At 35.1% G+C, this 44932-nt stretch carries 31 protein-coding genes, 2 other RNA genes and 2 riboswitches; of the genes, 6 read left to right on the top strand and 27 right to left on the bottom strand.

Features of this window, described 5'->3' with window-relative positions:
* Positions 1 to 160: 160 nt before the first annotated feature.
* Complete coding sequence (locus AC3WTI_RS09995; protein WP_087958176.1) at positions 161 to 721, top strand: cysteine hydrolase family protein; 561 nt, start codon at positions 161 to 163, stop codon at positions 719 to 721.
* Between the two features lie 34 nt (positions 722 to 755).
* On the opposite strand, the gene AC3WTI_RS10000 is transcribed toward AC3WTI_RS09995, so the two are convergent.
* A complete protein-coding gene (locus AC3WTI_RS10000; RefSeq protein ID WP_097840413.1) occupies positions 756 to 1616 on the bottom strand; it encodes a GNAT family N-acetyltransferase in 861 nt (286 codons plus the stop codon).
* 122 nt (positions 1617 to 1738) lie between these two features.
* Between AC3WTI_RS10000 and AC3WTI_RS10005 the strand changes: the two genes are divergently transcribed.
* Positions 1739 to 16771: a DUF7507 domain-containing protein gene (locus AC3WTI_RS10005; RefSeq protein ID WP_492304361.1), complete on the top strand. Its 15033-nt coding sequence runs from the start codon at positions 1739 to 1741 to the stop codon at positions 16769 to 16771.
* A 111-nt stretch (positions 16772 to 16882) separates the two neighbouring features.
* Here the strand turns inward: AC3WTI_RS10005 and AC3WTI_RS10010 are convergent, their stop codons facing one another.
* From AC3WTI_RS10010 to AC3WTI_RS10080, 15 genes are all read right to left on the bottom strand, one after another.
* Positions 16883 to 18430, bottom strand: coding sequence for a glycoside hydrolase family protein (locus AC3WTI_RS10010; RefSeq protein WP_141478108.1), 1548 nt, complete (start codon positions 18428 to 18430; stop codon positions 16883 to 16885).
* A 92-nt stretch (positions 18431 to 18522) separates the two neighbouring features.
* Positions 18523 to 19575 carry a glycosyltransferase family 4 protein gene (locus AC3WTI_RS10015; protein ID WP_087958172.1) on the bottom strand — a complete coding sequence of 351 codons (1053 nt, stop codon included), beginning with the start codon at positions 19573 to 19575 and terminating at the stop codon, positions 18523 to 18525.
* The gene (locus AC3WTI_RS10020) at positions 19572 to 20372 is read right to left on the bottom strand and encodes a glycosyltransferase family 2 protein (protein ID WP_097840411.1); all 801 of its coding nucleotides are present in this window, start codon (positions 20370 to 20372) and stop codon (positions 19572 to 19574) included. The genes AC3WTI_RS10015 and AC3WTI_RS10020 overlap by 4 nt, the downstream gene beginning before the upstream one ends.
* Positions 20347 to 21561 carry an O-antigen ligase family protein gene (locus AC3WTI_RS10025; RefSeq protein ID WP_097840410.1) on the bottom strand — a complete coding sequence of 405 codons (1215 nt, stop codon included), beginning with the start codon at positions 21559 to 21561 and terminating at the stop codon, positions 20347 to 20349. Before AC3WTI_RS10025 ends, AC3WTI_RS10020 begins: the two co-directional genes overlap by 26 nt.
* A 3-nt stretch (positions 21562 to 21564) precedes the next feature.
* Positions 21565 to 23001, bottom strand: coding sequence for an oligosaccharide flippase family protein (locus tag AC3WTI_RS10030; protein ID WP_142305785.1), 1437 nt, complete (start codon positions 22999 to 23001; stop codon positions 21565 to 21567).
* A gap of 37 nt (positions 23002 to 23038) precedes the next feature.
* A complete protein-coding gene (locus AC3WTI_RS10035) occupies positions 23039 to 23677 on the bottom strand; it encodes a sugar transferase (protein WP_097840408.1) in 639 nt (212 codons plus the stop codon).
* An 18-nt stretch (positions 23678 to 23695) separates the two neighbouring features.
* A complete protein-coding gene (locus AC3WTI_RS10040; protein WP_141478104.1) occupies positions 23696 to 24316 on the bottom strand; it encodes a CpsD/CapB family tyrosine-protein kinase in 621 nt (206 codons plus the stop codon).
* Complete coding sequence (locus tag AC3WTI_RS10045) at positions 24303 to 25046, bottom strand: YveK family protein (protein ID WP_097840406.1); 744 nt, start codon at positions 25044 to 25046, stop codon at positions 24303 to 24305. Before AC3WTI_RS10045 ends, AC3WTI_RS10040 begins: the two co-directional genes overlap by 14 nt.
* Entirely contained in the window at positions 25047 to 26240 is a 1194-nt protein-coding gene (locus tag AC3WTI_RS10050) for an acyltransferase family protein (protein ID WP_097840405.1), read from the bottom strand. It lies immediately after the preceding gene.
* A 329-nt stretch (positions 26241 to 26569) separates the two neighbouring features.
* The gene (locus AC3WTI_RS10055) at positions 26570 to 26710 is read right to left on the bottom strand and encodes an FbpB family small basic protein (protein WP_048527108.1); all 141 of its coding nucleotides are present in this window, start codon (positions 26708 to 26710) and stop codon (positions 26570 to 26572) included.
* A 358-nt stretch (positions 26711 to 27068) separates the two neighbouring features.
* Positions 27069 to 27935: a 5'-3' exonuclease gene (locus AC3WTI_RS10060; RefSeq protein ID WP_097840404.1), complete on the bottom strand. Its 867-nt coding sequence runs from the start codon at positions 27933 to 27935 to the stop codon at positions 27069 to 27071.
* A 130-nt stretch (positions 27936 to 28065) separates the two neighbouring features.
* Entirely contained in the window at positions 28066 to 28791 is a 726-nt protein-coding gene (locus AC3WTI_RS10065; protein WP_087958164.1) for a P-type ATPase actuator domain-containing protein, read from the bottom strand.
* A gap of 343 nt (positions 28792 to 29134) precedes the next feature.
* Positions 29135 to 29300: riboswitch (M-box (ykoK) riboswitch) on the bottom strand.
* A 125-nt stretch (positions 29301 to 29425) separates the two neighbouring features.
* Positions 29426 to 29812 carry a DUF350 domain-containing protein gene (locus AC3WTI_RS10070; RefSeq protein ID WP_000606860.1) on the bottom strand — a complete coding sequence of 129 codons (387 nt, stop codon included), beginning with the start codon at positions 29810 to 29812 and terminating at the stop codon, positions 29426 to 29428.
* On the bottom strand, positions 29809 to 31044 hold the full coding sequence (locus AC3WTI_RS10075; RefSeq protein ID WP_097840403.1) for a glutathionylspermidine synthase family protein: 1236 nt from the start codon (positions 31042 to 31044) through the stop codon (positions 29809 to 29811). The genes AC3WTI_RS10070 and AC3WTI_RS10075 overlap by 4 nt, the downstream gene beginning before the upstream one ends.
* 3 nt (positions 31045 to 31047) lie before the next feature.
* Positions 31048 to 31359, bottom strand: a complete 312-nt coding sequence (locus AC3WTI_RS10080; protein WP_048527104.1) for a hypothetical protein — start codon at positions 31357 to 31359, stop codon at positions 31048 to 31050.
* Positions 31360 to 31442: 83 nt separating this feature from the next.
* Between AC3WTI_RS10080 and AC3WTI_RS10085 the strand changes: the two genes are divergently transcribed.
* Complete coding sequence (locus AC3WTI_RS10085) at positions 31443 to 31892, top strand: hypothetical protein (RefSeq protein WP_001235514.1); 450 nt, start codon at positions 31443 to 31445, stop codon at positions 31890 to 31892.
* 121 nt (positions 31893 to 32013) lie between these two features.
* On the opposite strand, the gene ssrS (AC3WTI_RS10090) is transcribed toward AC3WTI_RS10085, so the two are convergent.
* The 5 genes from ssrS (AC3WTI_RS10090) to AC3WTI_RS10110 form a co-directional block, all read right to left on the bottom strand.
* Positions 32014 to 32197, bottom strand: a non-coding RNA gene (ssrS, locus tag AC3WTI_RS10090) — 6S RNA.
* Positions 32198 to 32218: 21 nt separating this feature from the next.
* Positions 32219 to 32401: non-coding RNA, 6S RNA (gene ssrS / locus AC3WTI_RS10095), on the bottom strand.
* A 116-nt stretch (positions 32402 to 32517) separates the two neighbouring features.
* Positions 32518 to 33351: a sulfurtransferase gene (locus tag AC3WTI_RS10100; protein WP_087958163.1), complete on the bottom strand. Its 834-nt coding sequence runs from the start codon at positions 33349 to 33351 to the stop codon at positions 32518 to 32520.
* Positions 33352 to 33353: 2 nt separating this feature from the next.
* Positions 33354 to 33626 carry a YpbS family protein gene (locus AC3WTI_RS10105; protein WP_000451816.1) on the bottom strand — a complete coding sequence of 91 codons (273 nt, stop codon included), beginning with the start codon at positions 33624 to 33626 and terminating at the stop codon, positions 33354 to 33356.
* Between the two features lie 21 nt (positions 33627 to 33647).
* Positions 33648 to 34115, bottom strand: coding sequence for a GNAT family N-acetyltransferase (locus AC3WTI_RS10110; RefSeq protein WP_087958162.1), 468 nt, complete (start codon positions 34113 to 34115; stop codon positions 33648 to 33650).
* A gap of 72 nt (positions 34116 to 34187) precedes the next feature.
* On the opposite strand from AC3WTI_RS10110, the gene AC3WTI_RS10115 reads away from it, so the two are divergent.
* A complete protein-coding gene (locus AC3WTI_RS10115) occupies positions 34188 to 34442 on the top strand; it encodes a DUF3931 domain-containing protein (protein ID WP_000369740.1) in 255 nt (84 codons plus the stop codon).
* Positions 34443 to 34445: 3 nt separating this feature from the next.
* Here the strand turns inward: AC3WTI_RS10115 and AC3WTI_RS10120 are convergent, their stop codons facing one another.
* Entirely contained in the window at positions 34446 to 38105 is a 3660-nt protein-coding gene (locus AC3WTI_RS10120) for a dynamin family protein (RefSeq protein WP_097840402.1), read from the bottom strand.
* Between the two features lie 195 nt (positions 38106 to 38300).
* Positions 38301 to 38456, bottom strand: a complete 156-nt coding sequence (locus AC3WTI_RS10125) for a hypothetical protein (protein WP_164970708.1) — start codon at positions 38454 to 38456, stop codon at positions 38301 to 38303.
* Between the two features lie 199 nt (positions 38457 to 38655).
* On the opposite strand from AC3WTI_RS10125, the gene AC3WTI_RS10130 reads away from it, so the two are divergent.
* A complete protein-coding gene (locus tag AC3WTI_RS10130) occupies positions 38656 to 39819 on the top strand; it encodes a DUF418 domain-containing protein (RefSeq protein ID WP_097840401.1) in 1164 nt (387 codons plus the stop codon).
* Between the two features lie 19 nt (positions 39820 to 39838).
* Here AC3WTI_RS10130 and pbuX read toward each other — a convergent pair whose 3' ends face one another.
* The 3 genes from pbuX to AC3WTI_RS10145 form a co-directional block, all read right to left on the bottom strand.
* Positions 39839 to 41161 carry a xanthine permease PbuX gene (gene pbuX / locus AC3WTI_RS10135; protein ID WP_087958159.1) on the bottom strand — a complete coding sequence of 441 codons (1323 nt, stop codon included), beginning with the start codon at positions 41159 to 41161 and terminating at the stop codon, positions 39839 to 39841.
* A gap of 3 nt (positions 41162 to 41164) precedes the next feature.
* The gene (locus AC3WTI_RS10140) at positions 41165 to 41758 is read right to left on the bottom strand and encodes a xanthine phosphoribosyltransferase (RefSeq protein ID WP_087958158.1); all 594 of its coding nucleotides are present in this window, start codon (positions 41756 to 41758) and stop codon (positions 41165 to 41167) included.
* Positions 41759 to 41864: 106 nt separating this feature from the next.
* Positions 41865 to 41966, bottom strand: a riboswitch (purine riboswitch).
* 105 nt (positions 41967 to 42071) lie between these two features.
* A complete protein-coding gene (locus AC3WTI_RS10145; protein ID WP_087958157.1) occupies positions 42072 to 42830 on the bottom strand; it encodes a type I methionyl aminopeptidase in 759 nt (252 codons plus the stop codon).
* Positions 42831 to 43371: 541 nt separating this feature from the next.
* Here AC3WTI_RS10145 and mphL point away from each other — a divergent pair.
* Positions 43372 to 44271, top strand: a complete 900-nt coding sequence (gene mphL / locus AC3WTI_RS10150; protein ID WP_087958156.1) for a macrolide 2'-phosphotransferase MphL — start codon at positions 43372 to 43374, stop codon at positions 44269 to 44271.
* A gap of 35 nt (positions 44272 to 44306) precedes the next feature.
* Here the strand turns inward: mphL and AC3WTI_RS10155 are convergent, their stop codons facing one another.
* Positions 44307 to 44777, bottom strand: coding sequence for a GNAT family N-acetyltransferase (locus AC3WTI_RS10155; RefSeq protein ID WP_097840400.1), 471 nt, complete (start codon positions 44775 to 44777; stop codon positions 44307 to 44309).
* Between the last annotated feature and the right edge of the window lie 155 nt (positions 44778 to 44932).

A 44932-nucleotide genomic window follows, 5' to 3' on the forward strand; every position in this document is an offset into this window, starting at 1 on the left:
TTCTCCATCTCCTATCATACATGTTTTTACACGCTATGAGAATGAAATTTCTTTGACAACTTTGTAAATCTATCGTCTACTGCATAGACAATAGAGGATTTCCTTACAATATGAATGAATATGTATAGTGGAACTTATTTCATATTAAAGGGGAGACATGATGAAACAAGCACTATTAATTATCGATGCGCAGCAAGAATTAATGGATGGAAATGAAAAAGAAAACGCAGTTTTTCGTAAAACCGATTTATTATCCACACTAAATACAGCCATGCAGAAAGCAATAGATGCAAATGCCCTTATTGTTTTCGTAAGAGATACCGATGTTGCTTCTGGTAGCGGAGAAGGATTTGAAGTACATAATGAAATTAAAGTACCTCAGTCTGCAATCCTTATTAATAAAGCAGCAACAAACGCATTCTATGGCACTTCTTTACTTGAACTTTTAAAAGAAGAAAAGATTGGCCATATCGTTATCGGTGGATGTAAAACAGAGCATTGTATCGACACCGCAGTTAGAACTGCTACTGTACAAGGATTTGACGTTACATTAATTAAAAACGGTCATTCCACAACTGATTCTAACGTATTATCTGCAGAGCAAATTATTGGTCATCATAATAAAATTCTACATGGACATTATAACGTGGATCATTTTTCAGTTGTTAGGGATGTCGAGGAAGACCTATTTGTACCTATTCATGATCAATATCGTGATTAACGAAAAAGAATCCTTCATTCAGAAGGATTCTTTTTTATCCAAAAATTTGCGCTGCAATACTATACAGTTCATTACTCCTTTTTAATAATTTATCGCTATTTTCCATCATAATTGGTGGTGTATTAACCTTTTGAAAACCAACAGACTCTAATTGATTCATAAAATCGTTTTTCCCCTCTGGTACATCAATTCTTAATTTATCATTATGATCTCTTGCTAAATGATGAACAATTCGCATCGCCATTTCATCATTTTTAGCAACGACTGGTCCTATTATTTTATTTTCTGGTGTTTGTACACTCAAACCATATCCTAATGCATTTTGTTCCTTATCCTTTACAACGATACACTGTTCACTTTGCATAATTCTTTTCGTTAAAAACTCTTCTCTATTTGTTCCAAACGCATATTCATCTAATTTTATTATTTCTTCTAAATCACACTCATTATAATTCATTATATAATCTTCATTTCCTATACAATAATCATTCACATTGTACGAGTTACATATGTATTTAGAAACATAGCTTACTGCTCTAAATCCTAATTTTTCATATAAAGGTTTTCCCTCGCCCGTAGCAATCAGCATAATTGGGGTATGAGCTGACACGCTTTTAACACACGCATCCGTTATTATCTTTCCGATCCCTCTTCCCTTATAATCTGGATGTACAATCACCATTCCTATTGACGCTAACGCCTCTCCGTATAATATAATTGCAGCGCTTGCAATAAGTTTTTTTCTCTCATTCCACACGCCATATACAATACCTGATTTAAAAATAGTTTCAATTTCTTCTCTGTTATAATCCCAGCCAATATAAGAAGATAATGCAACAATATCCTCTATATTTTCTGTTCTAAGACGATCTACTCTTATTTTCAATCCAATCATTCTCCATCCCCTTATCTAGACATTTAAATCATTATTACTAAATCAACTTGTACATGTTTCCCTTTATTTGTCACATACATATCCTATTTTGACCAAGACTATATTGTAAATGAGGTGACAACATGCCCATTACGAATCGATTTTCTACCACCACTAACGGGGCACTCGCTATTACAGGAAATACACTAGGCTTAAGTAAAATTAGTAATCAAAACCGTGCTGGTACAATCGGGGCAATTGGTGCATTCGCAACTACGAATACCGCTTTACAAGTACCTACTTTTCCTGCTGGTACAACATTAAACTATACACAAAATAGTTCTACCGCTCTTTTAAATATACCTGCTGGTAGTACGATTCTTTACGCAGAACTCGTTTGGGGGGGAAACTATTTATCTCGTGATCAAAACATTACAAGTGTATTAGGAAACCCAGTTTCTTTTACAACACCTGTGTCAACATACTCAATTACGCCTTCAGCTGTTACAGCTTCTAATCAAACATTCGTTTCAAACTCTATTACATTTGGCTTTTACACTCGTTCAGCAGACGTAACGACTCTTATTCAAGCTGGAGGCTCTGGTTCCTATACTACGGGAGCTGTCCCTGGACTTGTAGATCCTATAGATGCTTCTAATGGAACAATTAATTCAGCTGGATGGACGCTTATCGTCGCTTATCAAAACGGGACATTACCAGCAAGAAACTTAACAATTTACGTAGCTGGAAACCGTGTTTCTGCTGATACTGGTAGTGCAGATGTAGCTGTTTCTGGTTTCTTAACACCTTCAGGAGGACCTGTAAGCGGGAGATTATTTTTAAGTTCTATTGAAGGAGATGCAGATATAACAGGGGATCAAGCATTATTTGGACCAAATTTCAGTTCATTAAATGCTTTATCTGGGCCAAATAATGCTGTAAATAACTTCTTCGGTTCTCAAGTGAATAATGCCGCAGGAAACTTAGATACAACTGGGACATTTGGAACGCGAAATCAAAGTGCCGCTACAAGCACAAATATCTCCGCAGGAAGGCAAGGTTGGGATATTACTTCTATTGATATTTCTCCTTATTTAACAAATTCCCAAGTCTCAGCCGCAATCCGTTTAACAACTAACGGAGATGCATATATGTTAAATACAGTCGGGTTACAAATTAATATCAACTCACCAAATATACAAGCAACGAAAAGCGTGAATAAAAGCGTCGCTGCAATTGGCGATGTCCTCACTTATACCGTTACTATCCCTAATACTGGGCTTCTTCCCGCCAATAACGTTATTTTTATAGACAGTCTTCCTAACGGTACTTCCTTCATACCTGGCACTGTAACGGTAGATAACGTACCACAAGCAAATGCAAACCCGGCTGCTGGTATATCTCTTGGAACAATTAATAACAGTGCTTCTCGTACAGTAACTTTCCAAGCAACTGTCGTTTCTCTTCCAAATCAAAACCCTATCTCTAACACCGCTAATATTACATTTCAATATACACCAATTGCCGGCGGAACGACTTTTAACGGTCTTGCTACAAGTAATTCTGCTGGAACACAAGTTAATCTTGCAGATATTAACGGGACAAAATCAGTTAACAAAATCTTTACCGATATTGGCGAAACGTTAACTTACAGTATTGCCTTAGCTAATATAGGAAATATCGCCGCAACGAACGTTTTATATACAGATCCGATTCCTAGCGGGACTACTTTCATTCCAGGGAGTGTAACTGTTAACGGCGTTACGCAAGTTGGTGCAAATCCTGCTACTGGTATAGCAATTGGATCTATTGCTGCTAATTCTACGACTACTGTTGCATTTCAAGTATTCGTTCCTTCTATCCCGCAAACAAATCCAATATTAAATAGCGGTACAACAACTTATCAATACATTCCTGTGCCAAATCAACCAGCAGTAAGCGGAACTGATACGACGAATATTGTCTCCACTCAAGTGAATAATGCTACTGTAACTATGGCAAAAGCAGTAGATAAAAATTTTGCAGATATTGGTGATACACTAACGTACACCGTTTCCTTTACAAGTACAGGTAATACGAATGCGAACAATGTTATTTTTACAGATATCATTCCTACTGGAACAACTTTTGTTCTCAACAGTTTAACAATAGATGGCACGACACAAGTTGGAGCAAATCCTGCTACTGGTGTGAATATAGGATCTATCCCAACTGGTACAACAAAAAACGTTTCATTTCAAGTAGTAGTAAATACAATTCCAGCGTCGAATGTCGTATCTAATGGATCAAGCGCTTCTTATCAATATACCGTCAATCCTAGCCAATCACCTGTTACGAAAAACATTTCTTCGAATCTCGTTTCCACTCAAATTAACAATGCGAATTTAACATTAACAAAATCAACAAATAAACAATTTGCTACAATTGGCGAAACAATCAGTTATACGATTCTTATTACAAACAGCGGAAATACAGCTGCTACTAACGGGCAACTAACAGATTCACTTCCAAACGGAACAATATTGACGCCTAGTACTGTAACACTAAACGGTGTTTTACAAAATGTAGATTCTCTCGTTGCTTTACCTATCGGAACAATTCCTGGCGGAGCTACTTTTACTCTTTCTTTCCAAGTAACAGTCATCAATATTACCGCACAAAACCCTATCATTAATAACGCTTTCGCATCTTATCTATATACTGTAAACCCAAGTCTGCCACCAACTTCAAAAACAGCAAATTCTAATTCTGTTACATCAACAATTAGACTAGCAAATCTTCATGCCAATAAATCTGTAAGTCAAACTTTTGCGGAAGTTGGGGATGTATTAACTTATACCTTTTCTCTTACAAACGATGGAAATGTTGCGGCGAACAATGTAGTACTATCCGATTCAATTGCGAATGGTACTGCCTTTGTACCAGACAGTGTTATAGTTAACAATGTTGCTCAGCCAGGTGTTACACCAGCTAGCATCAATATCGGTAGCATCAATGCTAATACTACAATTACAGCTTCATTCCAAGTATTAATAACTGGCATCCCAAATCCAAACCCTATTTCAAATAGTGCTTCTATTTCCTATAACTTTATCGTGGATCCTAATGCTTCCCCTGTAAGTAAGAACACAACTTCAACCACTACATTCACTCAAGTAAATGACGCAAATGTCATTTCAGCAAAAACGGTGGATCGAGCGTTTGCTACCGTAGGGGATATATTAACTTATACGATTCTTTTAACGAATGCAGGAAGCGTGACTGCTGATAGTCCAACTTTCATAGATACAAATCCAGATGGAACTACCTTTATTCCAAACACTTTTCTTATTAATGGTGTGCTACAAAATAATGCAGATCCGAACATCGGTGTTCCATTACCTTCCATTCCTGCTAACGGTGAAATTACTGTTTCTTATCAAGTAACTGTCACCTCTTTACCAGCGCAAAATCCAACAATAAATTCATCTAGTACACAGTATAGTTTTATTTTAAATCCAGGAGATCCACCAACTATAGAAACATCTTTAAGTAATACTGTCAGTACACAAATTAATTTAGCAAACGTAATTATTTTCAAAGATGTAGATTTAACTATCGCCGATGTTGGGCAACCAATCACATATACAATTGCTTTAGCTAACCCTGGAAATACTCCAGCGAATAATGTAGTTGTTACCGATATACTACCTCCTGGCACAACTCTCGTACCAAATAGTATTTTTATAGGAGGGGCTTTACAGCTAGGTGCGGATCCAAGTGTTGGTCTTCAAGTTGGTACGATTCCAGCAGGCGGCATTACAACAATTGTTTTCCAAATTAGTGCAAATAGTTTACCTATACCAAATCCAGTTCAAAACAGTGCTGTACTTCAATATAGCTTTATCGCAGATCCAAATTTACCTGCTGTTGTTAGGAACGCTATTAGCAATATTGTAGCTACACAAATTAATACTGCTAATATTGTAGCTACGAAACTAACAAGCACAAATTTTGCTGATATTGGCGATGTCATAACGTATGCTACAATTTTAACGAATAACGGCAATATCCCTGCCTCTAATGTAACGTTTACAGATATCATTCCAGCTGGTACCATCTTCCTTCCTAATACTGTAACGATTAACGGTGTCCCTATAGCTAATGCAAATCCTGCTAACGGCATTCTTATCGGTACGATAGGAGCAAATTCATCACGTACCATTGTATTCCAGGTTTTTGTACCAACTATTCCTAGTGCAAATCCAATTACAAATCAATCAAGCACTACATTCCAATACACATACGATCCATCCAAACCAACCGTCATGCAGATGGTTACCTCCAACACTGTACAGACAACTATTAATAATGCAACGATTATCGCTGCAAAATCTGCTGATAAACAGTTTGCGAACGTAAATGATATTATTACGTACACGACTACTTTAACGAATAGCGGGAACACACTTGCATCAAATGTAGTATTTACAGATGCCATTCCTAATGGAACGTCATTTGTTCCAAATAGTGTAACAATAAATGGCACTACACTTCCTAATGTAAATCCAGCAACTGGTGTAACAATTGATCCAATAGATCCAAATGCAAATACGATCATCTCGTTCCAAGTAATTGTAAATTCAATCCCTAGTCCGAATCCAATACCGAACCAAAGCAATACAACGTACCAATATGTCGTAGATCCTAACTTACCTCCAGCATCCGCAAATACGCTAAGTAACGTAATAACAACTCAAATTAATAACGCTACTATTATCGCTACGAAGTCAGTAAATACACCGACAGCTGCAATTGGTGATATTGTTACCTATACGATTGCAATGGCAAATACGGGTAATATCCCTGCTAGTGCAACCGTTTTAACAGACGGACTTGGACCAGGTGCATCCTTCATACCTAATTCCGTTACGATAAATAACGTTTCTCAACCTGGATTAGATCCTTCATTAGGTATTCATTTAGACGATATTTCACCAGGAGGAACTACTTTTCTTACATTCCAGGTAAAAATTCTTGAAATTCCTCCTAGCGGTACTTTAACGAATAACGCCCTTGTAAATTATGAATATACAGTGAATCCAAACCAAACACCTGCTGTTGGAAGCACTGTAACAAACACGACTGCTACCCCAATTATTGACGCTACTTTAGTTTTAAATAAAAATGCGAGTACAACTTTCGCTACGATTGGTGATACGATTACATTCACTTCATCTGTTATAAACACAGGAAATACTACTGCGAACAACATTGTTTTTACAGATACAATTCCAAACGGTACTGCCTTTGTCCCAAATAGTTTTAAAATAAACGGTGTAACCGTCCCGAATGCAAATCCACAAAACGGTATCAATATTGGTAACTTGAATTCAAATGCATCGGTTACACTCAGTTTTCAAGTAAATATAACAACTCTTCCAAACCCTAATCCAATTCCGAACAAATCATCGCTTCAATATAGCTTTATTGTTGATATAAATGAACCGCCTGTTTCACGAACAGTTCAATCCAATAAAACTTTTACACAAGTAAATACCGCTTCCGTTATCGCAACAAAAACTGCAAGCAGTGCATTTGCCGCTGTTGGCGATACAATTACGTATACAACTACTCTCACTAATGGCGGAAATACTACCGCAAACACACCTGTTTTTATCGATATATTACCACCTGAACTTTCATTCGTGCCTGATAGCGTACAAATTAATACGATCCCACAACTTGGATTCAGACCAGATAACGGGATTTCTTTAGATGCAATTCCAGTTGGAGGAACGACAACAATTAGTTTTCAAGCGATCGTTGGTTCAATACCAGCTACAAATCCAACGTTAAATCAATCTAGCACAACATACTCTATCATTGTGGACCCTACCCAGCCACCAGTGACGGAAACAGCTACAAGTAATCCGACTTTAGTTCAAATTAACGAAGCAATCATTCGAGCGACGAAAAGTGTAGATCGACTTTTTTCTGACGTTGCACCCGGAAATTCATTTTTAACGTATACAGTTTTATTAGAGAATACAGGGAACACAACCGCTACTAATATCATTTTTATAGATCCAATTCCAAATAATACAGTATTTATAGAAGATAGTGTTCGAGTAGGCGGGGTTTTATTACCTGGGGTAAATCCAGCGAATGGGATACCAATTGGGGATATTATTGCAGGAGATTTTATAAACGTTACCTTCCGCGTACAAGTAGTTAGTATCCCAAATCCTATTTTTACAATCGGACCTGGAGGACCAAACTCACCGGTTGTAAACGGCGCTTCTATTAATTATCAATTTATGACAGGACCTAATTTACCACTTGTTTCACGAAGTACGTCATCTAATGCTGTTTCGACACAAATAAATTCTGGGGAAATTGCACTCGTCAAATCTGTTGATAAAACTTTTGCAACGATTGGGGATACCATTTCTTATACAATTACATTAAGTAACCCTGGAAATGTAGCATCACAAAATGTGATATTTACTGATATTTTACCTGAAGGCACAACATTTATTTCTGGAACTCTTATAAATGAATTAGGCACTCAACAAATTGGAAATCCAGCGAACGGGATTCAGATTGGAAATATAACCCCTGGCAGTGCGGTTTCTATTACGATAAACGTACTTGTTACAAACATTCCAAGTATAAATCCAATTTCGAATTTTAGTTCTGTGCAATTTGAACATGTGGTCGATCCTAGCCAACCTGCCGTATCACAAACGAATGTATCTAATGCAGTTTCAACAACAATTAATAGTGCAATATTAATTACGACAAAAACTGTTGATAAATCTATTATTTCCGTCGGTGATACACTTACGTATACAACTACGATTACGAATACAGGAAATACACCTGCTACAAATATAACTTTTACAAGTGCCATTCCTCCTAGCACTACTTTCATACCAGATTCGGTCACAATAAATGGCATCCAACAGCATGGTGCTCAGCCAGCACTTGGAGTAACTATACCAAATATCGCTCCAGGTGAAACAGTAACTGTTACTTTCCAAGTAAATGTTATTTCTGTTCCCCCTTCAAGCTCGATTATGGGTAACGATACAATTTTATACTCTTATACTGTTGATCCAAACGGAGCTCCTGCTACTACTTCTACTTCAACGAATATCGTTACAAACCCTGTATTAGATGCTATGATTACGATGACTAAATCAGTCGATCAAACACTTGTAACGCTAGGTGATACCATTACCTATACGACAACTTTAACGAATAGCGGTAATACAAACGCTACGAATATTACGTTCACTGACCTTATTCCAGACGGCACAACGTTCGTTTCGGATAGTGTCACAATAAATGGCATTACACAACTTGGCCTTAATCCTAATACAGGTATTACTATTGCATCAATTACTCCTAACAGCTCAATAACAATAGCATTTCAAGTTACCGCTACTTCTACTCCTGTTCAAAATCCTATTGCCAATTCCGCTAGTGCTTCTTACACATTTATCGCTGATCCTAATGCCCCTATTGTTTCAAGGAATATTACTTCAAACACAGTGTTCACTACAATTAACACAGCTACCATTCTTTCATTAAAACAAGTCGATAAATCCTTTAGTCGTATTGGAGACACACTCACCTATACCGTCACTCTATCAAACAACGGAAATTCCGCCGCACAAAATGTTATATTCACTGATACAATGCCAAGCGGAACTACATTTATTACAAACTCTTTTTCTATTAATGGCATTCCCCAAAGCGGTGCGGACCCATCGAACGGTGTAAATATTGGGACTATAACAGCTGGGACTACAGTAACAGTTTCGTTCCAAGTTACTGTAACGTCATTACCAATCGAAAACCCAATTGTAAATTTCTCATCAACATCGTATCAATTAGTTTCACCGCCTAATGCAGAAACTTCAATTAGTAATCCTGTTTCAACACAAATTAAAGAAGCTATATTATCCATGACGAAAAATGAAAGTGTCTCCTTTGCAGATATTGGGCAAACTGCTTTTTACACTACTTCTATTTCGAATATAGGAAATACAGATGCAGCCAACATTGTATTCACGGATGTATTACCGAGCGGACTCACATTTGTTCCTAACACATTAACTGTTGATGGTGTTTTACAACCTGACGCGAATCCAAATAACGGTGTATTACTTGCAGCACTTCCGCCTAATGAAATATATAGTATCGTATTTCAAGTTGCGGTGAACAACATTCCACCTATTAATCCAGCACCGAATACCGCATCCACGAATTATGAGTTTACTGTTGATCCAAATAACCCTCCCATTTCAAGTACAGCTAATTCTAACACGACACTTCTTCAAATAAACAATGCAACTATTATTAGTACAAAAACAGCAAATCTTACTTTTGCGGATGTTGGTAATACAATAACATTTACACTTAACCTTCCTAATTCCGGGAATGTGGCTGCAACTGATGTTACCGTTATCGATATACTTGATAGCAATTTAAGTTTCGTTCCAAACAGTTTCACAGTTAATGGGCAAACTATTCCAAACGCTGATTTATCTACTGGTGTAAATATCGGCTCAATTAATGGTGGAAGCACATCAATTGTCACATTCCAAGCCCTCGTTTCAACTCTCCCAATCAACAATCCTATTTCTAATTCGGCTCTTACCACTTACCGTTATATTGTTAATCCAGATCAGCCGTTCATTTCAACTTCTAATCAATCTAATACAACGACGACACAAATTAATAGCGCTATCCTTACTGCACAAAAAAATTCAAATGTGTCAACAGTAGATATTGGGCAAGATATTATCTACTCCGTTACGATTACAAATAGTGGAAATGTTAGTGCGACGAATGTTATTTTTACCGACCTAATTCCAGACGGAACTTCCTTTGAACCGAATAGCTTTACACTTAACGGAACGACCATCCCAAATGCAGACCTAATTACAGGCGTTCCAATTGGTGATATTGCGCCAAACGAATCTGTCATTGTAGCATTTCATATTAGTGCCGATGAAATTCCGCCTATAAATCCAATTTCTAATCAAGCTAGCGTTAGCTTCCAGCATATCGTTAATCCAGCTAATCCTCCTGATTCAAAAAACATTACTTCAAATAGTGTTACAACAACAATTGAAAGTGCTATTTTAACTACTACTAAAATTGGAGATAAAGCTTTTGCAACGATTGGTGATACGATTACGTATACAACTACGATTACGAATACAGGAAATATTCCTGCTAATAACGTTATTTTCTCAGACCCGATACCATCGTGGACACAATTTGTTGCAGGGTCAGTTATTGTTGATGGCAATCCAATACCATCCGCTTCTATCATTGACGGTATTGGCATAAATACGATCATTCCAAATCAAACTGTAACAATCGTATTCCAAGTTCAAATTGTAAGTAACCCAACAACATTTACACCAGAACTCCAAAACTTAGGATTTGTGAACTTCCAATATAACGTAGGAAATGTATTACAAGCTCAGCCTGGCAACGTGGAAACGAACATCTTCGTTACTTCTATTAACTCAGCAACGCTTTCAGCTGTAAAAACTGCTAATGCTGCCTTTGCAAACATCGGAGACGCGATCACTTATACAGTTTTAATTCAAAATAACGGCAATACAGACGCTACGAATGTAAATTTCTCAGATTCGATTCCAACAGGAACAACTTTTGTTGAAAATAGTTTTACTGTAAATGGAAGTACCATTCCAGGTGCAAATCCAAATAGCGGCGTTAATATCGGAACCGTGAACGCGGGTAGTTCTTTAACTGTTACTTTCCAAGTCACAGTTACATCTACTCCACCTTCGAATCCAATTACAAATGTTGCATCTATTCAATACGAATTTATAGTTAATCCGTCCTCTCCTCCTGTTACAGGCACAATAAATTCTAATAGTGCTTCCACACAAATTAATAACGCGACTGTTACAACTGTCTTAGAAGCAAATCGTACAATCGTATCGATTGGAGATATCATTACGTATACAGCAACATTAACGAATACTGGAAACTTCCCTGCAAATTCTGTATTACTCATTAATGGCGTTCCTGAAGGAGCATTATTTGTTCCAAATAGTGTTACGCTTAATGGAATTCCACTTCCAGATGCAAGTCCAACTCTCGGTATTCCAGTTGGCATTATCGCACCAGGTGATTCTGCTACTATTACGTTCCAATTTCTTGCAAGTTCTATTCCACCGCAAGGAGCGATTATAAATCAAGCACTTACAAGTTACACATATATTGTCGACCCAAGTCAACCTCCAGTTACAGCAACTTCTTCATCTAATACGGTAAATACAGCTGTCGTTGATGCATCCCTATCTGTAATTAAAAATACAGATTCCCTCGTACAGTCTACTGACGGTACAATCACTTACACTGTAGTCGTTCAAAATAATGGGAATACAACTGCAAATACAGTTACTTTAACAGATTTAGTCCCAGAAGGAACTGCATTTATTCCGAATAGCGTGACCATTAATGGCGTTTCAGCCCCAGGTGCCGATCCGAACGTAGGCATTGCCTTAAACGCCATTGCACCTTCAGAAATCGTCACCGTCACATTCCAAGTTATCGTTCAATCCATTCCAAGCGTGAATCCAATTTCTAATATAGCTCGTATTGACTATACTTTTATCGCCGATCCAACTGCTCCTATCATCGCTCGAACAATTACGTCTAATCCAGCTTTCACACAAATTTCGGATGCAAATGTTCTTTCTTTAAAAGCAGTCAATGCAGAGCAAGCAACAACAGGCGATATTTTGACCTATACGATAACACTAGAAAATACCGGAAATATTCCAGCTACTAATCTATTATTTTCAGATACGATTCCAGAAGGGACTACATTCGTAGAAAATAGTTTTACACTTAACGGAACAGCTATACTTGGTGCAAATCCAAATACAGGTGTTACTTTGCCTAACCTAGCAGCAAACGCTACTCACCTTATTTCATTCCAAATTCTTATTAACGATTCATTCTCGCAACAATCGATTACAAATCAGTCTAATACAACATATACAATTCAACCGGACCCAGGACTACCGCCTATTACTGAAACATCTACAAGTAATATTGTCATTACAAATTTCGTGCTAGCACAATTAACAGTTACAAAAACGTCCAATCCAATAACTGTAGATATTGGCGGAACTATACTTTATATTTCTGAAGTAAAAAATATCGGCAATGTTGACGCAATAAATATTATTTTTACAGATGCGATTCCAGCTGGGACTACATTCGTTCCAGACAGTGTCACAATTAACGGTGTACTTCAGCCTGATGTAAATCCAGAAAACGGAATACCAATTGGAACGATTCCACCAAGCAGTTCCAAAACAATACTATTTCAAGTACAAACAAATAACCCACCAACTGAAACCGAAATTATAAATGAATCATCTGTAAATTACCAATATGTAAGTATCCCTACAGCTCCACCAGTGAATCGCACTGCAAATTCTAATATCGTTACAACATCACTTCAAAATGCAAATATTATTTCTGTTAAACAGGCGGATGTTACTTTCGTATCCACCGGGCAAAATATTACGTACACAAATACACTACAAAATATAGGAACTGTTCCAGCTAACAATACGGTGTTCATTGACAACATTCCAGAAGGTACTATATTCATTGAAGATAGCTTATCAATAAATAATGTAATTCAGCCTGGTGCGAACCCTGAAAATGGAGTAACTCTTGGCACGATACAACCAGATGAAACAGTCACTATTTCATTCCAAGTACAACTTATAAGTATACCAGAGGGCAACACAGTCATTAACATTTCAGACACTTCGTATGAATACCAAATTGATCCTAGTTCTCCGATTATTCAGCGCAGGTCGTTATCAAATGCAGTAAATACTGAAGTGCGGACAGCAAATGTGAGTGCAATTAAATCCGCTAACAGATCTATTACACGCATAGGTCAAATCATCACATATACAGTCGCAGTTACAAACGCTGGTACAGTACCTATTACAAATACTCTCCTAATTGACGCAATTGCTGCTGGCACCACATTCGTTCCAAATAGCATTCTTGTAGATGGCATACCGAGACCTAACGAAAATCCAATTACCGGAATCACCCTTGATATTATCCTTCCAAACAATACAATTATCGTTACATTCCAAGTAAATGTAGTCTCTGCACCTTCTCAAAATAACATTACTAATATCGCCGTCATCCACTATGAGTATCAGCCAGACCCAAGCTTGCCACCAATTTCAGAAACGACATCTTCCAATACTACAAATATACAATTTATTGATGTGATTCTTATCGCTACAAAATCCGCTAATACAGTATTAGCTAATATTGATGAAACCATTGAATATACAGTACTCATTCAAAATAACGGATCCACTACAACTAACTCCATCTTTTTTACAGATACTATAGAGGATGGAACAGTATTTATTCCGGGAAGTGTAACAGTTAACAACACTGTACTTCCTGCAGCAGATCCAAATATCGGCTTTTCTATTCCTAATATCGCATCAGATCAATCGACAACAATAACGTTCCAAGTTTCCGTTACCAATTTACCTGCTGTAAACCCAACACCTAATACTGCAAACATCGTCTACGATTTTATTTTCAACCCTGACTTTGCACCTATTCAAAAATCTACTACTTCCAACACTACTTTCGTTCAAATTAATGATGCTGATATCGTTTCACTTAAAACTGTTGATTTAACTTCTGTAACGATTGGTGACATTTTAACTTATACAACAACTTTAACGAATATAGGAAATACGGATGCTACTTCTGTTGTATTTACAGACAATATCCCTGATGGAACAACCTTTATAGACGGTAGTGTGTTAGTAAATAATATCCCTCAGCTTAACGCGGATCCAAGTACTGGTATACTTGTAGGAACGATTGCTCCTAATACTTCTATCCCAGTCACGTTTTCCGTTACCGTGGTATCTCTTCCAGCTAGCAGTCGTATCCAAAACCAATCAACTTCTCGTTATACAATTAATGGCGAGGAACAAATATCAACTAGTAATATTACCTTCACTGAAGTTATTTCTGCTAATGTACTCGCTATAAAAACAACGCCTATCCAATATGCTGACCTACAAACGATTATCCCTTACACAATTTCCATTACAAACAATGGGAATATACAAATAGAAAACATTATTGTTACAGATATCATCCCAGCAGATACGAGCTTTATAGAGAATAGTGTTATTGTAAATGGAAACGCTCGTCCAAATGACAATCCACTTAGCGGGATACAAATTGACAGCATTCCGCCCAATACAACAGCAACTATTCTATTCCAAGTACGGGTTACTTCAATTCCGCAAACAAATCCAATCTCTAACACGAGTACAATTGAATACCAATACACGTTACCGAATCGACCACCTATTACCGAAACTATTATTTCATCAGCTGCCGTAACAACAATTAATCATGCGACTTTGAATAGTAATAAAACTGTTGACCTAGCATTTGCAACAGTCGGTGATACGTTAACGTATACGATTACGCTCAATCAAACTGGTAATGTTGCAGCAAATGATGTAGTCATTCAAGATATTATTCCTCAAGGTACTACATTTATAGAAAATAGCGTCATTGTAAACGGAGAAACTCTTCCGGGAGTTAATCCAGTAAGTGGTATACCAATTGGTCCTATAACTGTTGGCGGAAATGCTATCACTTCATTCCAAGTAACTGTGACTTCTATTCCGACACCAAATGAACTCACCAACCAAGCAATCTCTACTTTTAACTATATAGTCAACCCAAATAACGTACCTGTTACAAATACAACTACAACAAATACTGTCACAACAACTGTCCAAAATGATGATGTCATTGCGATAAAAGCTGTTGATTTCACGAGCGCCTTGCCTGGTCAAACTTTAACGTACACCATTACCATTACGAATAATGGTAATATCACTATTGAAGATCTTCTTCTAGTAGACACAGCACCAATAGATACGACATTCGTTATTGGTAGTGTTACGATTAACGGAATCAATCAACCTAATGAAAATCCTGAAAATGGTATTACATTAGGAAACCTTGCTCCTAATGAATCTACTATCATTACTTTCCAAGTAACAATATCTTCTTCAACACTTCAATCTGCAATCAATAACGATGCTTCTGTTTCCTATACTGTTACCATTGATCCGAATGAACCACCTATTATAATTACAAAGCAAACAAATACCGTTACAACAACAGTAGTTGATCCTATGGTTCGCATTGGAAAAACAGCTGATAAATCTATCGTAGCGACAGGGGATACTATCACTTTCACATTAGAAGTGATAAATCATTCACCAATTCCTACAATCAATACTTCCGTCCTAGACAATATTCCAGCTGGTACAACATTTATAGAAAATAGCGTAACAATTAACGGGACTCCGGTTCCAAATGTTCGTCCAGACACTGGTATTAATATTGGCGCTTTACCTGCAGATGGAGTAGCAACGATAACCTTTAAAGTTCTCGTCACGTCTATTCCTTCAAACAGTACAATTATCAATTCCGCTTCCGTCACAGCTGCCTTCCAATTGACACCACAGGACCCAATTATTACTTTTATAGTTAATTCAAATATCGTTCGTATACCAGTTCAATTTATAACTGCAGCAGTAGTAAAAAACGCTTCCGTCAGCTCAGCTTATTTAAATCAATATTTTGATTATACGGTGCGCATTACGAATACTTCTGATATTTCACTTTCAAACGTTTCGTTACAAGATACCATTCCAGCAGGTTTACAATTTATGAATGGCACTGTCTCCATTAACGGGGAACGCTCTCCACTAGCGAATCCGAATATCGGTTTTCTAGTCGCTACGAATTTAGAACCAAGCGAAACAATTATCGTGTTATTCACCGTACAAGTGATAAGTCCACCTGTTACTAATGAGTTTAAAAATACGGCTAATATTTCGTTACAACTTCAAGTCTCGCCTACCGATCCACCAATTACAGTAACGGTTACAAGTAACGAAAACATCGTCACCTTTGTTCCAGAAAATCCAGATGAAACACTTCCAAATTTTAATTGTTTCTTTGACGGGGAACGTTTTATACGCATTACTCCTCAAAATATACGAAACTACTTTTGGACTTGGATATGGTGGCGTTAATGTAAACAAAAAGAGATTGTAATTTGGTTTCAACCAAATTACAATCTCTTTTTCATTACTTTTATCGGGTTACCTAATAACTCGTCCAGGCATTTACAACCAAGCATCATCTCAAGTTATTTTCGTCGTAATAAGTTGGCCGGCCTCATTAATAGTCACTTTCCATTTCACTCCACTAGCAGTCTTCATAATAATACCTTTGCTTGCCTCTATTTCAATATCTCCAAACATTTTTCCACCTGTTGTTGCTAACCAAGCGTTCCCATTTTCCATAGAAGACCTTGCAAACATACGATTAATTCGAAAACGCTTATGATCTTGAACGTAACCACTGAGTGTAATTCTTATTTTATATAACTGATTCGCTTTCATATTCGATATAATTGTATCACCTACATTTAATGGAACGTCTAATGCAACAACCCAATTTCCAGTTGCGCTTAATGCATATTCAATTTTAATTTTCTTTGGACTCTCTCCCCATCCAAAATACATTCCAAAACAATTTAACATTTTAATTGGATTTTTCGTGAAATCTAGTTCAATGACAACTGGATTACTATCAGGAACATCAATATAGTTTACACTTTGTTCATCTATTAAATTAAAGCAATTTGCGAGACTTCCCCCATACGGTACTTTCCCACTTACTTGCTTAATCGTATACTTCTGCTGGGCGTTTACTAAAATATCATCTTGATTCCCTATTAAATGTGGTTTATTTAACGTAATCGGTAATTGAATTCGAAGAGATTCTTCATAGGTAGACTTACAAACATTGTATTGTCCTTTATCTACAATAGTTGTAGAAAGTAGATTTGAAAAAAGGTAGTTACGATGTGAATTAGAAGAAAATTCAATGACAATCTGTTCACTACTCATCCGGTACGTATCCCAAATCATACAATCAAATGTATTATAGGCACCCGTACACCGAATGACTTTTTTCGTTTGCTGTCTACATTGGACTTGAATATCATGAAACGTATTTCCTGAACTTTCATTTGGTAAATCACTATTTCCATCAACTTCTATCCCATACACACATCCATCAATAAATATAGATTGAAATACATTTGCGTTAATCCAGCAAGGTGTATTGATATCATCTATATATTCTGTCTTCAAATGTATAGCAGTTTGAAAGTTTTTAATTTGAATAAAGTTAACTTGAAAGAAACTAATATAATCCCATGCTTTTTGACAATAAAAGTGTATAGCCTTACCTTTATATGACGACGTTGCATTTATTATATTTATATTTGATATAAGAGAGTGATTAGGAACTTCTATTTGTTGTGAACCGGAAACATAAATAACAGAAGATTGAAATACTGGATTAATAACTTGAACTGTACCACCTGTTATAGACGCATTTTGTTGCAATTCAAACGCATTAAAATCTCCATCGATTTGCAGTGTTACAGTAGGATCTAGCTCTAACCTTACATTTGATTTAACAACAACCGGCTTTACAATTTTGTACGTATTTACCCCTGTAATTCTAACCGTCGAAATCCGATTTGCTACACAATAATTTATAGCTTGCTGAATTGCTAATGAACTATCATTTCCCGAGTTCGGAACTGCTCCAAAACAATCAATATGAACGCTATTTTCTGGTGCACAATCTTCTTGGGAAGAAATATATTCTGACAAAATAAATTCACTCCTCATATTACCTTTTTCATATAATATGTGAGTTTTCTCTTAAAAGTTTCTATAATTAAAAAAACAAACGACTTCAACAGTCATTTGTTTAATTCATATATATCTTTCGTTTCTTCTATCATTTTAAATAACGAGAAATTTCGTTCCGCTTTTTCTCGCGCTTTCTCTCTCATATCATTCACCTTTTCTTCATTTCCATGTAATTTCTCCAGTGCATCTGCAAATTTAGATTCGCAATATTCAGGTATCAACACACCTGATTCTCCATCTATTACTGCCTCATTTATACCGCCAACATCTATTGAAACAATTGGTGTTCCTGTAGCCATTGCTTCAATTACTACCATTGGAAACACTTCACGAAAAGATAATAAAAGTAAGACATCCATATTCCCTATAAACCTATGTGGCTCGGAAATATTCCCTAACATCTTTACACTTTGTTGCAATCCATACTTTTCTATTTCTTTCATAATAGATTCTTTCTCTGGTCCATCACCAGCAATATAAAACTTAAAATCATTTCTCTCTTTCAACACATTTGCAATTTTTACAAATAGTTGATGGTTTTTCTCCTTGGATAGTCTAGCTAATATCCCTATTTTATAAATAGATTCTTTCTTTTTCTGCTGGAATAAAAACTTTTCTATATCAACACCGTTATAAATTGTCTTTATTTTCTCTTCTGCTACATGCATTGAAAGTAAATTATTCTTTTCAAACTCACTTACTGTAATAATATTGTTCACATATTTATTCATAAAATAACGAAAAAGAATTGGCATTTTCTTTTCTAATATTGTTACATTATGTTTCGTATACACAATTTTCATCTTTTTTTTCATAAATTTTTGAAGTAGAAAAGCATATAATACCATTCGCAAACTATTTGCATGTATAAGTTCTATCTTTCGTTTACAAATTTCGTTTCGTAAGTAATAAAGATTTCTCAAATGATTCCATCGACTAAGTAACATAAAATTTTCTTTTCTAGTAAGAGATTCATATAGTTCTCCATCACCTGCAGCTGTATAAACCTTAAAATCCTCATAACGCAAATTGCTTTCCAATTTACAGAAATAATTTTCGGCTCCGCCAGTTATCAATTTATCTGTCATCAACAGTATATTCATAATTGCGTCTTCCCAACTACATTGATTTTATTTTTTCTATAGGCATGATAAGCATACTTACTAAAATAGTAAAAAATTTGCACTGCATTCAATCGTTTTTGTTCCCTTAATAATTTCCAATATCGAAAAGCTGCTCTCATTTTATTTCTCGAAACCGAATTTGCTACAATTCGATACTTCGCTAACACTTGCTGTATCCCTTTCGCTTCATGCCCTTCATGTAATAAGTTCAGCCATAACGCTGTATCTTCCGGTTGTACACTAGGCATTTCAATATGCGGAATTTTTTCACGATCAATTATCACTGTTAAACATCCGATAATTGTATTTCCTACCAAAGAGTGATAGTCAACAGATTTCGGTACATTCACTTCTCGATTTAGTTCATTACCGTTTTCATCTATTAAACTATATGATGCATATGAAAAGGACACATTCATTTCTTCCATAAATAACAATTGGGTCTTCAATTTATGCGGTAACCATATATCATCGCTATCTAAAAAAGCAATATACCTTCCTCGTGCTTCTTTAATTGCTAAATTCCGAGCTTTAGCAGCACCAACATTTTCTTTTAATGATAATAATCTAATACGCGAGTCTCCTTCTATTATCTCTTTAATTTTTGCAAGAGATTGGTCAGTTGACGCGTCATCAACGATAATCATTTCCCAATTTTTATATGATTGATTTTGTACAGATAAAATCGTCTCACCTATAAATCGTATACTATTATAAGAAGGTGTTATTACGGAAACATGAGGCGCCTTATTAAGTGCTAATAGACATTTTACCATCTATCTTTCCCCTTCCTTCATAGATTGAAATGTACTTCACAACAATTGCTAAAAATAAAAAGAACGCTTCGTTAATAATGAGTGACAATGACATCATCTGAAATAAAAATGCAATCATGGTCAATAAAAGATACGGTTTTTCACGAAACAAAGTATACTGCGTTAACTTGAACATTAATATAATTAAAAACGCGCTATATAAAAGAAAACCAATTGTACCTGATTCAGACAAAATTTCTAAAAATGTATTGTGTACATATAATTTTTCATTAAATTGAAACTCATAATAATTCGAAAAATTAAACGCGCCGATTCCGATGTATGGATTGGATAAATAATATTTAAAAGCAGCTTCCCATAACGTAAATCTACCACTTCCATTATCGTGCGAAAAATCAGAAATTCGTTTATTCAATATGTCATCCAATTGGCCGCCCATTACACTATTCGATAAACTAAAAATTACTACGCCAAACAATAGTAAACTCATTATTATTTTTATTTTTTTTGCAAAACTAGATGTACATACATATACAAAAACGACAAGCACGAGTGCTAATATTCCTCCTCTTGAAAAAGTTAATAAACTTGTCGTAACACATAAAATCAATCCAAAAATGTTCGTCACATTATGTAGATTTGTCATATAATACATAAAAAATATTGTATTATAAAAAATAAAAATGTTAGGATCATCTAACAAACCAATTAATCTTGGATACCCTCTATCAACTAATAGCCCCGCAAAAATTTCCCTTTCTTCTCCACCGTATAATCCAAAGTGCTGTAGACCGACTATATACAGTATTAGACTTACAATATTAAATACCAATCCTACATAGGCAATAGATGATTCCAGTGTCGCCATTTCAACTTTTCCTACTAAATTTCTCATTATAAAATAACACCCTAAAACAAGTAGCACACCAAAAATCATACGAATACTAGCATTTAAATATATAGAAAGGATTCCACTCAAACAATAGATGAAATAAAAAAGTAAAAATACAACTTCATGAAAATATAGCTTTTGAATATGAAAGTTTTTAACTGTTAAACAAAAATATATGACTAAAAAAATCATATATATCTTCAGCGAAAATCCAATATATATGTTGTATTTACTTAACATGACAAATAATATTAAGAGCACAATCCATTTCATCGATATTTTCATATTATTTTCCATAGGCTATATCCCCTGTTTCGTAATATAATCCTTTTTGCGTGTTTTTCTTATAAACGAAAGAAGAAGTTTTTTTAGCTCATAATCATATAGGAATATACCAACTACTACGATTAATGTATTCAGAACGAGCGCAATGAAATGATATGTATGCAATATATATTGCACTCCAATAAAAGTTACGCCAAAATAAATTGAATAAGGTATGACAATTTGAAATACAATTTTCCCCTTCACTACACTTACTGCTATATACCCAACTAAAGCTACAATTTCAAATAAAACCATAGCATACGCTGCTCCTATTACTCCACCAATACTACTAAAACTATAAAGCATAATCCCACCTATCACTAATGCTATACATTGCACAGCCGTTCTTTTATTTTGACGTCCACTCGTTGTTAAGCCATCAGCTATAGCAATATTTAAACTTTGCAGCACAATGAGAAATGATAATATTTGGAGTGGCTCTACTGCATTTCTCCATTCCTCGTGAAAAAATATAGAAATAAAGTATGGCGCTAAATGATATAAACCTATCGTCATACATATTCCCACAATCGCCATTGATTTTATTTGAAGTAAGTTTAATTTCGTATGCTCTTCTAAATTATTCTGATTATAATACTTAAACAGTACTGGATAAAATGCACCTGCAATCACCCCTGGCACTTGATATAAAGCTGCTGGCATCCGATACGCCACTGCGAAAACACCTACCATACTTAATGGCAATGTATAGTTAAGTAAGATAGGTGCTAATTGTGGCGTACTCATTATTAAAAAACCACTAATAATAAACGGTGTCAATTGCCAAAATAACGCTTTTTGAATTACGACTTTCATATTCATTTTCGTCTTTTTTCTCATGATATATATACTAAATAAACCACCGATCATATACCCAAAAGCATATAAACGAGCTGTTACATACACCGGTAACTCTCCGAAAATACAAAAACATGTAATGATAATGACAACTGCCGCTGATACAACTTTGATAAGCGCTATATACTTCATACGCTCCGTCAGCTGAAAGTAGGCAATCCCTATATTTTGCCAAGTTAATCCTATTAACATGAAAAACATTACGTTTATCATCATATAAATCAAATTTCTATCCGCATACATATAATGAATAGCAATATAGCCAATTATAGAAATAAAAATAAGTAGAATCATCCTTACTTTTATATACGACGATAAAATCGTCTCTAAGTCTACTCCATCTTTTGCCCCTTCTCGAAGAAACGTATTCGTAAGTCCTAAATCTGTAAAAAATAACATAACAAACGTCACTGCTATAGCAACACTAAACATCCCATAATTTTGCGCATTAAAAAAATTTGCTAAAGCAATTAAACTAACAGCCTGAAGAAGATTAGCTAAAATCGTGCTATAAAATAGATGGATGATATTACTGAAAATAGATCTCCCCATACCTGCTCTCCTTTGCAAGCAACCTACTTACATATATTTATCTTGCACCATTACCGTTCAATACGATTAAAACGGTTTTACATAAAATATGAATGTCCATCTTAATCGTTTTCATTTCAATATACTCCATGTCCCATTTCAACTTTTCTTTCGGATCAAGATTATATCCTCCATTTATTTGTGCCCATCCTGTTAACCCTGGCTTCACAATTAAACGACTTTTAAATTCTGGAATATACGCATCAAATTGTTTATAAAAATACTCTCTCTCTGGTCTAGGTCCAACAAAAGACATATCACCTTTTAAAATATTTAAAAGTTGCGGCAACTCATCAATTCTCGTTTTTCTTATAAATGATCCCACTTTAGTAATTCTTGAATCATTTTCATCTGCCCATTGTGGTCCGTTTATTTCAGCATCTTTTACCATCGACCTTAATTTTAGTACATTAAATTTCCTCCCATTAATCCCTAAACGTTCTTGAAAATAAATTGGAGCTCCTGCTGTTTCGAAAGCAATCATAATACAAAAGAACAACATAATTGGTAGCGTTAATAGTAACAATATGAGTGAAAATATAATATCAAACAAGCGCTTTATACTTCGATTCAAAATACTGGTCTTTTCTTGAGCCGGAATCGTATACAACTTGGCTTGATTTGTTTCACGAATCATAGATCGTTACCTCCACATTCAAGAATATAAAACTATACCTATTAATTCACATTCTTTCCTCTTTATATTTGCTATCACTTTTTGCACAGTACGTAGGGAATCTTTTCTCTTTTTAACCGCTAAGACCACTCCATCGCATTTCCCTGCAATCATGTGCGTAGCAGGAAGCTCAAATACTTCAGAGGAATACAAGAAAATGTAATCAAAATCTTCCTTCCATTTTGCAATTACATGATCAAATTCATCCGTAGTAACTAAAGGCGTACCGCTGTGTACTGTTTTTTGAGCTGGAATACAATATAAGTATTTAGATAAATTACTAGAAAAAGATTCATAACTACAAGGGGCATCACTTATTATATCGTTCACTGTTTTCGTATAATTGCTTTGTAATAGTAGATGTAATTTAGGATCAGAAAAATTCACATCGATAAGTAGCACCTTTTTTTTCATTTCCGCAAACACTAGACCCATATTTACTATAAGCGAAGCAACAACGCCTCTATCCTTTGTTGAACTTACTGTGAACACTTGTTTCCCCGATTTTTTCAGCTCATGATACACCATATAAAACTGCTCTTTCATTAGAGCATCATGAGGATCAAATGGCAGCTTTTTCTTCGTCTTAAACATCGACATGTTCACCTCGATATACAGATGATTTCGTATCAATTTCTGTAGATTTCTTTTTTCTTTTCGGTTTCATATTTATGTTACCAATAACAGGGATTGTTGTTATTTTCTCTAAATCTTGTTCCACATATATACGTTCATCAAAATAATCTCGAAATACAGCTAAACCTACCCCAACAAAAAAACTAACAATTAAAGAGATAGGGATGATAAGTTGAAATTTTGGAAACAACTTTTCAGCTTTTTCCTGTAACTCAGGATCAGTTAATATCTTTACCCCCTGTACATTTGTATACTGTTGAAAGCTTTTTTGAGATTGTTCTGCCAATGACTTTACAATTTCTTTTACGATTGTAGGATCCGAATCTTTTACTGTAACAGTAACAATTTGTGAATTGTCCATATTCACCACTGAAATCTTTTGAGCTAATTCATAACTTGATTGCTCTAAGTTTAAAGTCTTTTTGACTGTTGAAATAATAAGTGGACTTTTTAAAATATCAACATACGACGTTACAAGCTGCTTATTTTCCTGTGTTTTATTCACTGCATTCTCCTTATTAAACCCGTCTAAATTCCCAACGAGAATTTGCGTTGAATATTGATACGAAGGCTTTAATACGTACATAGAGATAAGAATTAAAGAAGCGGTTAAACAACTCATTGTTAAAATAATCGTTACGAATCTTCTTTTCAATAATTGTTGAAAATCTTTTATACTCATTTCCTGCTTCAATTATTTCACCGCCTTTGTCTGATTCATATTCTGCACATCGTTCTTTACAGATAACCCTTTCTTCTTTCTATTCGCTTGCTTTGTTACATACTTTCCGACTCTGAATGCAAATTTTTCTACAAATATATATGAAAGCATTGCAAGTATAAACGAAAAAACGAGTGAAAAAATTAAAATAATTGGCAACGGCAATATTTCATGGAGCATGTATATAAGGGAAAATAACGATATGATATGGTATAAATAAAGACTGTAAGAAATCTTCCCCAAATATAACAAGTATTTATTACGCAGCAAGGATGACAAAGTTGATACTGACAAACTTAATATGACAAATAAACATGCACTTATCGCTACTACGTAGTCTCGAAATATAAAATTATTAAGCAAATTAATTTCTCCAACAAGCCCTTCATACATATAAAGTAAAACCGCAAATAAAAACCATGCAATTTTCTCATTTTTAGTACGATTACTATAAAAAACTATTAAATTATTTTTATACTTCGCAACTAGTGCTCCTAGTAAAAACAGTACTGTGTAATGCAGGGTTAATGCATAGCTTGTTAATGTTAAACTTGAGTGAAATAATAATAGAATCACGACAGAACATATACTAAAACTAAACAATGTCAATAACGAATCCCTCAACGTTTTTCGTAAACAAACCATCAAAACTAACGGGAAAATTATTGATATTCGCATTTCATGAACAAGTGACCAAATTACGCCGTTATATGCATCTGTATTATATTTCCCAACCAATAATATATGCTGCACGATTAAGCTTAAAGAACTTTCAATCGTCCATGAGCGATTAAACCATTCACTTAAATAAGGAATTCCATATTCACTCATTGTAGTTTGGCATAAAATAGCTATAAGTATTGCTACGATATATGGAATATAAATTCTGCATATACGCTTTAAAAGGAACGGCACATAACTATCGTAGTTGTTTTGAATGGATCTATACAAAACAAATCCACTCAAAACAAAAAAGATAATAACAGATTCGTTACCACTACTAAAAATTAAGCGAGCAGGCGTTTCTTTTAATAGATACATAACAAATGGTTTATTATCTTCATAACTGTAATTTTGAAATACTGAAAAAATCATTAAATGATGACCAATCATTACTACCAATGAAGAAATCCCTCTAATTGAATCCAATTCTTCATACCTATTCATCGCTTTATATCAACTCCTAATGAAATGATAATAATCATTTCAAAGCGACACCATTATTCATATTCCTCTCCTTTCATTTCATTCCAATTTTTCATATTAAAATGATTTATAGCGTAATTTTGAATGTATTGTAACATTTTTTGTAATATTATGAATAGTAAACCTCTTAAATTGGTATATACCAATTTAAACCTCGAAAAATGAAAAAAATTGGTAGAAAAACACTATGAAAATATCTTGTATATTTACAAAAATTAAAGAGGGAAATATAGTTATTTCAATATAAAACAAAAAAAGATAGCCTTTATCGGCTATCTTTTTTACCTTATTTAGTTGCTAGAGCCACTATATGCGACATGTCGTTTCTCAATTCTCTCTTCAATTTCTTTCATATTTTCTTTATTATTTAATAGTGATTGTTTATTTTCAATTAATAGTTGTTTAAAAGATTTTCTCACTTTTTTTCTCATTTTATTGTCCTCCTTGGGGGATGGTTTATATAAAAGATAAAGAATTATCTGGTTGTTCTTATAATAATTGATTGTTGTGAATTCCATTTGAACTTCATATGAAAATTACGTTTATTTTCTGACAACTTTGTGAACACGAAAAAAGAGATCCTTCTAAAGCAGTTTTCTAATCGCTTTATTTCATTACATAAATCGCCATTTACGCCATCTTATATCAATTACCTTGTCGAAATATTTATAGATATTTCTAGCGAAGTTTCATATACATTCGCTGACTTACACACTGTGTTCCAAAATAAAAAAGAAGGTGCCACCTAGTCAAAGTTCGACTCATGCAACATCCTTCTTTCTAAACTATTTACAGCATATTGATTAATATTTCAGGTCTTCCCCAATTCATTTCTTTACAAACGAATCTTAGTTTTTCTTCATCCATTGTGTGTACTCCTTCTTCTAGTGAACATGAAATTGGAACTTCACAATGAATTTGCGCTAATTGTAATGAAATATTTAAATTCTCTAAATCACTTTCAATCTTTGTACGCTGGGCTTTCGTTAATGATGCTACATTTTCTAGTACAGTTGCTACTGTTCCATGCTCTTGAATCAGTTTATACGCTGTTTTTTCACCGATACCTTTTACACCTGGGTAATTATCGCTCGTATCTCCCATGAAAGCTTTTGCGTGCACGATTTGCCACGGTTCCACACCTTTTTCTTCCATGATCTTCTCTGGTGTGTAATATTCGTAATTTCCGATACCTTTGCGCAAGAGCATAACTGTAACGTTCTTATCAACAAGCTGAAGTAAATCCGTATCACCTGTTAAAATGTAAACTTTCGCTTGATTACAGTATTGTTTTGCAAGCGTACCGATGCAATCATCCGCTTCATACCCTTTCATACCGATAACTGGAATAGACAATTTCGCAGTCATTTCTTGTACTAAATCAAATTGCGGAATTAATTCTTCAGGCGGCGCTGCACGATTCGCTTTATAATTTGAGAACGATTCTGTTCTAAATGTCGTACTTCCCATATCCCAGCATGTTACAATGTGTGTCGGTTCAATTGCTTGCATAGATGTTAATAAATGTTTCATATAACCATGAATCCCGTTTGTAGGGGTACCATCTTGTCGTTTCATAAATTGTCCGTAGACACTTGTTGCGTAAAAAGCACGAAATAATAATGCCATACCATCAACTAATAATACTTTTTTCATAATTCCTCTCCTACTACAAAAAATAATAACCTCACGTCATTACGTAAGGTTATATAAATAGATTACCATTCTACGTTTTTTAACTTTGTCTATTATACATTGTTTTTGTATATTTAGCATCATTTACACATTAAGACGTTCTACTACAGCAAGTATGAAGAATTCCTGAATACGTATTTTTCCCAGTAGAAACAACTACAGCCTTTGCATTTCCACCAACAATATACGTCCCTTTGAAACATACATTTTCAAGTTCAAGTGGATTATAGTCTTTCATTCGTTTTAAAGGAATAAATCGTTTGCGCTCAAGATGATAGCAGCTTTCAAATTTCTCAATACTTGCATCGTTTCCTGTTAACACAGATTCATTTACTAATAAATCATTCGCGTAAATGATACGTACATCTGCTGGTACTGTATCACCTTCTGAAAGAAAAATCATATCTCCAGGAACAAGCTCTTGTACTGGCAAATTCATCATTTTCAATTCACCGTTTAACCCTGATACACTAGAACATTCTACTCGAGAGACAGTAATTTTCTCACATTGTAATCCATCACGCACATGTTGCTTTGAAAGACCTGGGATCATCCCACTTAGCTTCATCATGACTTCTGCAATACGCGCTCTTTTTGAAGTTAATTCATTTCGACCGTATACTTGAATACGTTTTTGCGCCTCTTTCATAGATAATCCGTCTCTTGTTGTTTTAAAATACGCAAATACAGATTTTACATCTCTCGTTGCGATTTCAATTAATAAATCTTTATTTTTTTGAAGCAATGTTTGTTCTTTCATTGATTTTTTACTTAATTTATATGACGTGTTACCCACAGTTTTGTTTGCATATAACATATTATCGTCTCCTCCTGTACAACATAGGAAGAAACGCTTTGTTTCTCAATTTATCCACTTTAACATAAAAGTGTCTAGCGCTTAAATATGAAAACAAACGCTACATAATGATAAATATAGAGGGAGGAACAAGTCGTTTCCTGCCTACATCATATATTTTTGATTTGAAGTATATGGGTAACGGAACCGAGTCAGAATTTGACATGCTCCTCACCTCCTCGTTTAATTTTATAGTTTATATTATGATGTTACTCATAGCTTTGTAACAAAAAGACCTTTACTCCGAAAAGAGTAAAGGTCATGACATACACAAATAAACGATTCCTAATATAATTAGAAATCTACGGACCTCTCCCTCGCCGAGTTTTAGCACTGTATAGCATAGGTACATTACCAGCTACGTTAAGAAAAACCTTAATTCGATCATTCCTGTTGACCCATTGGCGTCTCTCGACATTTTTGGGCAGTAGCATTTCTCTATACAGGAGCCTCACCTAACAGAGACTTATTTTTATTACATAGAAAATGTTACTCTTATTTAAAATAGATGTCAACAGTAGCCTACAATTTTTTCAAAAGGTATAACAAACTAACGTAGACATAATAAAAAACTTTACGTTTAAACGTAAAGTTCTTAATAAGTGATACATCCAGCAATTACAATCCCAATGGAAAGCGATAAAAACATAAGAAAAAGACCGACTGCTTGATTATCTTCTTCAAGACTTTTGTTTATATTAAAGCGCGGTGTAAGCCACTCAGCTAAATAAAAGACGATAATTTGAGCTAAAATCCCAACTGCTCCCCACGAAACCATATCAAGAAGTGAAATAGAATTAGCTGCTGTTGAATATAAAACAATCGCTAACCCAAGTAATCGCCCTCCAAGCACATAGCTTACCGCCTTATTTCCTTGGGCCATTAACTTAAATTCTTTCACTTTCGTTGTCACTTCCATCAGGAATAGACCAATGCATAAAAGTCCCAGTGTGACTGCTAAATATAATAAAAAATTAATCATGTACTTTCCTCCTTTTTTATACCTACCGGTAAATAGTACGATTCATTACCCGTAATTTTTTCCCCAGCGCGAATACCGATACTACTCGCTTTTCCCGCAATTAAAAACGAACCAAATACATACGACAGTTTCTCCATCCCTTTCTCTGTTTCCAAAGATACGACTGGAAGTTCTGTATACTTTTGAAATATCGGCAGTGACGCTTTATACGTTTGGTGTACATTTTGAATCATAATATTTTCGTCCTTATCGCGAACGGTAATTGTATCTCCCTCTCTACCAAATGAAGGTTTTTGAACGAAAGAACCTTTTCCTAAAAATAAATCTGGTTCTAAATATGTAGGTAACATATATTCTTTAATCCACTTTCGTTCCTCATTTGTATAAAAGACATCTTCTTCTGCTAGCCCCCAAATTAGACACTGAATTGATTTTGGCTGAAGTAAAAATGATGACAAAGGATTTATAATAAAAAGCTTTCCAGATTTTACAAGTTGCAACAACTCCACACCAACCAAATCTCCAGTTTCTGGATCTTGATCCTCAATTAAATCTTCTATTGGATATGTTTGGCGATATAAAACATCAATCTTTACTCCATCTCTATCCACTAAAGCACCTTTTGTAATTCTAAGTTCTGACATGGGTACTACTTTATTTTCAACATGGCATAAATGACTCAAATACATCGTCGTATTCCAATCCTCAATATGTTCATGATGTGCTGTAAAAACAACATTTGGGTTGTCTATTCCCTTGGTCGCTTCCATTACAGCTTTTGTAACACCAGAGGATAGCAATCGCTCTTGACCTAAGTTTGGATCATCATACCCTAGCTTTTCACAAACTTCCCCATTCATTTGAAAGCATTCCATAATAAAGGTGGGTGTATCACTATTAAACTCAAGCATTTTTATTTGGTTATCACCTGTTAAAACGAAATCAAATCGTGAAATAACAGATTCAGGATATAATCCTTTCATTCTAATGAACGATAAGCTTGCGGGGGGAAATCCAAGTTCAAGAAGCTGTTCATCACTTAAATTACGCAAAAGTCTAGCAGTCTTAAAAAATATTATCCCCATTCGTTCAGTTGCTAATTGCAATTGTTTCCTAGTCTCATTTGTTATAGAGAAAACATGAAATAAACTATACTCACATTCATATAAATCCGACCAAAAATCCGGATATATCGAATAAAACTCTTTTCGATCCCTTATGTACTGCGACATATGTTAACCCCCAAATCCTCCCTTTGAACCGCTTCCAATTCCCCCTTTAAATTCGGCAGACGATTGATACGATTTAAACGCCGATGAATTTTTAAAATTGGATTTATTTTGATAGTATCGCCCACCATAGAAATAATGCCCACGATAACCTGAACTACTATCATCACACTGCCATACCCCAAGCTCATCATCCCAATCCCAATCTGAACAACTCTTATCATTCGGTTTTGGGGGAAGATCTTGCGCGCAACCAAATAAGGTGCCAGTCATTAAAGACGTTACGACACCACCAACTAGCCATTTCGTTTTTGTCACCTTCGCACTCCCCTTTTTAAATTCTATTCCTATTATATAGGATGTCATGATAAAGTAGAAGAAAAAGGAAGAAGAGGGATAAAATGCGCTTAGAATATCGACTTAATGATGAAACGAAAGGGTATCCAGCTTTATGGAACTATGCAAATATTTCTAATTCTGAAATCATCGCACGCATGACTTGTGAATATTTTATAAAAGATAAAAATACATATGTTGTCACTGCAACTTCAGTAGATCCAGACGGAACAGCAGTTATATATATTCAACAAGAAACTTTCTCTAACGATCCTTCAGATCCTACTTACTTCCACATCGGTTTTGAAATTAGGGAGCTAAAGGATACGAGTTCAAACTTGATTGAAAGTAAAGATGTATGGAACTATGAAGAAATTTTACCATCTCTTCATTCAGATATCATATATATTCAGCGCGACGGCATGCATATGGAGTTTACTTTAGATTCAAGAGAAATTGATGAAGACAGAAAATGCTATATTTATTATGGGAACTTCACAGGTGAATCGAGATAAAGTGAAACTTTAATCAGTGGGGGCTTACTTCATCCCCCACTGATTATTAGCCCTCACCAATCGGACTTTAATGGATATATATGCAACAAAAAAACCTTACGTATAAAACGTAAGGTTTTTATTTAGCCCCACATATGCCGTTCTCTCTAGATGTCCATAAACCTGCTCTCACAGGTGGATGCTCTCACAAATGTTTGTAACTTCCTTCTTAAAAAGATGGCATGTTAGCTACATTTAAATATTGAACTTCCATATTAAACTTATTGGTTTAAGACATGCATAAGCTACGTACACCGTAGGAATTTTATATAATGTTAGTTGAAATAAGACCCCCGCACGTGCCGCTCCTCGTAAATGTCCAAAAACCCGCTACTCGCAGGTGGATGCCCTCACAGTTACCGTACATCTTCCTCCACAAGGAAGGCTTGATGATGGTCGCTAAATATTGAGCTTCCGTATAACTAACATCGGTTTTAGACATAAATAAGTTACGTACACCGCAGGATGTATTATTTACTTGTCGTTATATTATCACATTGTTTCTAATGTGTAAAATACAAATTTTTTCGAGCAATCTCTTGCTTGTGATCTTATTTTAATACAAATTTTTTTTGCATGCAAGTGATTAATCTTCTTCTTTTGCAATTTGATTTTCTGGATAGGAGATCCAATCACTCCAGCTACCTGCATACAATTTAACATTTTGGAATCCAGCTAATTTTAACGCAAGTATATTCGGACATGCTGTAACACCAGAACCACAATATACAATTGTTTCCTTATCTTTCGCAAGATTTTGGAATCGTTCTTGTTGCTGAGCTTCATTCTTAAATTGTCCTGATTGCAGTATTCCATCCTTCCAAAAATAGTTTACTGCTGTTGGAATATGTCCTGCTTTTGGATCAACAAGTTCCTCTACACCAGCATAGCGTTTTGGCTCTCTAGAATCAATTAACGTAACATCTGCACCTGCATGAATATTCTCTTTGACCGTTTCCATCGTTATAAGCATATGATCTTGTACATTTTCTTTGAATGCTTTTCGTTTAACAACAGGAATTTCCTTTGTTACCGGTAGTCCATTCTCTTTCCAAGCTGGAAATCCGCCATCTAATATATATACTTTCTCATGTCCTACATAGTTTAATAACCACCAGAGACGCGAAGCATTCGCACCCGCTTGACTGTCATATGCAATTACTGTCGTATGTTCATCGATACCAGCTTGCGAAAGCTTGTCTGCAAACTCCTCAATATTTGGCAACGGATGGCGACCACCATGTTCTTTTACAGGACTTGATAAATCTAAATTTAAATCAAAATATAACGCACGAGGAATATGTTCCTCCTCATACTTTTCTCTACCCCAATTAGGATTCGCTAAATCAAAACGACAATCGATTATACGGACGTTCTCATCTTCTATATGCTCACGTAACCATTCGACTGTAACTATCATCTTTAACGACCTTCTTTCTCTTGTAAACGACTTACATACTCCATAACCATTTCTTCTGTAACATATTTACGCTCTAGTGTAACACCATTTTTTGCAAGATCATTAATTTGCTTTGTTACAACATTAATGACATCAACCGAAAATTCTTTCCCATTTGATGCAAGAGATACAGCTGCTTCAATAGCTGCTTCGCGCTGCGCATCTAATTGTAAACATGCTTTTACACTTTCATTTTGTTTACGAGAATGTGCTGTAATTGCTTTATGTACTTCCATCTTCTCTTCCCCCTAAATAAGTTATACGTTCTGATTTAATTCCATTGCAAGCCGAATCATATCACGGCATACAATCCCATTTTCAATAATCTCTTCTTCATAATGCTTCGAAAAGTAATCAAAATCAATAGAAAAAATACGAAATCCACATTTTTGATATAAAGCAAGTTGTGAAACACTAGAATTGCCTGTACCAACTTCAAGTTTTGACATACCATATCCTTTAGCAGTTTCTATGGCATGACTTAATAGCTTCTTTCCAATCCCTTTTCCTTGCAAATGCTCTACAACCGCAATATTCATAATTTCCATTGTCTTAGGCCTTGTTTCCAAAAGAACATATGCACCGATAACACTCTCCTCTTGCTTAGCTACATATGTTAATCCTCTGTGTACATATGTATCAATTTGCCCCTCACTTGGATCAGCAAGCAATAATAAAGGTCTCGGTATCGCTTCTTTCGGAATAGGTTCTATTACTACACTCATAAAAAATTCCCCTTTCTCTATTGTTCTAAACCCTCCTTGTCTACCATAAGTAATAGAAAGGAGGGATTCATCATGGACAACAATGAGAAAAAATGCAACGTCATCTCTATTGATGGAAAGAAGAAGAAAAGCGACACGTATTCCTATCCAAAATTAGTAGTAGAAAACAAAACATATGAATTTTCTTCATTCGTCTTATGTGGTGAAACACCAGACGGCAGACGACTCGTTCTTACTCATATGATTTCTACCGATGAATTTGCTGGGTTTGTCAAATCTTTAGATACAGTACTGCAAAAGAAAATTGAACGAATCTTTTTCTCATAGCGACTAAATCACATAAATCTCTTTTTCAATCTCCACTAACTGCTTTTGCAATTGTTCTTTACTTTGTTCATATAGTGATACATCAATCGTTTCAGCCAATGCAAATAATATACTTTCATAATAGTTCATAACATCTCGCTGCATCACTTTTTGGAATAAGTTCCATTTCATATCCCATTCTTGCTTATAATGATGAATAAATAAAGCTTTTTCATCAGCTACATAGTTTGATACGAAAGGCTCTAATACAACTTTAGCCTCTTCTTGCATGAAAGCTTTATCATTTTTTTCAAAAAAGCTTTTTTCATTTTTAAAATGTGCCAATGCTTTTTTGAAATCTTTTATTTCAACTGAAGGGAACGGTTCTTTATGTGTAATATCTTTATATTCATATTCCACTGTTCCACTCATAGAAATTGATTCATTTTCTATTTTACAATTCACCACAATTTCATTCTTTGCACGTTTCATTGCTTCATCTATCCATTTTTCAAGGCGTAATGATGTCGCACGCATTTCCTGTAATAAATCATGCTGAATAAATGCTACTAATTCCATAACACACTGCTGCAACTGCACTTTTACATTTCCATCCGTTCGAAGCGATGCTGGATTAATAAATTCAGTAAACACATCGTTATAGCGTAGGAACAGACGCTGTTGTACGTAATAAAGCAATTCTTTCACTTCATTTTGCATCGCCTGCTCTTCAGCAAGCACACTATATGATGAAATAATATGAAGTAGTTGATCACGCTCTGCTTCATATTTTTTCGTTTGCTTCTCTTTCTCTTCATTCCCCTGCTTTGCACCATTTATCATATTTAATAAAAGCTGATCTGCTCCTTGCAATGCACCATATAAAGCATGAACAGATACGAGCATTAAATCTCTCATCATAAAGGATGTAAATGATTCCTCAAACTTAGCAATCCCAGAGTTTTGTAAAATACCGTATTTCTCTTTTTCAATATGTTTTCCTTGTTTCTCTTCAAGCGCACATAAACTTGAAATTGCAAATAAACGCGGATTTCTAATACCGTATTGCAGTAGCTGGTCTGCGATATATCCTTTTACCATTTCAAGTTCTTCTTCAGACTCTGCTAAATCGGCCGCATTAATTAAGAAGAACATTTTATCAAGAGCAAAAGTATCCTTTACACGACCAAGCTGGATTAAGAATTCACGGTCAGCACGAGAAAACACATGATTATAATATGTTACAAATAAAATAGCATCTGCGTTTTTTATATACTGGAACGCAACGTCTGTATGGCGGGCGTTAATAGAATCCGCTCCAGGTGTGTCTACAAGCGCTACACCTTGCCTTGTTAATGCACAATCATAATACAGCTCCATGTACTCAACAAAACACGATTTTTCTTCATTCGCTACATAATCAGAAAACTCTTCTAATGTAACTTGTACTTGCTCCCCTAAATGAGCAGAAACCGTATCATACCCTTTTTGTACCGCTCGTAAAAAGCTAAATGTTGTTTTTTGCTTCCCAGTTGGTGAAGGATATTTCATAACTTTATCAATTTGTGCTAACGCTTCATCTAACGTAGTAATCTCATAATGAAATAGCTTATATACAGCTTTCATATCTTCTAATAGAGCTTGCTTTGATTTAAATTGAACTATTACTGTTCCGTGTGGTTTTTCCTCTGTAACCGGCAAAATTTGATTAATCGTTGCCGTCGTCGGATTTGGTGACACAGGAAGTACCTTCTCACCAAGCAATGCATTGGCAAATGATGATTTACCGGCACTAAAAGCTCCGAATAACGCTACTGTAAATTGTTTCGTTTCCACACGACGCCTTTTTTCTATTACCTCTTGCTGCACGTGCTTTAGCGCTGGCAATGGCTCTAATATCGTTTCCGCTTTCTTCACTTTCTCTAATATGCGCTGAATATTTAAAGCTGCCGTTCCTTTTATCTCTTCCTCATGAGCCGCTACGTTACCATTTACAACTTCCTGCTCTTGTAGTGTGAATTTCTCACTAACAATTTGTTTCTTACTTTGCAATATCTCCTCTACTTGCAATCCTTCTGGTGTAGCAACACGCTCATGCCAAACATTTTGCAAATAACTTTCATATGTCTCCAAATTGTTACTGTATTGCAATTTCGTTTCTTTTGCCGTTTGCAACATCGCATATTTTTCAATCTCTTCTTCAATGCGAGCAACTGCTTCCTTCACTTTTTGCTTTAAAACGACTGCACTTTTATCAAAAATTTGCTGTGCTTTTGTAAAATAACGTTTCTTCAGTTCATTCGCTACATCCGCTGTATAAAGAAGTAAGTAATCACCTGTGAAACCTGCCCCTTGTTTAATAACTTCAGCCAACATTTCTGGCCTAAAAGCAATCTCTAAAGCATATATGTCTTTCCCAAGTTCCTCTGTAAACAATCCTTCTTCTTTTAAGAAGGCAACAATAAATTCTTTCACATGAAAATCAAGTTGCGTTTCAACAGTCTTTTGCAAAGCAGAATAAAAAACATCTAAACGTCTCTGTTTTTCTTGCTCCGTCTTTCCTTTCGCAAATAGCAAACCAACCTTAAACTTTGTTAATTTCGTTTCCAAATACGCATTTGCCAACTCTCTCATTTCAAATGGCATTAAATACGCGTTATCTAATATAGCTTGTAATCCTTTTATAAATTCGTTTCTCACATGAGACTGTTTACTAGCCTCGCGATGTTTCGTTTCCGTTAGCTCTTCTTTCTTTTCAACTATCTCTGAAATGGGAAGCGGTGATGCTAACTCTTCCTCATATTTCAAAAGAGCTTTTTCATTTTCGGAAAGAATAAAAGAGAAATGTTCCCCCATTAAATATTCTGTTTCTCTCTCCATTCCATCTCTTACATACTGCTCTTTTTCTTTCATAATAGAAGTAATTAACGTTTCTAAGCTTCCAATTTCATTATGTGGATGGTTCATCATTCGTAATGACGTATAATACACTCCATCTACTTCAATATCCCAATTAGAGAACGATTGTTTTACACTATCTTTATAATTTTCAAACGATAATTCGTTTTCTTTATGTTTATCTATTTGATTTACAACGAGATAAACCGTTTTATTACGTTGTTTCAATTCTTTAACAAATTGCAAATTCACTTCCGATTGGACGTGATTATAATCCATCATATAAAAAATTACGTCTGCTAGATGCAGCGTTGATTCTGTCGCTAGTTGATGGGCATCGTCTGTTGAATCAATCCCTGGTGTATCAACTAACATAACACCTTCAGGAATTGGCGCATCATTCCGATAAATGTGAACACCAATTACCTCATCACCATCTTTACAAATTTGTTTTAATTCTTCAGCTGAATATGCACCGTCATACTCGTACTGTTCTCCAGATTTAACTGTTACAACAACACGATCCATTCCTTTTTCAATTTTGACAACGTTAGCGCTTGTCGGAATCGGACTTGTTGGTAATAACTGCGCTTTATATAGATGATTCATCATCGTTGATTTTCCTGCCGAGAAGTGACCGCAGAACGCGATCATGAGCTGCTCTTGTTTATACTTTTGAATCACCTCAAACAACTTTACACTATTCTCTGCATCGCCGTGTTTTTGCCACTCTTCATAAAAACAAACAAGTTTTTTCATACCGTTTGTCTGTACTATGTTTGTCATCCCCTTGTTCCCCTTTATCCTAGATGTATAATACTATTCCCCGCTATTTGCGAGCTTGTAATCAGTGCGAGTTACACCTATCCATTGATTACAGTTTCACTTTACTATCATACTAAATTTTCAGCATATTCTCATTAAAAATAAAAAATCCCTTTCATTCTTTTTACAAATGAAAGGGATTTTATGTCATATCACTCATTTTGCTGTTCCTACTCCATTTAAAACATACTTTGCAATAACTGCATATACAGCGACTGTACCTGCTACTAATGCATATACCATACTGATGCACCAACCTTTTTTGATAATGATTATCACTTTTAAATACATTTTATCATTAAAGAGAATCATTATCAATACTTTTCATAAAGAAAGCCCCTTATAGAAAGGAGCTTTACTGCCTGTTTTGAAGAAAGTTAAAACTTGTTGTGCACTCTTATTATATCTCATAATACATATCTTAACAGTTTTAAAAATTGGAAATTACCTATATACCCTTCTCTTTACATTTTGTATAATAAAAGGGAATTACTTAACGAGGAGGAAAATAATGACACAAAATATTTCACAAGGCGAGAGGATACACTCCATCGATATTATTAGAGGAATAGCTGTACTAGGTATTTTTCTCGTTAACTGGCCTGTTATCGCTGGGATTGACTCACGTGATCTTTCAGGAGTTTATGAGGGGCTAGATAGTTATATCCGTCTATTTTACGATATGTTTATTCAAACGAAGTTTTATACTATCTTTTCGTTTTTATTCGGCCTAGGATTTTACATTTTTATGACTCGTGCTGAAGCGAAAACAGATCGACCAAAAACTTTATTTGTTCGTCGCTTACTTATTTTATTATTATTCGGTTTCTTACATTACGTTCTTTTATGGGATGGAGACATTTTACATACTTATGCAATCGCTGGATTTTTCTTGTTTTTATTTTATAAGAGAGAACCTCGTACCATTTTAATATGGGCAATCGTTTTATTAAGTATTTTTCAGTTTCTTATGCTAATTGCTAGTATTGGTATTGCCTTCATGCCAAAGAATGAACTTGGGCTATCCTTACCAATCATGCCACTTGAAGACTGGGTGTCACAAATACAAAATCGTTTCCATGAATTTTATGCTAAAGGAATAGGGCTAAATATTTCAATGCTCCCAGAAACACTCGGATTATTTTTACTCGGTTTATATGCTGGTAAAAAAGATATTTTCCGTCGCACGAAAGAGTTAGATCCAAAACTAAAAAAATGGCAGATCATTATGTTCGTTTTAACATTACCGTTTTGGTTCTTTATGGTTCGTTATTTCTTATCTACATCGGCATATGAACCACTTTATATGCAAGGACTTGCAATGTTTAGCGGAAAGACATTATTCATATTCTATATTTTCACGCTTATGCGCTTATTACAAAAAGAAAGATGGCAAACATTATTACGCCCGTTCCAATACGTTGGTCGAATGGCATTAACAAATTACATCTCGCATACAATTGTTACGTTACTTGTATTCGGACTATTGTTCAAAAATAATTATATTGCTCCATTATGGGTAGGACCACTATTCTGCATCGGTTTCTACACGTTGCAAATCTTTATTAGCCGCTGGTGGCTATCACGCTACCAATACGGGCCACTTGAGTACATTTGGCGCCTCGGTACGTACGGAAAAATAATGCCACTTAAAAAGAAAAGCAAGGTCTCATAACGAGACCTTACTTTTCTTTTTACGCTTCTCTTACCGCACTTTGCATAGCAACTGGCTCTTCTTTTACTTTCACTTTACGCTGTGGCACCATATTAAATACGATATTTAAAAGTACTGCTGACGCACTTCCAAGTACAATTCCGTTATCTGTTAAAATACGAATATTTTCAGGAAGTTGTGAGAATAAAGTAGGAACGACTGTAACTCCAAGTCCGATTCCGACAGAGCATGCAACGATTAATAAGTTTTCTTGTTTACCAAAATCAACGCTACTTAACATTTTAATACCATATGCCATTACCATACCGAACATTGCTAACATCGCACCGCCAAGTACTGATTTTGGGATAATAGTTGTAATAGCTGCGATTTTTGGAATGAACCCAAGAACGATTAACATACCACCACAAGTATAAATAATAACGCGATTTCTTACTCCAGTTAATTGAACAAGTCCTACGTTTTGAGAGTATGTTGTATATGGGAACGCGTTGAAAATACCACCTAACACCATCGCTAATCCTTCTGCGCGATACCCTTTTGTTAATTCTTTTTCACCAATCTTTTTATTGCAAATATCAGATAATGCAAAGTAAACACCTGTTGCTTCTACAATCCCTACGCAAGCAACTAAAATCATCGTAATAATTGGTGTCAATTCAAATGTTGGTGTACCGAAGTAAAATGGCTGAATACCATGGAACCAATCCGCTTCTCCAACTGCTTGCAAGCTTACTTTCCCCATAAATGCTGCAACGATTGTACCGAACAATAGACCTAGTAAAATAGAGATTGAACGAATAAATCCGTCAAAGAAACGATACATAATGATAATAAATAGTAACACACCAAATGCTAATGCTAAATTCTCAAGACTACCGAAATCTTTACTTCCTACTCCTCCAGCCATATCATTAATTGCTGCTGGAACTAGTGTAACTCCAATTACAGTAACGACAGATCCTGTTACAACAGGTGGAAACAGTTTTACAAGCTTTCCAAATAATTTCGCAAAGATAACAACGAATAACCCGGCAGCAATAATTGCTCCATAAATAGAAGACACGCCGTATTGTTTCCCAATTGCAATCATCGGCCCGACCGCTGTAAATGTACAACCAAGCACAACTGGAAGTCCAATACCGAAAAAGCGATTTGATAATGCTTGTAAAATTGTCGCAACGCCGCACATTAATAAATCAATTGAGACTAAATATGTTAACTCTTTTTGATTTAAACCAAGTCCACCGCCCACTATAAGCGGAACGATAATTGCACCAGCATACATAGCAAGCATATGCTGCATACCGAGCGATGCGATTTTAAATGGATGTTGCTTCATCGTTTATTTCACCTCCGCAGTTTCTTGCTGTACAAATGTAACTGTGCCGTTATCAAGTGATGCAATTTCTGCTAGTGACTCAACACGAACGCCTTGTTCACGAAGCTTCTTTCCTCCATCTTGAAATGCTTTTTCAATAACAATCCCAATTCCTGCAATACTTGCTCCTGCTTGCTCTACTAAACTCATTAAGCCTAAAGCAGCCTGACCGTTTGCTAAAAAGTCATCGATAATTAAAACGCGATCAGTTTCATCGATATGATTTCGAGATAATGAAATTTCATTCGTTTCTTGTTTCGTAAATGAATATACGTTTGCAACGTACATATTATCTTGTAACGTTAACGATTTACGTTTTCTTGCAAAGATTACTTTTACACCAAGCTCTAATGCAGCCATAACAGCTGGTGCAATGCCTGAAGATTCAATCGTCACGATTTTTGTAATGTTCTCTTCTTTAAAACGTTTAGCAAATTCTATTCCAATCTCTTGCATAAGTACTGGGTCAATTTGATGATTTAAAAATGCATCTACCTTTAATACGTCACCAGATAAAACCTTTCCTTCGTTCAAAATCTTTTCTTGTAATACTTTCATGTTTGTTCCCCCTCTTATGCAATAAAAAACTCCAAAAGCCGCCACCACTCGTTACAAGTGAGAGACGCGCTTTTGGAGTTTCGCAAAAAAGAATGCTAAACAAGCAAATATATTCGTCCTCACTCATAGTCAAAGTATTTACGGTACTTCGGTAGAAACTTGCAGGCCATATCCCCGCGATTATATGAGTGTAGCTAACTATTTATTTTATAGATGGATTATAACGCACTTTTTATACTTTGAAAAGTATTTCTTAATAAAAACACGTACAAATTTTATAAAAACATCATTTTCGTTCGATTTTTGTAAACTCTTACATATTATTTTCAAGTGTCGTTAAAACGATTGGCCCATCTTTTGTAATCGCAATTGTATGCTCATATTGCGCTGATAATTTCCCATCCATCGTTCTTGCAGCCCATCCATTTAAATCTACTTTCGAATATCGCATACCTACATTGACAATTGGCTCAATTGTAATTACCATTCCTTCTTGCAGCTCAGGCCCTTGTCCTTGTTTTCCAAAATGAAAAATTGCTGGTTCTTCATGAATCTCTTTACCGATTCCATGTCCCGTAAAGTCTCGTGCGACAGAAAAACCTTCATTTGCTACATAACTTTCAATTGCATAGCCAATATCTCCTACATGATTACCAATTACCGCCTGATCAATTCCTTTATACAATGCATTCTCAGCTACTACCAATAACCTTTCTGCTTCTTCTGAAACATTTCCAACTCTATACGTCCAAGCAGAATCTGAAAGACCACCATTTAAGTTTACTACCATGTCAATTGTTACAATATCGCCCTCAGTTAAAGGTTCATCCGCCGGAAATCCATGACACATTTCATCGTTTACAGATGCACACGTTGCATATGGATACCCGTTATATCCTTTCTGCTGACATATTGCATCATGCTTTTCTAAATACGCTTCAACAAACGTATCAATTTCTTTTGTTGTCACACCCGGTTTCATCATTTTTGCAATTTCTCTATGACACGAAGCAAGTAACTTCCCAGATTCGTGCATCAAATCTATTTCATTTTTTGTTTTAATTGTAACCACGCTGCATCTCCTTACTAATCTTGCTATTTGCTACTAAATTTCAATCATACACATACTCTTCCAAGACTTTCAATTAATATTACATCTAGTATTTTTTGTTGATGTTTATTTATAAACAAAGTATAGTAACACTATACTATAAGGAGGATTGTTAAAGATGATGCACGCAGGAAGACTACGTCAGCAAACTTTGAACAATAAGTAACTTAATATGTTCAAAGGCTCTGTTTTCATAAAGCAGAGTAAACGGGATTAGTCTGCACATTTTTAATAATCTTCAACGGAAGAATATACTTTCCATATGAAGAAAGGCAGATATACATCTGTCTTTTTTTCGTATATTTTTTTGATACAAAGAGAGACGCTTATTCATTATATCCTCGTTTACTCTTAACCACAGACAGAAGCCCGTCTGTGGTTTTTTATGATTACATTTTCTTATATCTTGCTACTTTAATCATATGGATGTAGTTAGAAACAATTCGTAACAGAAAACGTATGAAAACATTGAAATTAGAATAAACATTTGGAGGAAATAAAAATGAATACACTTAAAGTGAAACAATTAGCAAATAAGGAAGGACTAAATATATTAGAAGATTCAATAGAAATTAATGAATCTGGCGTTGACTTTCAAGTAGCACACGTGAAAGAACAAAACGGAGATAAATGGATACTACGAATTCCTCGTAGACGAGAATCTATGAGACATGCTCTACTTGAAAAAGAAGCATTAGAAATCATGAAACAACATGCAGAATTCCAAGTTCCTGATTGGTCTATATTTTCTGAGGAACTAATTGCTTATAAACAACTAAGTGGCGTTCCTGCGGCTACTATCGATATAGAACAACAAGGTTATATATGGACCTTTAACGAAAAGGATGTACCAACTGAATACTATATTTCCTTAGGAAAAGTTTTAGCGAATTTACACTCATTACCTCATCAAAAATTTAATAATATAGGTGTTGAAGTTCTTACTGCTAATGAATTAAGAACTTCTATGAAACAAAGGATGAATCGAGTGAAAGAACAATACCACATCAATCAAAACTTATGGGACCGTTGGCAAGCATGGCTAGCTGAAGACTCTTTTTGGCCATCTCACGTAGGAGTAAAGCATGGGGATATCCATCCAGGTCATATACTGATTGATAATAAAAATAAAGTAACTGGATTAATCGATTGGACAGAAGTAGGGATAGGTGATGTATCTATAGATTTCACATCACATTACCTACTCTTTGGAAAGGATGGACTAACAAGGTTAATTCACTCTTATGACAACGCTGGCGGTAAAACTTGGTCAAGAATGGATGAACATATTATCGAGCTTCTAACAACGAGTTGTATCACTGTTGCTGAATACGCTCAAGTATCAGGTTTGAAAGACATGCATGAAATAGCTGTACACATGCTATCAACTGTAAGTGAATGAAGTTGCAAAAAACAGAAGAACCCTCTTCTGTTTTTTTATTTTTCACATATATAATTCATTTTTAAAAACTCAAAACAGCTACCATTCGTCTTCTGTATAAACGTTCCAACTGCTTCAAATCCTGCCCTTTTATATACTTTAATAGCTCTCTCATTAAATGTAGCTACTGATAGTGTTATATACTTGCATCCGTATTTTTCTTTACTAAAAGCTAGTATAGCGTTTATAAACTGTAAACCAAATCCGTTCCCAGTTATATTAGGTCTCATTCCAAGACCTATATCAACCGTTCCATCATTTATTTTACAAACAGTAAAAAAACCAATGAGAGTGCCATTTTCCTTCACAGAAAATGTATGATTTCCTCTACTCTCTCCCTCTAAAAACTCAGCTAAATCTTCTTCATCTGCCCCTATATCGTAAAAGGAATACTTCCCTTCATACTGCCAGTTATACGCAATTTCTTCTGCTTCTTCTTGCGACATTACTGTATATGTATAAAGCATTCTTCTATCCCCCTTAAAAAAAGAGCTGCAAGTAAGCAGCTCTTTTTTATAACTCATAAATTTCTTTATACTTCGCTTCATACTGCCAGTTATACGCAATTTCTTCTGCTTCTTCTTGCGACATTACTGTATATGTATAAAGCATTCTTCTATCC

This window comes from Bacillus sp. EB106-02-03-XG38, assembly GCF_058792175.1.

Coding starts and splice junctions, on each gene's coding strand:
- AC3WTI_RS09995 (WP_087958176.1), top strand. CDS start 161: ATGAAACAAGCACTATTAATTATCGATGCGCAGCAAGAATTAATGGAT.
- AC3WTI_RS10000 (WP_097840413.1), bottom strand. CDS start 1,616: ATGATTGGATTGAAAATAAGAGTAGATCGTCTTAGAACAGAAAATATA.
- AC3WTI_RS10005 (WP_492304361.1), top strand. CDS start 1,739: ATGCCCATTACGAATCGATTTTCTACCACCACTAACGGGGCACTCGCT.
- AC3WTI_RS10015 (WP_087958172.1), bottom strand. CDS start 19,575: ATGAATATACTGTTGATGACAGATAAATTGATAACTGGCGGAGCCGAA.
- AC3WTI_RS10020 (WP_097840411.1), bottom strand. CDS start 20,372: ATGGTAAAATGTCTATTAGCACTTAATAAGGCGCCTCATGTTTCCGTA.
- AC3WTI_RS10025 (WP_097840410.1), bottom strand. CDS start 21,561: ATGGAAAATAATATGAAAATATCGATGAAATGGATTGTGCTCTTAATA.
- AC3WTI_RS10030 (WP_142305785.1), bottom strand. CDS start 23,001: ATGGGGAGATCTATTTTCAGTAATATCATCCATCTATTTTATAGCACG.
- AC3WTI_RS10035 (WP_097840408.1), bottom strand. CDS start 23,677: ATGATTCGTGAAACAAATCAAGCCAAGTTGTATACGATTCCGGCTCAA.
- AC3WTI_RS10040 (WP_141478104.1), bottom strand. CDS start 24,316: ATGTCGATGTTTAAGACGAAGAAAAAGCTGCCATTTGATCCTCATGAT.
- AC3WTI_RS10050 (WP_097840405.1), bottom strand. CDS start 26,240: ATGAATAGGTATGAAGAATTGGATTCAATTAGAGGGATTTCTTCATTG.
- AC3WTI_RS10055 (WP_048527108.1), bottom strand. CDS start 26,710: ATGAGAAAAAAAGTGAGAAAATCTTTTAAACAACTATTAATTGAAAAT.
- AC3WTI_RS10060 (WP_097840404.1), bottom strand. CDS start 27,935: ATGAAAAAAGTATTATTAGTTGATGGTATGGCATTATTATTTCGTGCT.
- AC3WTI_RS10065 (WP_087958164.1), bottom strand. CDS start 28,791: ATGTTATATGCAAACAAAACTGTGGGTAACACGTCATATAAATTAAGT.
- AC3WTI_RS10070 (WP_000606860.1), bottom strand. CDS start 29,812: ATGATTAATTTTTTATTATATTTAGCAGTCACACTGGGACTTTTATGC.
- AC3WTI_RS10075 (WP_097840403.1), bottom strand. CDS start 31,044: ATGTCGCAGTACATAAGGGATCGAAAAGAGTTTTATTCGATATATCCG.
- AC3WTI_RS10085 (WP_001235514.1), top strand. CDS start 31,443: ATGCGCTTAGAATATCGACTTAATGATGAAACGAAAGGGTATCCAGCT.
- AC3WTI_RS10100 (WP_087958163.1), bottom strand. CDS start 33,351: ATGATAGTTACAGTCGAATGGTTACGTGAGCATATAGAAGATGAGAAC.
- AC3WTI_RS10105 (WP_000451816.1), bottom strand. CDS start 33,626: ATGGAAGTACATAAAGCAATTACAGCACATTCTCGTAAACAAAATGAA.
- AC3WTI_RS10110 (WP_087958162.1), bottom strand. CDS start 34,115: ATGAGTGTAGTAATAGAACCTATTCCGAAAGAAGCGATACCGAGACCT.
- AC3WTI_RS10115 (WP_000369740.1), top strand. CDS start 34,188: ATGGACAACAATGAGAAAAAATGCAACGTCATCTCTATTGATGGAAAG.
- AC3WTI_RS10120 (WP_097840402.1), bottom strand. CDS start 38,105: ATGACAAACATAGTACAGACAAACGGTATGAAAAAACTTGTTTGTTTT.
- AC3WTI_RS10125 (WP_164970708.1), bottom strand. CDS start 38,456: ATGATTCTCTTTAATGATAAAATGTATTTAAAAGTGATAATCATTATC.
- AC3WTI_RS10130 (WP_097840401.1), top strand. CDS start 38,656: ATGACACAAAATATTTCACAAGGCGAGAGGATACACTCCATCGATATT.
- pbuX (WP_087958159.1), bottom strand. CDS start 41,161: ATGAAGCAACATCCATTTAAAATCGCATCGCTCGGTATGCAGCATATG.
- AC3WTI_RS10140 (WP_087958158.1), bottom strand. CDS start 41,758: ATGAAAGTATTACAAGAAAAGATTTTGAACGAAGGAAAGGTTTTATCT.
- mphL (WP_087958156.1), top strand. CDS start 43,372: ATGAATACACTTAAAGTGAAACAATTAGCAAATAAGGAAGGACTAAAT.
- AC3WTI_RS10155 (WP_097840400.1), bottom strand. CDS start 44,777: ATGCTTTATACATATACAGTAATGTCGCAAGAAGAAGCAGAAGAAATT.